Source organism: Rhizobacter sp. P5_A1, assembly GCF_056400745.1.
The window spans coordinates 1-45573 of record NZ_JBFUKR010000036.1 but is presented as its reverse complement, the minus strand read 5'-3'; the positions used below and the strand labels follow the sequence as shown (position 1 = coordinate 45573).

At 65.8% G+C, this 45573-nt stretch carries 42 protein-coding genes and 1 pseudogene; 21 read left to right on the top strand and 22 right to left on the bottom strand.

What is annotated here, in order from left to right; translation table 11 throughout:
• Positions 1–252: 252 nt before the first annotated feature.
• From AC1DTW_RS25405 to AC1DTW_RS25385, 5 genes are all read right to left on the bottom strand, one after another.
• Positions 253–2070 carry a family 2A encapsulin nanocompartment cargo protein cysteine desulfurase gene (locus AC1DTW_RS25405; protein WP_477984303.1) on the bottom strand — a complete coding sequence of 606 codons (1818 nt, stop codon included), beginning with the start codon at positions 2068–2070 and terminating at the stop codon, positions 253–255.
• A 5-nt stretch (positions 2071–2075) separates the two neighbouring features.
• Positions 2076–3008: a family 2A encapsulin nanocompartment shell protein gene (locus AC1DTW_RS25400; RefSeq protein WP_477984301.1), complete on the bottom strand. Its 933-nt coding sequence runs from the start codon at positions 3006–3008 to the stop codon at positions 2076–2078.
• Between the two features lie 125 nt (positions 3009–3133).
• The gene (locus AC1DTW_RS25395) at positions 3134–3364 is read right to left on the bottom strand and encodes a helix-turn-helix domain-containing protein (RefSeq protein ID WP_477984299.1); all 231 of its coding nucleotides are present in this window, start codon (positions 3362–3364) and stop codon (positions 3134–3136) included.
• Entirely contained in the window at positions 3348–4283 is a 936-nt protein-coding gene (epsC, locus tag AC1DTW_RS25390) for a serine O-acetyltransferase EpsC (RefSeq protein WP_477984297.1), read from the bottom strand. Before epsC ends, AC1DTW_RS25395 begins: the two co-directional genes overlap by 17 nt.
• Positions 4284–4294: 11 nt before the next feature.
• Complete coding sequence (locus AC1DTW_RS25385; RefSeq protein ID WP_477984295.1) at positions 4295–4762, bottom strand: rhodanese-like domain-containing protein; 468 nt, start codon at positions 4760–4762, stop codon at positions 4295–4297.
• Between the two features lie 259 nt (positions 4763–5021).
• On the opposite strand from AC1DTW_RS25385, the gene AC1DTW_RS25380 reads away from it, so the two are divergent.
• Genes AC1DTW_RS25380 through AC1DTW_RS25365 form a run of 4 tightly spaced genes read left to right on the top strand, consistent with a single transcriptional unit; the run spans position 5022 to position 8915 of the window.
• On the top strand, positions 5022–6056 hold the full coding sequence (locus AC1DTW_RS25380) for a sulfate ABC transporter substrate-binding protein (protein ID WP_477984293.1): 1035 nt from the start codon (positions 5022–5024) through the stop codon (positions 6054–6056).
• A gap of 7 nt (positions 6057–6063) precedes the next feature.
• Positions 6064–6906 (top strand): sulfate ABC transporter permease subunit CysT, encoded by an 843-nt coding sequence (gene cysT, locus AC1DTW_RS25375; RefSeq protein ID WP_477984291.1) that lies wholly within the window; start codon positions 6064–6066, stop codon positions 6904–6906.
• Between the two features lie 37 nt (positions 6907–6943).
• Positions 6944–7825, top strand: a complete 882-nt coding sequence (cysW, locus tag AC1DTW_RS25370; protein ID WP_477984305.1) for a sulfate ABC transporter permease subunit CysW — start codon at positions 6944–6946, stop codon at positions 7823–7825.
• Positions 7826–7835: 10 nt separating this feature from the next.
• Positions 7836–8915 (top strand): sulfate/molybdate ABC transporter ATP-binding protein, encoded by a 1080-nt coding sequence (locus tag AC1DTW_RS25365; RefSeq protein WP_477984289.1) that lies wholly within the window; start codon positions 7836–7838, stop codon positions 8913–8915.
• Positions 8916–8918: 3 nt separating this feature from the next.
• On the opposite strand, the gene AC1DTW_RS25360 is transcribed toward AC1DTW_RS25365, so the two are convergent.
• The 10 genes and pseudogenes from AC1DTW_RS25360 to AC1DTW_RS25315 form a co-directional block, all read right to left on the bottom strand.
• Positions 8919–9863: a CysB family HTH-type transcriptional regulator gene (locus AC1DTW_RS25360; protein ID WP_477984287.1), complete on the bottom strand. Its 945-nt coding sequence runs from the start codon at positions 9861–9863 to the stop codon at positions 8919–8921.
• 109 nt (positions 9864–9972) lie between these two features.
• A pseudogene (locus AC1DTW_RS25355) lies at positions 9973–10167 on the bottom strand (hypothetical protein); the annotation flags it as partial.
• Complete coding sequence (locus AC1DTW_RS25350; protein ID WP_477984285.1) at positions 10168–10557, bottom strand: GNAT family N-acetyltransferase; 390 nt, start codon at positions 10555–10557, stop codon at positions 10168–10170.
• Positions 10558–10940: 383 nt separating this feature from the next.
• Complete coding sequence (locus tag AC1DTW_RS25345) at positions 10941–12089, bottom strand: ABC transporter substrate-binding protein (protein ID WP_477984283.1); 1149 nt, start codon at positions 12087–12089, stop codon at positions 10941–10943.
• 51 nt (positions 12090–12140) lie between these two features.
• A complete protein-coding gene (locus tag AC1DTW_RS25340; protein ID WP_477984281.1) occupies positions 12141–12620 on the bottom strand; it encodes a PaaI family thioesterase in 480 nt (159 codons plus the stop codon).
• Positions 12617–13456 carry an ABC transporter substrate-binding protein gene (locus AC1DTW_RS25335; protein ID WP_477984279.1) on the bottom strand — a complete coding sequence of 280 codons (840 nt, stop codon included), beginning with the start codon at positions 13454–13456 and terminating at the stop codon, positions 12617–12619. Before AC1DTW_RS25335 ends, AC1DTW_RS25340 begins: the two co-directional genes overlap by 4 nt.
• 45 nt (positions 13457–13501) lie before the next feature.
• Positions 13502–14674, bottom strand: a complete 1173-nt coding sequence (locus AC1DTW_RS25330; protein ID WP_477984277.1) for an MFS transporter — start codon at positions 14672–14674, stop codon at positions 13502–13504.
• Positions 14675–14702: 28 nt separating this feature from the next.
• On the bottom strand, positions 14703–15590 hold the full coding sequence (locus AC1DTW_RS25325; RefSeq protein WP_477984275.1) for a beta-keto acid cleavage family enzyme: 888 nt from the start codon (positions 15588–15590) through the stop codon (positions 14703–14705).
• Between the two features lie 37 nt (positions 15591–15627).
• Positions 15628–18033: an efflux RND transporter permease subunit gene (locus AC1DTW_RS25320; protein WP_477984273.1), complete on the bottom strand. Its 2406-nt coding sequence runs from the start codon at positions 18031–18033 to the stop codon at positions 15628–15630.
• Positions 18034–18041: 8 nt separating this feature from the next.
• Positions 18042–19088 (bottom strand): WD40/YVTN/BNR-like repeat-containing protein, encoded by a 1047-nt coding sequence (locus AC1DTW_RS25315; protein ID WP_477984271.1) that lies wholly within the window; start codon positions 19086–19088, stop codon positions 18042–18044.
• 402 nt (positions 19089–19490) lie between these two features.
• Between AC1DTW_RS25315 and AC1DTW_RS25310 the strand changes: the two genes are divergently transcribed.
• The 14 genes from AC1DTW_RS25310 to AC1DTW_RS25245 all read left to right on the top strand — a co-directional run bounded on the left by AC1DTW_RS25310 (position 19491) and on the right by AC1DTW_RS25245 (position 34302).
• A complete protein-coding gene (locus AC1DTW_RS25310) occupies positions 19491–20408 on the top strand; it encodes a fumarylacetoacetate hydrolase family protein (RefSeq protein ID WP_477984269.1) in 918 nt (305 codons plus the stop codon).
• An 11-nt stretch (positions 20409–20419) separates the two neighbouring features.
• The gene (locus tag AC1DTW_RS25305; protein ID WP_477984267.1) at positions 20420–21427 is read left to right on the top strand and encodes a fumarylacetoacetate hydrolase family protein; all 1008 of its coding nucleotides are present in this window, start codon (positions 20420–20422) and stop codon (positions 21425–21427) included.
• A gap of 30 nt (positions 21428–21457) precedes the next feature.
• The gene (locus AC1DTW_RS25300; protein ID WP_477984265.1) at positions 21458–22570 is read left to right on the top strand and encodes an FAD-dependent monooxygenase; all 1113 of its coding nucleotides are present in this window, start codon (positions 21458–21460) and stop codon (positions 22568–22570) included.
• 127 nt (positions 22571–22697) lie between these two features.
• Entirely contained in the window at positions 22698–24380 is a 1683-nt protein-coding gene (locus AC1DTW_RS25295) for a DUF1302 domain-containing protein (protein ID WP_477984263.1), read from the top strand.
• Positions 24381–24402: 22 nt separating this feature from the next.
• Entirely contained in the window at positions 24403–25773 is a 1371-nt protein-coding gene (locus AC1DTW_RS25290) for a DUF1329 domain-containing protein (RefSeq protein ID WP_477984261.1), read from the top strand.
• Positions 25774–25877: 104 nt separating this feature from the next.
• Positions 25878–26450, top strand: a complete 573-nt coding sequence (locus AC1DTW_RS25285; protein WP_477984259.1) for a cupin domain-containing protein — start codon at positions 25878–25880, stop codon at positions 26448–26450.
• Between the two features lie 14 nt (positions 26451–26464).
• On the top strand, positions 26465–27172 hold the full coding sequence (locus AC1DTW_RS25280) for a TetR/AcrR family transcriptional regulator (protein WP_477984257.1): 708 nt from the start codon (positions 26465–26467) through the stop codon (positions 27170–27172).
• A 196-nt stretch (positions 27173–27368) separates the two neighbouring features.
• A complete protein-coding gene (locus AC1DTW_RS25275; RefSeq protein ID WP_477984255.1) occupies positions 27369–28316 on the top strand; it encodes a VOC family protein in 948 nt (315 codons plus the stop codon).
• An 8-nt stretch (positions 28317–28324) separates the two neighbouring features.
• Complete coding sequence (locus AC1DTW_RS25270; protein ID WP_477984253.1) at positions 28325–28678, top strand: Rieske (2Fe-2S) protein; 354 nt, start codon at positions 28325–28327, stop codon at positions 28676–28678.
• 39 nt (positions 28679–28717) lie between these two features.
• A complete protein-coding gene (locus tag AC1DTW_RS25265) occupies positions 28718–29632 on the top strand; it encodes a LysR family transcriptional regulator (protein ID WP_477984251.1) in 915 nt (304 codons plus the stop codon).
• 133 nt (positions 29633–29765) lie between these two features.
• Positions 29766–30785, top strand: coding sequence for a dihydrodipicolinate synthase family protein (locus tag AC1DTW_RS25260; RefSeq protein WP_477984249.1), 1020 nt, complete (start codon positions 29766–29768; stop codon positions 30783–30785).
• 6 nt (positions 30786–30791) lie between these two features.
• On the top strand, positions 30792–31745 hold the full coding sequence (locus AC1DTW_RS25255; RefSeq protein ID WP_477984247.1) for a Bug family tripartite tricarboxylate transporter substrate binding protein: 954 nt from the start codon (positions 30792–30794) through the stop codon (positions 31743–31745).
• Positions 31746–31750: 5 nt separating this feature from the next.
• Positions 31751–32815 (top strand): ornithine cyclodeaminase family protein, encoded by a 1065-nt coding sequence (locus AC1DTW_RS25250; RefSeq protein ID WP_477984245.1) that lies wholly within the window; start codon positions 31751–31753, stop codon positions 32813–32815.
• Positions 32816–32826: 11 nt separating this feature from the next.
• Positions 32827–34302, top strand: a complete 1476-nt coding sequence (locus AC1DTW_RS25245; RefSeq protein ID WP_477984243.1) for an NAD-dependent succinate-semialdehyde dehydrogenase — start codon at positions 32827–32829, stop codon at positions 34300–34302.
• Positions 34303–34373: 71 nt separating this feature from the next.
• Here the strand turns inward: AC1DTW_RS25245 and AC1DTW_RS25240 are convergent, their stop codons facing one another.
• From AC1DTW_RS25240 to AC1DTW_RS25210, 7 genes are all read right to left on the bottom strand, one after another.
• Entirely contained in the window at positions 34374–35819 is a 1446-nt protein-coding gene (locus tag AC1DTW_RS25240; protein ID WP_477984241.1) for a carboxylesterase/lipase family protein, read from the bottom strand.
• Positions 35820–35863: 44 nt separating this feature from the next.
• Entirely contained in the window at positions 35864–36850 is a 987-nt protein-coding gene (locus AC1DTW_RS25235) for an ABC transporter ATP-binding protein (protein ID WP_477984239.1), read from the bottom strand.
• Positions 36847–37836 (bottom strand): ABC transporter ATP-binding protein, encoded by a 990-nt coding sequence (locus tag AC1DTW_RS25230; RefSeq protein WP_477984237.1) that lies wholly within the window; start codon positions 37834–37836, stop codon positions 36847–36849. Before AC1DTW_RS25230 ends, AC1DTW_RS25235 begins: the two co-directional genes overlap by 4 nt.
• 1 nt (position 37837) lies before the next feature.
• Positions 37838–38743, bottom strand: a complete 906-nt coding sequence (locus AC1DTW_RS25225) for an ABC transporter permease (protein ID WP_477984235.1) — start codon at positions 38741–38743, stop codon at positions 37838–37840.
• Entirely contained in the window at positions 38743–39687 is a 945-nt protein-coding gene (locus AC1DTW_RS25220) for an ABC transporter permease (RefSeq protein ID WP_477984233.1), read from the bottom strand. The genes AC1DTW_RS25225 and AC1DTW_RS25220 overlap by 1 nt, the downstream gene beginning before the upstream one ends.
• Positions 39688–39742: 55 nt before the next feature.
• Positions 39743–41308 (bottom strand): ABC transporter substrate-binding protein, encoded by a 1566-nt coding sequence (locus AC1DTW_RS25215; RefSeq protein WP_477984231.1) that lies wholly within the window; start codon positions 41306–41308, stop codon positions 39743–39745.
• Between the two features lie 61 nt (positions 41309–41369).
• Positions 41370–42521, bottom strand: coding sequence for an ROK family protein (locus tag AC1DTW_RS25210; RefSeq protein ID WP_477984229.1), 1152 nt, complete (start codon positions 42519–42521; stop codon positions 41370–41372).
• A gap of 361 nt (positions 42522–42882) precedes the next feature.
• On the opposite strand from AC1DTW_RS25210, the gene AC1DTW_RS25205 reads away from it, so the two are divergent.
• The 3 genes from AC1DTW_RS25205 to AC1DTW_RS25195 all read left to right on the top strand — a co-directional run.
• Complete coding sequence (locus AC1DTW_RS25205; RefSeq protein ID WP_477984227.1) at positions 42883–43977, top strand: porin; 1095 nt, start codon at positions 42883–42885, stop codon at positions 43975–43977.
• Between the two features lie 486 nt (positions 43978–44463).
• Positions 44464–45276 carry a DODA-type extradiol aromatic ring-opening family dioxygenase gene (locus AC1DTW_RS25200; RefSeq protein ID WP_477984225.1) on the top strand — a complete coding sequence of 271 codons (813 nt, stop codon included), beginning with the start codon at positions 44464–44466 and terminating at the stop codon, positions 45274–45276.
• A gap of 54 nt (positions 45277–45330) precedes the next feature.
• Positions 45331–45573: alcohol dehydrogenase catalytic domain-containing protein (locus AC1DTW_RS25195; protein ID WP_477984223.1), on the top strand; the 243-nt coding region annotated here is incomplete at its 3' end.

Sequence of the window (45573 nt, the reverse complement as noted above, 5' to 3'; positions counted from 1 at the left end):
GACGATGTTCCGCGAGCTGCGCAAGCTGGGCGCGACGCCGGATCTGGCCGCGCGCATTGCCTGCAACGCAAGAAGCTGGTGGCGCAACAGCGCCATGGGCCTGAACCGCGTGCTGCCCATCATCTTCTTCGACTGTCTGGGAGTCCCGCGATTCTCCTGACCTCAACTTCTCGAACCGCCCGGTGCGGACCCGCATGCCGGGTGGTGTGGGAGGGGCCCGATCAGCGATGATCGGCTCCTATCCCGATTATGTCAGCGCCGCGAGCCGGCCAGGCGCTTCACGACCGCGACCATGCGGTCGACTTCCTCGCAGGTGTTGTAGAACGCGAGCGATGGCCGCACGGTGGTCTCGAGCCCGAAGCGGCGCAGGATCGGCTGTGCGCAGTGGTGGCCGGTGCGCACCGCGATCCCTTCCTGGTTCAGCGCCTTGCCGACCTCGTCGGTGCTGTAGCCGTCGAGCACGAAGGACAGCACGCTGGCCTTGTCCTTTGCGGTGCCGATCAGCCGCATGCCTTTGATGGGCTGCATGTGCTGCGTCGCGTAGTCGAGCAGTCCATGCTCGTAGCGGCCGATGTTCTCGATGCCGATGCGCTCGACGTATTCGAGCGCGGCACCCAGGCCCGCCGCATCGGCGATGTTGCCGGTGCCGGCCTCGAAGCGCGTCGGCGGCGCGTGATAGACGGTGCGCTCGAAGCTCACGTCGGCGATCATGTTGCCGCCGCCTTGCCAGGGCGGCATGTCTTCTAGTACCTCACGCTTACCGTAGACCACGCCGATCCCGGTCGGTCCGAAGATCTTGTGGCCCGAGAAGACGAAGAAGTCGGCGTCGAGCGCGCGCACGTCGACGCGCATGTGCGAGACCGACTGCGCCCCGTCGACCAGCGCGCGCGCGCCAGCGCGGTGCGCGAGGTCGACGATCTGCTTGACCGGCACCACGGTGCCGAGCGCATTCGAGACCTGCGTGACCGAGACGATCTTCGTGCGGTCGTTGAGCAGGCGCTGGTAGTCCTCCAGCAGCACCTGACCCGAATCGTCCACCGGGATGACGCGGATTTTCGCGCCCTTTTCGGACGCGAGCTGCTGCCACGGCACGATGTTGGCGTGGTGCTCGAGGTGCGAGACGACGATCTCGTCGCCCGGGCCGATGTTCTTCGCGCCCCAGCTCTTCGCGACCAGGTTGATCGCCTCGGTGGTGCCGCGCACGAAGATGATCTCTTCGGTCGAACTCGCGCCGATGAAACGCCGCACGATTTCGCGCGCCCCTTCGTAGGCGTCGGTGGCGCGTGCGGCGAGCTCGTGTGCGGCGCGGTGGATGTTCGAGTTTTCGTGGGCGTAGAAGTGCGACAGGCGATCGATGACCGCCTGCGGCTTCTGCGTCGTCGCGGCGTTGTCGAACCAGACCAGCGGGCGGCCGTTGACGCGCTCCTGCAGGATCGGGAAATCGCGCCGGATCGCGTTCACATCGAACGCCGGGCGCGCCGACGGCGCGGCCTGCGGTGGCGTGTTCGCCCCGACGAAGTAGTACGACGGCGCGGCGGCGGTCGGCGCCGTCGGTTGCGCCGGCACGGTCGAGAGGCCGCCGAGCAGCGCGCGCAGCGCGTCTTCGCCAGGCAGGCCGAAGGAGCGCGCGACGAGGCGATCGTCTGCCGGCGCGGTTGATGCAGCCGATGCGGCGTGAGCCTCGGGCACGCCCAGCACAGCGCTGCCGGCACGCCCGTCATACCCGGGCGCGGCGACGAGTGCGTGGTCGGGCACGCCGTTCGGCGCTTGCGCATGCGGCACGAGCGCCTGAATGGAGGCGCCGGCGTTGGCCGCGGTCTGCGGCGAGGTCGGTGCCAGATTCGCGCCGGGCGGCACGGCGCCGAACGGCAGCGCTGCAGGCGTGGCGGGGCCAGCCGTGCCCGGCGGCAAGGACACTCCCGCGGGCTGCGGGTTGGCCGGCACCGGCACACCGCCGGCGGCGGATCGGCCCGGCAGCGTCGCGAAGAACTCGTTCGCCAGTTGCGCCAGCACGGTCACGTCGGGCAGGCCCGACGGCAGCGTCGGGCTCAGGACATTGGTCGTGGACATGTGGCTTACTGTTGGTAGGTGTCCGGGTACTCGTGGTACTTGCCGATTTCCACGTCATCGAGCACTGCCAGCGCGTCCGGCGTCTGCACCGCGAGCGAGCAGTACAGCGAGATCAGGTACGACGCGATCGCGTTGCGGTTGATGCCCATGAAGCGCACCGACAATCCCGGGCTCTGCTCGCCGGCGAGGCCGGGCTGGAACAGACCGACGACGCCCTGGCGCTTGTCACCGACGCGCAGAAGAATGATCTTGGTCTTGCCGTCGGCCACCGGCACCTTGTCGGACGGGATCAGCGGGATGCCGCGCCAGGTGAGGAACTGCGAGCCGAACAGGCTCACGGTCGGCGGCGGCACGCCACGGCGCGTGCACTCGCGGCCGAACGCGGCGATGGCCAGCGGGTGCGTCAGGAAGAAGGCCGGCTCCTTCCACACTTTGGTGAGCAGCTCGTCGAGGTCGTCGGGCGTCGGTGCGCCCGTCAGCGGGTAGACGATCTGTTCGGGCGCGACGCTGGCCAGCAGACCATAGTCGGCGTTGTTGATCAGCTCGCTTTCCTGCTTCTCCTTGATCGTCTCGATCGTCAGGCGCAGCTGCTCCTTGATCTGGTCGTGCGGGCTGCTGTAGAGGTCGGACACGCGGGTATGCACATCCAGCACCGTGCTGACGGCGTTCAGGAAGTACTCGCGTGGCCTCTCGTCGTAGTCGGCGTAGGTCGTCGGCAGCTCGGATTCGTCGCGCTTGGCGCACAAGACCTTCAAGGCCTCGGGGTCCTTGACCTGGTTCAGGCGGTAGATGCCGGCCTCGACCGGCAGCCACTGCAGCAGATGCGTGAGCCAGCGCGGGCTGATGGTCGACAGGACCGGCGCGGTCTTGGTGGCATTGGCCAGCTGACGCGCAGCGTTGTCGCCGAGGGCCAGTTGCACGGGGGTGGTGTCTGCCATGAGGGAGTCCTGTATGCGAAGAGTGAGGATGTTTATGCGGAAATCAGATGAGCGAGTCTCGGGTTCCCGTACCCGGGAATCAACCGGCTATAGACGGCAATTTGGCGCGACCGGGTTCCTGCAGATCACGCAGACGCCGATACCTCGCAGCGCGAGATCAACTCGGAGAGCGGTACGTCCAGCGCGTGCGCGAGCTTGCCGGCCGTGGCGAGCGAGGGCATCGCGGTGGCACGCTCGATCTCGCCCATGTACGAGCGGTTCAGTTGAGCGCGGTGGGCCAGGCGCTCCTGCGACCAGCCGCGTGCCTCGCGAAGTTGCCGGACCACGATGGCGAAACGGCTACTGACGCTGCTCATCGTGCGCCTGAGCCGTGCTGCCTTCGACGACGCTGTCTTCGCGCGTGCTGGCTTGCGCGATGCGGCTGCCCGGCGGCACGCTGCGCGTGAGCCACACGTTGCCGCCGATGATCGAGCCGTATCCGATCGTCACGCGGCCGAGGATCGTGGCGCCGGCATAGATCACCACCTCGTCCTCGACGATCGGGTGTCTGGCGCCGCCCTTTTGAACATGGCCGTCGTCGTCGGTCGCAAAGCGCTTCGCGCCGAGTGTGACGGCCTGGTACAGGCGCACGTTACGGCCGATCAGCGCCGTCTCGCCGATCACGACGCCGGTGCCATGGTCGATGAAGAAGCCGGGGCCGATGGTGGCGCCCGGGTGGATGTCGATGCCGGTCTCGCCGTGGGCCAGCTCGGCGACCAGGCGCGCGAGCAAGGGCACGCCCAGCTTGTACAACGCATGCGCGATGCGGTGATAGATCATCGCGTGAACGCCGGGGTAGCACAGCAAGACTTCGTCGACGCTGCGGGCAGCAGGGTCGCCGTGAAAGGCGGCCAGCACATCGCTGTCGAGCAGTGCGCGAATCCCGGGCAGGGCGGCCCCGAAGTCACGCACGACTTCGAGCGAACGGGCGTCGGCGTGAGCGAGTGCGTCGCTGTCGTGGCGGGCCTGATGGCGCAGTTCCAGACAGACCTGGGGCAACAAGGCGCTGAGCACGGCGTCCAGCGTGTGGCCGACGTAATAGTCTTCGCTCTCCTGGCGCAGGTCTGGAGGACCGAGACGCATCGGAAACAAGGCACCGCGCAACGCGGTCGCGATGGCCGACGTGGCCTCGCGTGACGGCAGCTCACGACCGCCGATGTCGCGTGGACGCTTCTGCGCGTGACGCCACGTCTCGCGCACGTCGCGCAATTGGGCGACGATGGTGGCGAGGTCCATCACCGGGTTCATCAGTCCTGAATCCACGGCAGGCCGCGGAAACGCCAGCCGTCACCGGTGCCTCGTTGTTGCGCATCGCTGAGCTCGCCTTCAAAGCCTTCCAGCACATTGAACACGTGGGCGAAGCCGGCCTTCGTGGCCGCTTCAGCCGCAAGCGCCGAACGCTTGCCGCTGCGGCACAGCAGCAGCACCGGCTCGTCCTTGCGCACCTTGGCCTCGAGCTCGCGCACGAAGCGCGGGTTGCGGGTCAGGCTGGTACCGCTGGCCCAGGCCACATGCGCGACGCCCGGCACGTGACCGACAAACTTGCGCTCCTCGGCCGAGCGCACATCGACGAGCACCGCAGCCCTGGCCTGCACCAGCGCCCAGGCATCGACCGGGGGCACGCTGCCGGCAAAGGAAAGTGCCGCGGTGCGGGCCTCGTGGCGGGCACGCTCCAGAACGGGATGAAGTGAGGTATCGGCGAGCACGGCGGACATGGCGGTCTCCTGATTCGAGGTGCGGCTGGCAGCCGAATGGTGGCTATGGCCAGCAGAAGGTCAGCTTACGGATCTGCCCGTGATGGAGGAACGAAGCAATGCGAGCTTTCATATGCGCAAATCGTTCGAGCCATCGTGTGGTCCCAAGCCTTGCGCTTAATCGATTTGCGCATAAGCAAGTTGAATTTCGGTCGTTTCCTGAACGCGATCGCATCCTTACGATCGACGGTTTCGCCTCTTGGCGAGCTGCCGGTTCCCGATGCCCCTTCATCGCTCCCTTTGCATCCCGCGTCGATCCCTCCTCGGTTTGGCGGTCGGTACCCTGTTGACCGGCGTCGGCGAAAGCGCGCGCGCCGCCCGTCAATCGCTGCTCAACGTCAGCTACGACGTCTCGCGCGAGTTCTACAAGGAATACAACGCGCTCTTTGCTGCGTACTGGAAGAAGACCACGGGCGAGGACGTGACCTTGAACCAGTCGCACGGCGGCTCGAGCAAGCAGGCGCGCAGCGTCGTCGATGGCCTCGAGGCCGACGTGCTGACGATGAACCAGGCCAACGACATCGATGTGCTGCACGATCGCGGCAACCTGATCCCGGCCGACTGGGCCGGGCGCCTGCCGGACAACAGCGCGCCGACCACATCCACCTCGGTCATCCTCGTGCGCAAGGGCAACCCGAAGCAGATCCGCGACTGGGACGACCTCGGGCGTTCTGGCGTCTCGGTGATCATCCCGAACCCGAAGACCTCGGGCAACGGCCGCTATACCTACCTCGCGGCCTGGGGCGCGGCGCTCAAAAAGGGCGTGAACCCGAGCGCCGCGCAGGCGCTGGTGCGCCGCATCTTCGCGAACGTGCCGGTGCTCGACGGCGGTGGCCGCGCGGCGACCACGACGTTCGCGCAGCGCAAGCTCGGCGACGCGCTGGGCACCTTCGAAAGCGAGGTGCCGCTGATCCTGCGCGAATTCGGCAACGAGTTCGAGGTCGTCTACCCGGGCTGGAGCATCCTGGCCGAGAACCCGGTGACGGTGGTCGACAAGGTCGTCGACAAGCGCGGCACGCGCAAGCTCGCCGAGGCCTATCTCAAGTACCTGTGGTCCGACGAAGGCCAGGAGCTCGCCGCGAAGCACAACCTGCGGCCGCGCTCGGCCAAGGTCATCGCGAAGTACGCGAAACAATTCCCCAAGCTGCAGCTGTTCACCGTCGACGAGCTCTTCGGTGGCTGGAAGAAAGCCCAGAAGGACCACTTCGACGACGGCGCCCTGTACGACCAGATCGTCGCCGCCACCAAGCGCTGAAGCAGCCGTGTTCCTGTCTCGCACTCTCCTGAAGCGCCACAGCGTGCTGCCCGGTTTCGACCTGGCGCTCGGCTTCACGCTGCTGTATCTCGGGCTCATCGTCCTGGTGCCGCTGTCGGCGGCGTTCCTGACGACGTTCACGATGACGTGGCCGGCGTTCTGGGAAGCCGTGTCCTCGCCGCGTGTCGTCGCGTCGTACCGGCTGACCTTTGGCGCGTCGCTCGCGGCGGCGCTGCTGAATTCGTTCTTCGGCCTGGTCGTGGCCTGGGTGCTGGTGCGCTACGAGTTCCCGTTCAAGCGCCTCATCGATGCGCTGGTGGACCTGCCGTTCGCGCTGCCGACCGCGGTCGCGGGGATCGCATTGACCTCGCTGTACGCGGCCAACGGCTGGATCGGCCAGTACCTCGCGCTCGCCGGCATCAAGGTCTCGTACACACCGCTCGGCGTGTTCGTGGCGCTGACCTTCATCGGCCTGCCGTTCGTGGTGCGCACGGTGCAACCGGTCCTGGAGGATTTGCAGAAGGAGCTTGAAGAAGCCGCGGCGACGCTGGGCGCGACGCGGGCACAGACCTTCACGCGCGTGATCCTCCCGGTGCTGACGCCTGCGCTGCTGACCGGCTTCGCGCTGGCCTTTGCACGCGCGCTCGGCGAATACGGCTCGGTGATCTTCATCGCCGGCAACATGCCGATGGTGTCCGAGATCACGCCGCTGCTGATCATCACGAAGCTCGAGCAGTACGACTACGCCGGGGCCACGGCGATCGCCGTGGTGATGCTCGTCGCGGCATTCGCGCTGCTGCTCGCGATCAACCTGCTGCAGGCCTGGACGCGCAACCGGCAGGGGCGCTGAACCCATCATGTCGACGACCACGACCACCTTGCCGCGCATGCCCGCGGCGCGCCGATCCGTCTCGCCGCGAACCGCGCTGGCGGCTACTGCCGAGCCCGCATGGGTGCGGCGAACGCTGATCGGCCTGGCGCTCGCGTTCCTCGCGTTCTTTCTGTTCGTGCCGCTCGCGGCCGTGTTCTTCGAGGCCTTCAAGAAGGGCTGGAGCGTGTACCTCGCGGCGATCGTCGAGCCCGATGCGCTGTCGGCGATCTGGCTGACGCTGATCGCAGCGCTGATCTCGGTGCCGCTGAACCTGGTGTTCGGCGTCGCGGCCGCGTGGTGCATCGCCAAGTTCGACTTCCGCGGCAAGAACGTGCTGTTGACCTTGATCGACCTGCCGTTCTCGGTCTCGCCGGTGATCGCCGGGCTGATCTACGTGCTGATCTTCGGCCTGCAAGGCTGGTTCGGCGCCTCGCTGCGCGATCACGATCTGAAGGTGATCTTCGCGGTGCCGGGCATCGTGCTGGCGACGATCTTCGTGACCTTCCCCTTCATCGCGCGCGAGCTGATCCCGCTGATGCAGGCGCAGGGGCAGGAGCAGGAAGAGGCGGCGCGCGTGCTCGGCGCCTCGGGCTGGCAGATGTTCTGGCGCGTCACGCTTCCGAACGTGAAGTGGGCGCTGCTCTACGGGGTGATCCTGTGCAACGCGCGGGCGATGGGCGAGTTCGGTGCCGTCAGCGTGGTCTCGGGCCACATCCGTGGCCAGACCAACACGATGCCGCTGCACATCGAGATCCTCTACAACGAATACCAGTTCGCCGCGGCCTTTGCGGTGGCATCGCTGCTGGCGCTGCTCGCGCTGGTCACGCTGGTGTTGAAGTACGCGGTCGAGCAGCGCGTGAAGAAGCAGAAGCACAGCGCCGCCGAACGCAACGAATGAGGACACGGCCATGAGCATCGAGATACGTAACCTGAACAAGCGCTTCGGCAACACCGTTGTCTGCGACAACCTGAGCCTCGACATCCCGTCGGGCGAACTGGTCGCGCTGCTCGGCCCCTCGGGCTCGGGCAAGACCTCGCTGCTGCGCATCATCGCCGGCCTCGAGCGGCCCGACTCGGGCTCGGTGCTGTTCCACGGTGAGGACGCGACCTTCGACGATGTGCGCGATCGCCAAGTCGGTTTCGTGTTCCAGCACTACGCGCTGTTCGGCCACATGAGCATCTTCGAGAACGTCGCATTCGGCTTGCGCGTGCGGCCGAAGGCATCCCGGCCGACCGAAGCGCAGATCAGGGCCAAGGTGATGGAGCTGCTGAAGCTCGTGCAGCTCGACTGGCTCGCCGACCGCTACCCGCACCAGCTCTCGGGCGGTCAGCGCCAGCGCATTGCGCTGGCGCGTGCGCTCGCGGTCGAGCCCAAGGTGCTGCTGCTCGACGAGCCGTTCGGCGCGCTCGACGCGAAGGTGCGCAAGGAGCTGCGCCGCTGGCTGCGCCGGCTGCACGACGAGATGCACATCACCAGCGTGTTCGTCACGCACGACCAGGACGAGGCGATGGAGGTCGCCGATCGCGTGGTCGTGATGAACCAGGGGCGCATCGAGCAGGATGGCCCGCCCGACGAGGTCTACGACCACCCGGCCACGCCCTTCGTGCTGCAGTTCCTGGGCGACGTGAACCTGTTCCACGGCCGCTTTGGACATGCGCGCGGCGGTTCGACGCCGGCCGCAGACGTGAGCTACGTGCGTCCGCACGAGCTCGAGATCGTTGCCGAGGCGCAGGAAGGCACGCTCGCCGTGACGCTGTCGCAGGCGCTCACCGTCGGGCCGCAGACGCGCATCGAGTTCAAGCGGCTGGACGACGGCAGTTACGTCGATGTCGAGATGACGCGCACCGACTACACGGCCTTGCGCGATCGGCTCGGCTTGAGCAACGGCAGCCTCGTGCACCTGAAGCCGCGGCGCATCACGCGCTTCTCGGCGGGTGCCCACGCACAGGCAGAAACCGAACTCACCGATCCGGCCGCGATGATCTGAAGGTCAGAGTTCGATGCGGGTGCCCGGAGCCGTGGCCATCGCACGCTCGACGACCTCGCGCTTCAGCGAAGACGCAAAGGTCTCGATGAAGTCGTAGACATAGCTGCGCAGGAAGGTGCCGCGACGAACGGCCAGCTTGGTCAGGTTGATCTCGAACAGGTGGCGCGCATCGATCGCGCGCAGGTCGCGGTCGCGCTCGTCGTCGAACGCGATCGAGGCGACGATGCCCACGCCGAGGCCGAGGCCCACGTAGGTCTTGATGACATCCGCGTCCATCGCGGTGATTACCAGGTCGATCTCGATGCCGGCCTTCTCGAAGGCCTCGTCGATGTGCGTGCGCCCGGTGTAGCCCGGGTTGTAGGTAATGATCGGGTACTCGGACAGGCGCTCGAGCGTGAGCGGTGCGCCATCGAGCAGCGCGTGGCCCGGCGGCACGATCACGCTGTGGGTCCAGCGGAAGCAGGGCAGGGCCACCAACGGGTCGTACGTCGCGAGCGCTTCGGTGGCGATGCCGATGTCGGCCTCGCCCGAGATCAGCATTTCGGCCACTTGGTCGGGCGTGCCCTGGTGCAGATTGAGGCTCACCTGCGGATAGCGCTGGCGGAAGTCACGCACCGCGCCCGGTAGCGCGTAGCGGGCCTGCGAGTGGGTCGCCGCGATCGAGAGCCGACCCGATGTCTGCTGCGTGAACTCCTCGCCGGCGCGCTTCAGGCTCTCGGCATCCTTCAGCATGTTCTCGATGATGGGCACGATCAAGGTGCCCACCTCCGTCAGCGAGGTCAAGCGCTTGCCGGCGCGCACGAACAGATCGACGCCGAGCTCTTCCTCGAGTTCGCGGATCTGCCGGCTCACGCCGGGCTGTGAGGTGTGCAGAACCTTGGCCACCTCGGTGAGGTTGAAGCCGCAGCGCAGCGCTTCGCGCACGGAGCGCAGCTGTTGGAAGTTCATGGGTACAAGAATGAGAACCGGCGTTCGAGGCCCGGCGATGGTGAAGCTTGTCGAGCCACGCAGTATTCCGGTAGGTCGTCAATCGAGGAAGCAACAAAAAATGCTTTCCTTATCTGATAAGTGAATATCTCTTCAGCCGTGCACCTTCAGCCTTTCGATGCCTCGCCGGGCGTTTCCGGGCGTGCCGCGCCGGATAGACAGCGAAGTGCACTTTCGCCTTGATGGCTTTGTCGAGACTGAACAGGGTGTGCCTCGCCGCGATCGCCACGCTTTCGAGCGCGACCCCGAGCCCTTGCGTATGCGCTCAGTTCTTCTTCGCAAGGGTCGCGATCGGCAGGACATAGGTCAGCGGGTTGCTGCTGAAACTGACGAAGCCGTGATGCTCGTAGGACGCGGCGGCGGTCTTGTCCTTGGCATCGACAACCAGAGCGAAGACGCCCATGCCTGACTGCATGGCGCGCAGCCCTGCATCCCACAGAAGTGCCACGCCGAGCTGACGCTTCTGGTACGCCAAGCTCACCGCAAGGCGGCCCACGCGTGCGACGGGAACAAGGGGATATCGCGGCAGCTTCTTCACCATCGCTTCGGATAGGTCGGTGAGAGGCACGCTGCCTGCTGCGAGGGTGAAGTACCCAGCGATCGCATTCGTCGCTTCGTCGATGGCGACGTAGCAGGCGCTGGTGCGTCGGCGCATGTCCTGCGACGCTTGCTCTCGCAGGTACTTGTCGAGCGGATCGCTGCCGCAGGCGAAAGCCGCGCGGTCGCATGATCGACGATCTAGAAGCGAAGCTCGGCGCGGTCGACGGCCTCGCAATCCTTGTCTGATGTCATCATCGCTCCGGCCCGCGCGAACGCGACTCGATCTTGTCGCGTCACAAAGTGACAGCTGTCGCGATTTCGCTCGCCAGTGGCATATGTTTGGATTGGAGAGACGGGACGTTGCCATCGCCGTCAGCCTTAGGTGGCCCAGATCCGAATGACACTGCAAGCTTGGATGACGCGCCTGGGCGATCGGCCCAAGCGACATAGGAGTCTGCGTCGACGAACCATTCCCAGATTGGCCACATGCGGCTGCTCCTATGGCACGAGAACCCAACGGCCGTTGTCGATCTTCACAAAGACCTGGGATCGATCGTCGGTGCCGTTGTGGTCGGTCTCGGTAAGGGAAAAGATGGCCTGCGTGCCAACCACGGCGCCGCCCTTCTCGAGTGAATCGCGAAGTGCGGTCCGGAACGAGGCCGTTCCAGGTTGGCCCGCCTTCAGCGCTGCAGGTACCGCCTTGTCAAGCAGGAGGAACGCGTCCCAAAGTGTTGCACCGAACAGTGAACGTGTTCCCGCGCCAAACTTGGCTTCGTACTTTGAGGTGAACTCCACGGCGGGCTTCTTGACGGGATTGGAGTCCGGCAGCTGCTCGGCGACCAGCACGGGGGCAACCGGCAACAGGGCGCCATCGCCGTTGCGGCCGACGAGGCGCAGGAAGTCCGCGCTTGCGACTCCCTGCTGCAAGTAGATTTGTCCCGCATATCCACGGCTCTTCAACTCAAGCAGCGGCAACGCCGCCGGCGAACTCGCCGCAGCAATGAAAACGGCATCCGGACGAGCGGCGATGATCTTCAGGACTTGCGAGGTCACGGAGGTGTCGTTGCCCCCGTATCGTTCGTCAGCGACGATCTTCACGTCGTACTTGCTCGCCAACAGGTTCATCTCGCGGACGAACGACTCTCCATAAGCGTTCGAGAAGGCGACGTACGCGAGTGTCTTGAACTTGCGCGCGCGAATGTCGGCGAAGATTCGCTCGCCCATGGTGGACTCATTGGGGGCCAGCTTGAATGCCCAACGCTTGTCCCCGGCCTGCGGAACGATGATCGTCCCCGATCCCGAGAGGCTGATCAGCGGTGTCTGCGACGCGCCGACAACTGGCAGCACCGCCAGGGACGTCGGCGTGATGGACGTGCCGATGATCGCATCGACATGCAGCTCTTCGACGAAGCGTCGTGCCAGGCGCACCGCCACCGTCGTGTCGCTCGTGTCGTCGGCAACGATGTACTCGACCTTCTGGCCGCCGAGCGTTTTTGGTAGCAGTTCCACGGCATTTCGAGCCGGCGCACCTAACGCGGCGCCGTAGCCCGTCAACGAGATCAGCACGCCGACCTTCAGGTCGGCTTGCGCGGACGCCGCCGACAGCAAGGAGGCGACGACGACGCAAAGGCGGAGCAACATTTTCATGGTCTTGTTTCCAATGCAAAAGGCGCTTCTCGAAGACGTCAGGGCGGCTTTTCAGCTGCGAACGGGAAGGATCGTCAGGGACGATGTGCCATTGGCGATCAGGCGTTCCCGCTCGCCATCGTAGAGTTCCGCGCGGGCGAAGGCCACTTGTCGGCCGATTCGATCCACCCGCGCCACAGCAAAGAGATGCCCTTGCAGCGCTGCCGACTGCATGTTCACGGTCAGGCTGATGGTGGCGCAGGTGGTCCCCGGCTTGAGCTGCGAGAGGAGCGCCATGGCCATGGCCAGGTCGAGCATGGTGGCCAGGGTGCCGCCGCCGACAACGCTATTTCCCTGCGTTGTCGAAAGTGGGGCAGTGAATCGGATGACCAGCTCGCCGTCCTTGCTGTCCACAAGCATGGCGGACAGGCTTGCCAGTGCGGGGTTGATGCCCAGCGGCAGATCGCGGCGCCCGCAAGCGACCGCATCGGCCACAAAGGCGCGGGTCGGGTTGTCCGCTGGTTCGGCCATTGATGCGCTCGACAGGTTCATGGGGCCGCCTGCGGCAGCAGGGAGGCATCCACCAGGGACTCGTAGCTGCTGTCCCCGCCCCGCAGCCCGAGTTCACGGCGCTGCCGGATCAAGAGCTCGACACCATCCCGCGCAGGCATCAGCGAGTCGGGAACCGTGGCGAGCAAGGCCTGAACCGCGATCGCGGGGAAACCTGCCGCGGTCAGAACGCCCAGGGCGCCGTCTTCGTTGGCGCGCTTGCTCGCGCAGGCTGAGGTCAGTCCCGCGAGCCATGAGGTAAGTGCCGGGCGCAACCGCTCGATCGCCGAAGCGCGAACCACCAGCCCCTGGCCCGGAAAGTCGGGGTGATGGTCCTGCACGCGAGCGAGGCGCACGAGCCCCGCCTGCATGCCCATCGAGTCGAAAGGTGGTCCGAGCAGGGTGGCGTCACCCTGCCCGCCGACCAGCGCGTCGAAACGTTCCTTCACGCCGCCGCTAGGGATCAGCCGATAACTGCCACTTTCGAGGCCCGCTGCTGCCAGCAGGTGCCGAAGCGCAACCACGAAGCCGTTGTCAGGCGCGTCCACAAGGATGCTGGCATTGCGCAGGTCGAGCAGTTCGCCGTGACCGGCGCGCGCGATCAGCGTGAGCGGCGTGGTGCGCTCGATCTGCGCGACGATGCGAAAGTCCCGCGGCCCTGCCCGTTGGTTCCAGTCCATGATGTTGTCCATGGCGGTCACGGCGGCATCGATGGTGCCTGCCTGGAAGCGCTCGAACTGCTCGTCGGAAGACTGGTTGCGGCTTGCCTGCAGCAGACCGTCGGGTGTCAGGCCCCAGTGCTCTGCCAGTACCGCGATCGTGGGCGGTACGAACCACATGACTCGCAAGGGTGTTGTCTGCATGGTGTACGGCGCAAAGCGACTTCAATGAACCGGGCTGGCGACAGGCACGGCGGCATGGGGTGCGCCGCGCCGCGCCTGCCAGAAGCAGGCGACACCGATCGACGCGAACACCGCAACGGTCCATCCGATGGTTGCGTAGCCGAAGTTTTGGGCCACTACACCGCCCAGGATCGGTCCGATTGCCGACCCGCTCATGGCCATTACCGGCGTCGCCGCGGGCGCTCGCATGGAAGGATCGTTGCGCGCGAGAAAGCCGAAGATGAACGTGTGGGTAAAGATGAGCACCGCTGGGAAAGCGGCGGCGGCCACGGCGTACAAGGCAAAGATCGGCGACTGGGTGAGCGTCAGACCCAGGACGCCCTGCAGGACGGGCCCCGCCACCATCACGGCTCCTGCTGCGACCTTGCGCTCGAAGATGGCGGCGAGCACGCCGGGGAACAGATTCACCAGACCCACTGCAAGCAGCACGCCCAGAACCTGGTGCTGGCTGAAGCCATGGGCCACGCCGATCCGCTCGAGAAAGCTGAGCATCATCGCGTGGCTCACCGTCATGAGCGTGGTGCCAACCATCGCAAACCAGACGCTGCGAGTCAGCGGGGAATGAACGACGGGCTTGCCAGGCACCAGGGGCTTGCCCTGCCGAGCTGGAAATCCGGCAAGCGCGAACAGCGCCGCGACCAGCATGATCGCGCCCAGGATCAGGAAGAGCAGGGAGCCGCCTTGCGCTTGCACCAGCCTTGGCACTGCGCCCAGGAAGCCGAATGACAGGACGCTCAGCGCGATGAATGCAACGGCCATCAACCGGTGTGGGTTCGCGCTGGATCCCATCGTCGAATGGGCGAACGACAGGCCGCATCCGACCGCCAGGCCACCGAGCACGTGCAGCGCGGCCATCGTGCCGTAGTCCTTCGTGGTCGACAGTGCAAAGAATGCCGCTGCTGCGATCCCGAAGCCGGCCGGCACTGCCAGCGTGCCGCGGATCCGATCGATGCGCGGTGAAAAGAATAGGCTGCTGGCAACCACCGACCCCAAGAACAACGTGGCCAGCGCGCCTGCCCGTTGCGGATCGAGGCCGTACTGACCGATCAGCACGATGCCGACCCAAACGGGCAGGGCAACGATGTCGATCATGCCGGCGCAGTGGCACAGCACAAGTGAAATGCGGCCCTTCAAGCCATCGACGGGTCGGTTCATGGTGTCTCCAAAACGTGCTCGTTCGCAGTCACCGCGTCAGCAGCGTGGCGCGCGCCTGCGCAGCGGTGGCGACCTCGTACCCGAGGTCTTTGATGATCCGGGCCGCCTTCGCGACGAGTTCGGCGTTGTCGCGCGCGAGTTGGCCCGGCGCGACATAAAGGTTGTCCTCGAGCCCGACCCGCACGTGACCTCCGAGGATGGCGGCGATGGCGACCATCGGGAACTGGTCGGGTCCGACACCGAAGGCGCTCCAATGCGCGTCTGGCGGGAGCAGGCGCTGCATTTCAGAAACGACGCCGGGCGTCGCCGGAGCGCCCCAGGGGACGGACATGCAGAGCTGGAAGTAGGCGCTCTTGGGGATAGCACCAGTCGCGATCAAATGGTTCGCCAGGCGCGCGTGGCCGAGATCGAACACCTCGAGTTCCATGGTCACGCCGGAGGCGTCGATCGAGGCGGCCATCTCTCGCAGGTGGTTTGGTGGATTCACGAAGGCCGCTTCGCCGAAATTCATCGTGGCCACGTCCAGACTGCAGATGTCGGGCTTGAGGCTCACGACATGCGCCACGCGCTCTTGCGGCGTCATCAGTTCGGCGTTCGCGATCGGCGCAACCCGGAATGGCGCATCCGTGGGCACCGTCAGCATCGTGCCCGGTCCGGTCGTCAAATTGATCAGGACGTCGCAGCGCGAATCCCGGATCCGCTGCACGACTTCGTCGTAGTACGCGAACTTGGTCGAGGGTTTGCCGGACTCCGGATCGCGCACGTGGATGTGGACGATGGACGCCCCGACGCGCGCGGCATCGATGGCCTGATCCGCGATCTCGCGCGGTGTGACGGGGACCCCGGGGTTCTTCGGCCGGGTGTCGCCCGCCCCGGTGAGGGCGCAGGAAATGATGATGGGAGTTCGCTTGTTCATGGGGTGCTGGCTTGAGGTTGGCGACGGGTTGCTCGAGTCACCGGGACGCGCTCGGCAGAACGACGCCCTGTGCGCCGGGTACTCGAGCCGGCGCCATGGTGGGCAGGAGGAAGCACGCCAGGGCGGGCAGGAGCACCAGCGCGCCGAGCATGTTCCAGAGGAACATGAATGCGAGCAGGATGCCCATGTCGGCCTGGAACTTGATCGGGCTGGCGACCCAGGTGACCACGCCGATGGCCAGCGTCAGGCCGGTCAGCATTACCACCTTGCCGGTGAAGCGCAGGGCATGGAAGTAGGCCTCCGACAGCGACTTGCCCAGCCGCAGCTGCGCGAGCGTGACGGAGAGGATGTACAGCGCGTAGTCGACGCCGATGCCGACGCCGAGGGCGATCACCGGCAACGTGGCCACCTTGACGCCCATCCCGAGCGCCACCATCAGCGCCTCCGCGAGCACCGATGTCAGCATCAGCGGCAGAACCGCCACCAGCACCGCGCGCCATGACCGGAAGGTGACGAAGCACAGCACGACCACGGCCCCGTAGACGAGGAAGAGCATCTGACGCCACGCGTCCTTGACCACGATGTTCGTGGCGGCCTCGATACCCGCGTTGCCGGCCGCCAGCAGAAAGTGCACGTCGTGCGTGTCGTTCTGGCGGGCAAATCCTTCCAGATGCTCGCGCACGCGAGTCAGCGTGTCGGCGCGATGGTCCTTGACGAAGACGTACAGCGTCAGCAGGTTGCACGCCTCGTTGTAGAGGCCGCGGGGTGCCCCGGCCGTCACCGTGTTCAGCATGTCCTGGTTCGGAAGGAACTCGAACCACTTGGGATTGCCCTCGTTCAGCCCGATGAGCACGCGCCGGTTCAGCAGCGCGAGCGTGTTCGTGCTTTCGACACCTTCCAGCTGACGCAGCTCCCATTCCAGCGCGTCGACCCGGTTCAGCGTCTCGTAGGCGGAGCACTGGCCGTCGGGTGTGCGCACCATCACGGCGAGTACATCGCTGGAGGCGCCATAGGCAGTGTTCATGAAGGCGACGTCGCGGTTATAGCGGCTGTCGGGTCGCAGCTCCGGGGCGCCTGGGTCGAGGTCACCGATCCTGAGCTGGGTGCTGGCCGCAAGCCCGGCCGCACCCATCACGGCGGCTACGGCCACGGCGATGGTCGCGTAGCGCTTCTGGGTGAACTTGTCCAACACCGCCCAGAGGGGGTGCTTGGCGGCACCGGGCTGCTCCGCCCCGAGGCTGCGCTGCGCCGCCTTCGCGTCGACGCCTGTGAAACTCAGCAGCACCGGCAACAGGATCAGGTTGGTGAGGATCAGCACGCCGACACCCAAGCTGGCAGCAATCGCCAGTTCACGGATGGCCTGGATGTCGATCACGAGCAGCACGGCGAAGCCGACGACGTCGGCCAGCAGCGCCGTCAATCCGGCGAGAAACAGGCGCCGGAACGTGAGCCGCGCGGCGACCAGCTTGTCCGTGCCCCGGCCGATGTCCTGCATGATGCCGTTCATCTTTTGCGCGCCGTGGCTCATGCCGATGGCAAAGATGAGGAACGGCACCAAGATCGAATAGGGGTCGAGCGCGAACCCGAGCGCCGGCAGCAGCCCCAGCCCCCACAACACCGCCGTCAGCGAGGCGACGAGCACGAGTGCGGTCGACCGGGCGCAGCGCGTGTACCCATAGACCATGCACGCCGCGATCACGACGGCGAAGCCGAAGAAGACCAATACGGAGCGCACGCCTTCGATCAGGTCGCCGACGATCTTGGCGAAGCCGGTGACGTGGATGACCACGCCTTGCGCTTCGTACTGGGTTCGCAGCTGCTCGATCCGCGTGGCGAGCGCGCCGTAGTCGAGTGCGCGGCCCTCGGGATCCTTCGCCAGCAGCGGCACATAGATGACGCTGGAGCGGGCGTCCAGGGCCACCCCTTGGCCGAACTCGCCAGAGCGCGCCAGGTTCGCCTGCAACTGGCCGAGACTCCGCGGTGAGCCGTCGTAGCCGTCCGGAATCACTGGGCCGCCTTCAAGCCCGTCCTCGGTGACGCCGACCCATCGCGTCGTGGGCGTCCAAAGCGACTTCATCTGGTTGCGCGCCACGCCGGGGATGAGGAAGACCTCGTCGCTCAGCCGACGCAGAACGTCCAGGTACTTGGCGTCGTAGATCGTTCCGTTGGGATTGGCGACCGCGATGCGCACCGCATTCCCGAGCCCGCTGAGGTCTCCCTGGTATTTCAGGTAGTTCTGGATGTACGGGTGATGGGCCGGGACGGTCTTCTCGAAGCTCGCATTGAGCTGCAGGCGAGTCGCTTGCCAGCCGAGCACGACGGTGACGAGGGCGCACAGCAGCACGATGAGGCCGCGGTGATGAAAGATTGCGCGCTCGAGGACCGAGCCGGAAGCCGGGTCGAACGGCGTGCTCGAGGCGGCGGCGTCCACTGAAGAATGCATGAGTGAACTCACTTGGCGTTCCCGGCTGCGCCGACGGAAGAGAGGACGTGCACGCCCTGCAGGCTCAGCGCGAGCAGTCTGTCGCCCGGAACGGACAGCACGGCGGTCAGCGGCGGCAACGCGGGAAACGGCAGCACCTGGAGCGAGTCGGCGGTGCCGGTGATCAATTGGCCCGCCTGGCTGACGAGGATGAAGCTGCCGTCCGATCGCAGGCTCGAGCCGGTGATGGCTGCGGGCGAGGGCAATGGCAACTGATGCCACTTGCCGCCCGCATCGGCCGAGCGCCAGACGTTGCCACGCATGCCCGCCGTGACGATGTCCGTTGCCGAGGGCAGTTCGAGCGTGAAGAAGCTGCCCTGGTAGGGCGAGGCCAACCGGCGGAAGCTGCGACCGCCATTCTCGGAGCGCAACAGCAGCCCCTGCTCACCCGCGATCACGACAACCCGGTCGCGGCGCCGAACGGCGTAGAGATGAAGGCTCTTCGGGTTCTCCAGCAGGTCAGACGCGAGCGACCACGTCTTGCCGCTATCGCCTGTGGTCAGTGCCAGGCCGTAAGCGCCGACGACCAGCGCCTCGGTCGGGCTGGAGACGACGAGATCCAACAACGGCTTGTCGGGTCCGTCGGCCGTCATGCGCTCGGCGGCCTTGCGCCGCGATTCATCCCCGCTGCGCTCTGCGGCCTCCCGCATCATGGCGGCGATGGCGCGCCCGTCCAGCAGGCGCGTCCAGGTGAGGCCGCCGTCGTTGCTGCCCAGCACGGTGCCGCCATGTCCGGTGGCGTAGCCACGTTGGGCGTCGGCGAAAGCGATCGCTGTGAGCGTGACGCTGACGGGCACCTGCGCCTGGCGCCAGCTCTGGCCGCGGTCGTCCGAGACCAGCGCCAGCCCCCGCTCGCCCACCGCCACCCAGCGCGCGCCTGCAAGCGCCGCACCCAACAGTACCGCGTGCGACGGAGCGTGCGCCGCCACTGCGGTCCGGTCCAGCGCCGGCCCCACGGGGATGGACCAGGCGTGTCCACACGCGGCGAGCGACGCCAGAAGCGCGCGCCGCTTCATGCCGGTGGCGCTCCAAGCGAACGAGGCCGTGCGGATGCGGGGTTGGCCGGCGCTTGTGGGTGCGACGGGGAGATGCCTATGTCGAGGCTCAACTGAAAGTCTCCATGATTCTTTGAGGCCTGCATTCGCGCCCCGAGCGGGCTGCTGAGCGAGGCTATTTATGATACGGACCGTATCGTCACGATAGTAGGTGCCGGCCGCAGTGGCGTCAATGGGTAGAATCGGCAATTCGCAGACGATTTCACTAGGGAAAACACCATCCGCATTATTAAATGCGAGACGTATAGTTTCGTAAATCAATCACGCGAAGCTGGAGTCACTGTGAAACTCGGAAGATTTGTCGTTCAAGGCCTTGATGGCCCCGTCCAGCGCATCTGCATGGTCCTGCCGGAGCAGTGCCGCGTGATCGACTTGCGTGCCGCGGAAACGCTGCGTCAAGAGGTGCGAGGCGCCAGTCGCGATGCGGCCTTGCGCTACGCCTCGGTCGTGTTCCCGCCGAGCATGTCGGCGGCGATCGCCTTGGGAGAGCAGTTTCTCGAGACTGCGGCCGAAGCGGCTCGGTGCCACGGCGACGATGCGTCGCTGCCGTTCGAGGGCCTGCACTGGGCGCCCGCCTGCGACCCGTCCGTCGTGCGGGACGGCCTGACGTTCGTGAAGCACATCCGACAGTTCCACGAGCGCATGAAGCTCACGCCGGCACCTGCGCTGCTGCAGGTCCCGGGCTACTTCAAGGGCTCGCCGTGGACCGTGATCGGGCACGACGCCGAGGTGCCCTGGCCGGCGCGCGCCGAGAAGATGGACTACGAGCTGGAGATCGGCTGGGTCATCGGGCGCGGGGCCCACAACATCACGCCCGACACGGCGCGTTCGCATCTCTTCGGCGTGACGATCTTCAACGACTTCTCGGCGCGCGACCTGCAGGCCAACGAGTTCGCGATCGGCATGGGTCCGACCAAGAGCAAGGACTTCGCCTACGGCATCGGACCCTGGATCACGACGATCGACGAATTCGCCCGGCTGGACCAGATTCGCATGTCGGTCCGGGTGAACGGCGAGACCTGGGGCGAGGGCGACACCTCCGAGATGCTCTGGAGCGTCGAGGAATTGGTTGCCTACGTCTCCCTCGGCGATCACGTGCAACCCGGCGACGTGATCGGCTCGGGCACGATGGGCAATGGGTCGGCGCTGGAGCTCGGCCGCAGTCTCAACCCCGGCGATGTGGTCGAGCTGGAGGTGGCGGGCGTGGGCGTTCTGCGCAATCGCATGGGCCCGCGCGAGCAGGGCACCTGGTGGCCGACGCCCCGCAAGCCCTTCATGTGAGAGGAGTTGCAGTGAGTTTTTCCCTGGGAACCTTTTCGCAGGCCGACGGCGTGCGATTCGCCGGCTTGTGCTTCGGCGACCGCGTGCTCTCCCTGCGGGTGTTGCATGGGCAGGCGGTCGACTGCGGCGCCCGCTGGTCCGAGGGGGCGACCGTCCTCGACATCTTGCAGGATTGGGAGCGAAACCTGGCGGTCCTGCGCGCACTGGCCGAACGGCTTTCGCCACAGCACGCATCGGCCGTCATCATGTCCAACCTGACGGTCCATCCTCCCGTCGACTTGCCGCGCCAGGTGCTTTGCACCGGGGCCAACTACCGCAAGCACGTGGTCGACCTCACGCTGGACATGGGCGTCGGTCCCGAAGGCCTGCAGGGTGCGGCCTTGCGCAAGTGGGCCGAAGACATGATGGACGAGCGCGCGAAACATGGGGAGCCCTATGTGTTCCCGAAGTTGCCTTCGGCGATCACCGGTGCGTTTGATTCCATCGTGCTGCCTGCCACGACCGAGAAGCCGGACTGGGAGCTGGAGCTCGCCGTCATCATCGGCCGGCCTGCGCGCAACGTGCGGCGCGAAGAGGCGCTCGACTACGTCGCCGGGTACTCGATCGTGAACGATGTGTCGGCCCGGGACCTGATTGCACGCACCGACTACAAGATGCTCGGCACCGACTGGCTGAGGTCCAAGTCGCCGCCGACCTTCATGCCGTTCGGCCCTACGCTGGTTCCAGCTTGCTTCGTGGCAGATCCACAGGATCTCAAGCTCACGCTGAAACTGAACGGCCAGACCATGCAGGACGAGTCCACGGCCGACATGCTGTTCGACGTGGCGCGGCAGATCGAGTACATCACCGCGCATGTGCAGCTCTGGCCCGGCGATCTGATCGCCACAGGGTCGCCTGCCGGGAACGGCACTCACTACAACCGCTTCCTGCGGGACGGTGACGTCGTCGAGTCGGAGATCCAGGGCCTGGGCCAACAGCGCAACGTCTGCACGCGGCAGCAAAGCGCCAAACAAATGTGATGGCGGCACTGCCGCCAAGGAGACAAAAACATGACACACATGAAGCGGGTTCTTGTAGTCGGTAGCGGCATCGGCGGCGCGACCCTGGCGTACACATTGCGCAGGGTCGGGCTTGAAGCGCACTGCATCGACATCAAACCATCGACCCCCAGCACCGGGTCGGGCATCAATCTGATGCACAACACGCTGCGGGCGTTGGGCGGTATCGGCCTGGCCGAACAGTGCACGGACAGCGGCTTTCCCTTCCAGGCCTTCAAGCAGCACGCCGCCAGCGGGCAACTGCTGATGACCAACCCGGCACCCCCCTGCTGCGGCATCCGCCGGCCGGAGCTCGCCCGGATTCTCGAGGCGGCAGCTGAGTCGGCCGGCGCGGTGCTCGAGAAGGGCTTGACCGTCGCCGATCTGGCCGACCGGGGTGACCGGGTGGAAGTCACCCTGTCGGATGGCCGCCAGCAAACCTACGACCTGGTGGTCGCCGCAGACGGCGCCTATTCGAAACTGCGCGACAAGGTTTTCGGCCCGGAACACCGGGTCTGGTTTGCTGGCCAGAGTTGCTGGCGCTTCATCGCTCCGCGTCCGAGCGACGTGGATGCCTTCTGCCTATGGCGGTCCGCTGATGGCAAGCGCACAGTGGGTGCCTTCCCTACGTCCAAGGAGACCTGCTACTTCTTCTTCCTCGAAAGCAGCAAGGAATACATGCACCTGCCGAACGACCAGCTGCACACGCTGCTGTTCGAGCGGCTCGAGGCCTTCAGCGCGCCCGCGGTGCGCGAATCGCTGGCGCACGTGACAGCGCCGAGCCAGGTGATCTTCCGCCCCTTCGACGTCAACCTGGTGCCGGCACCGTGGCACCGGGGGCGGGTGGTTCTGATGGGGGATGCGGCGCATTCGCCTACCCCGCAGATGACGTCCGGCGGTGGCATGGCCATCGAGGACGCGGTGGTCCTCGCCGAATGCCTGGCCCAGACGACGAGCGTGCCAGAGGCGTTGGGGGCCTATGCGAAGCGGCGCTTCGACCGGGTGAAGACCGTGTGGGACGCGTCGCTGCAGCTCTGCAAGTACGAGCAGGAGCCCGTTCCCAACCCGCAGCGGTCCGCGGCCCTGCTGCTGCAGACCTACCAGTACCTCGGTCAGCCGATGTGACCTTCACCCGGTAGTCGTCCATGTTCCCGTACCAGCGTGGCGGGGTGCGCTCGTGCCACCCCGATGGCGAAGCTTTGCCTACGCGACGGAGACCGAGATCAATGAGCACTTCAACGAGGAGACGAAAGTGAAAAGAATCTGCAGACCGAATAACGGGGCACTGCGACCGGTTGCCGTCGCCGCTGCCATGTGCGTCATCGGGGCCAACGCGCTCGCCGTCGAGATCGACGCGGGCAATCCCGATCTGAGCATCCGCTGGGACAACACCATCAAGTACAGCGCCGCCTCGCGCCTGCACGCACAGGACCCCGCCCTGCTGGGCAATCCCAATCTCGACGATGGGGACCGCAACTTCAACAAGGGCCTGATTTCCAATCGCCTCGATCTGCTGACCGAACTGGATGCCGTCTATGCCAAGCGCTATGGCCTGCGTTTGAGTGCCGCGGGCTGGTACGACACGGTTTACAACCGCGCCAACGACAACCCCGGGTTTGCCGGCGGGGCGTTCCCGAATCAGACTTCCGTTTCCTACAACGAGTTCACGGAGCCGACGCGACGCCTGCATGGTCGCAAGCTCGAGGCGCTCGACGCGTTCGCCTTCGCAGGCTTCGATCTCGGCAGCGTGCGCAGCACGGTGCGGCTGGGCCAGCACAGCCTGGTCTGGGGCGAGAGCCTCTTCTTCGGCGGCAACGCCATCGCCGGCGGCATGAACTCGGTCGATGTCATCAAGCTCGTCTCCGTGCCGAACACGCAGTTCAAGGAGGCGATCCGTCCGGTTCCGCAGGTCTCTGCGCAATTCCAGCTCACGCAGAGCATTTCGCTCGGCGCCTACTACCAGTTCAAGTGGCAGCCCAATCGCCTGCCGGCCGTGGGCAGCTACTTCTCCGGCATCGACGTCAACCCGGAAGGCAGCGAGCAACTCCTGCTGGCCGGGCCCGGCAGCCCATTTGCGGCCAACGCGCCGCGGCTGTCCGACCAGCGCGCCCGCAACAGCGGGCAGGGCGGGGTGCAGCTGCGCTTGCGCTCCGACGAAACCGACTACGGCGTGTACCTGGTCCGCTTCCATGAGAAGACGCACCAGCAGATCGTGTCAGTGGGCCTGGCGCCGGCGGCGGGCGGCGGTGTCGTTCCCGGCCCCATCGGATACCGGCTCGTGTACCCGGAGGCGATCACGGCCTTCGGCGTCAGTGCCTCGCGCACCTTCGGCGACGTCAACGTGGCGGCCGAAGCCTCGGTGCGCCACAACCAGGATCTCGCCAGCACCAGTGGCGCGGTGGACGCGTCCTTCTTCGGCGGGCCGGCGAACAACAACAGCGACAACCCTGCATACGCCGTTGGCAAGACGGCCCACATCAATCTCAACGCCTTGTGGACGGTTCCGCGCACGCCGCTCTTCAACGAGGCGACTTTCCTCGGCGAAATCGCCTGGAACCGCGTGTTGTCGATCAGCAAGAATGCCGGCGCCGTCGACGCCAACTCCACGCGGGATGCCGTCGCGCTGCGCATGCAGTTCGAGCCGCTGTACCGGCAAGTCGTAGCGGGCCTGGATCTCGGCGTTCCGATCGGTGTCGGCTACAGCCTCAAGGGTTCACGCTCGCAGGCGCTCGGGATCGCCATGCCGCCGGAGGGCGGGGGCGACTTCACTTTGGGCTTGAACGGCACCTACCTGGGCGTATGGAAGTTCAGCCTGGCCTACACCGGCTTCTTTGGCCCCAAGGCAACGCTGCTGGACGCGAACAACAACTTCTCCTACCAACAGTTCCTGCGCGACCGCGCGTTCGTCGCGCTGTCGGCGAGCCGTACGTTCTGACACCTGCCATCGAGGATCTTCCATGAAACCCAACACGATCAAGTGCTCCGCCGTCATCGTCGCCGTGCTCGTCGCGGCCGGCAGCGCGCAGGCCGGCGTCAGCGCCGAAGAGGCGGCCAAGCTCAAAGGCGAGCTCACGCCGCTCGGGGCCGAGCGAGCCGGCAATCGAGAAGGCACGATTCCGGCGTGGAGCGGCGGGCTGACCACGGTCACGCCCGGATTCCAGAACGGCGGGCGGCGTCCCGACCCGTTTGCGTCGGAGAAGCCGACGCTACAGATCACCGCGAAGAACATGGACCAGTTCGCGGACATGCTCACCGACGGCGCGAAGGCCATGCTCCGGAAGTACCCGGACAGCTTCCGCGTCGACGTCTATCCCACGCACCGTACCGCTGCGGCGCCTCAATGGGTCTACGACAACACCCTTCAGAACGCAACCCGAGCGACCGTGCAGGAGAGCTCCGCGGGCCCGATCAGCAAGGGCGCATTCGGTGGGTTCCCGTTCCCTCTGCCGAAGACCGGCGCCGAGGTCATGCTCAATACGCAGGTGCGCTGGCGTGGCACGGCCTGGAACCAGCAAAGCACCGGGTATCAGGTGACCGCCGATGGACGCCCCGTGCTCGTTCACGCCGTTAGCGTCGACAACATTGCGCCTTACTACTACCGCGAAGAGAAGCCGGAAAACTTCGACGGTGCCTACTGGATGGTCCGCGTGTCGACCTCGGGGCCTGCAATCCGCGCTGGCGAGGCGATCCTCGGGCACCTGTTCCTTGATGAAAGCAAGACGGCCACCTGGGTCTACCTGACGGGGCAGCGCCGCGTCCGCAAGTTGCCCAACTCCTGTTGCGACACGCCTCACCCTACGTCGGCGGGTATCGTGACCTTCGACGAGATCGAGACCTTTGCCACGCGCCTGGATCGCTTCGACTGGAAACTGGTCGGCAAGAAGGAGATGTTCATCCCCTACAACTCGAACCGGATGCTCGTGCCCACCAAGGACACCGATGTTCTCGGACCGCACCACCTCAATCCTGACAACGTTCGCTGGGAATTGCATCGGGTCTGGATCGTGGAAGCCGCGCTGAAGCCCGGACAGCGGCACACCTCGGTGAAGAGCCGCTACTACATCGACGAGGACAGCTGGTGGCCGGTGTTGGCCGACCGTTGGGATGCCAATGGGCAGCTGTGGCGCATGCCCTTCTCCATCCCGGTCGCGATGCCTGACATTCCTGCCGTCGTCGGTACCGCATGGGGTACCTATGACCTGCTGTCCGGAACCTATTTCGTCGCGGAACTGATGAACTCCGCCAAGGAGCAGTACAGGCTGCTTCCGCAGCGCTTGCCGGAGAAGCACTTCTCGCCCGACGCACTCGCCGGCGACAGCGTGCGCTGAGCAGCGTGCGCTCTCAACGCCGACAGCTGGACATGATGGCGGCGTGTTCGCGATATGATTCGATACGAAGCGACTCGTAATAATGCAATTAGGAAGGATTCGACGTGAACACAGAGGTCATCATCGACAAGCAGCGTGAACAGGCGACTGCAGGGCCACGGCCGGTGCGCCGGATCGTCACGGGGGAGAACGCCCTGGGCAAATCCGTTTTCGTGTCGGACGGGCCGACTCCGAACCACACCACGGATCCGGGCACACCGACTGCCCAGGTGGTCTGGGTCACGGGCGAGGCCGCCGCATCGGGTGACGATCCGGCGCCTGCCGGACAGGCGTTCGCGTTTCACTCGAAGGGGGGCTCGCTGCTTCGCGTGGTCGACTTCCCGCCCGACGAGACGTACGACACCGCGCATCTGGCGCGCTTCCTGGACGAACACGGCGTGCGCGACAAGAGCGATGCCCGCCACTTCTGGTTCCACAAGACCCAGTCGCTGGACTATGCATTCGTGCTGGAGGGCGAGATCTACGCGCTGATGGACGAGGGCGAGACGCTGATGCGAGCCGGCGACATCCTCATTCAGCGAGCGACCAACCACAGTTGGTCGAACCGGTCGGGCAAACCTTGCCGCATGGCGTTCGTGCTGCTGGACGCCATCCCGGATAATGGGGCGCCCCAGTAGCTATCGGGAATCTCTTGCCCACCAAAACCGCTTCCCCATCGGCAAAAGCCAAGCCCAAGGCCGGCGAGCGTACCGCGACCTCCGCGCCAGTTCCGGCGCGTCCCCGCTCGCCCGGGCGGGCGCGCAGCGACTCTTCGCGCGTGGCCATCCTCGATGCGACGCTGAAGCTCCTGGAGACCACACCGTTGCAGCAGATCTCGATCGAGTCGATCGCGCGCGAGGCGGGCGTGGGCAAGGCGACCATCTACCGGTGGTGGAATTCGAAGGCCGCGGTTGTCATCGACGCATTTCTACATACCCACGTTCGACACACGCCGATGCCGAAGGGAGTGAGCCCGCGCGATGCGTTGATCCGTCACGTCCATTTGCTGGTGGAGGAGTACAGCGGATGGTCCGGCCGGATCGTCTCGCAGATCCTGGCGGAGGGGCAGGGCGACCCGGACGTGCTGCGCGAATTTCGCGAGCGGTTCTGGTACGGACGGCGCGCCGTCGTTAGCGAGGTTTTTGAAGAAGCGCGCCGACAGGGTGAGTTACGCACCGACATCGACACCGAAATCCAGATGGACATGCTGTACGCGCCCATCTACTTCCGCCTGCTCATGCGGCACCTGCCGCTGGACAAGAAGTTCGCGGATGCGCATTGCGTCGCCATGATGCAGATTCTCGCCCCCCCGGAACAGGAAGCGCGCGCATTGCCTGCGAGGCGGCGCAAGTCCGCCTGAGTCTCTACGACGCCGAGGCCGCGTGCGAGCGGCGAATCCTCGTTCATTCAGACATCCGAAAGCGGACTGCACGCGAGGGGCGAAGTCCGCAAGGGTTTCCACCAACCAAATTACGATACGAGTCGTCTAGTATTTAAGACAATCGTCGCATCGATGATCGCGTCGCGAGCCCCTACCATTTCCGAGAAGGAAGAGCATGAAAATCCTTGGACCAGACTCCCTGACCTTCGGCGTCGATGATGTCGCCGCTTGCGCCCAATACTTCACCGACTACGGATTGACGCCGGTGGGGGTCACGGCGGCGGCCGGTCGCTTCGAGGCAGTTGATGGCACGTCGATCGTCATTGCCCGCCGTGACGATCCCTCGTTGCCGGCCCCGATGGAGACCGGGACGATGCTGCGCAAGACGACCTACGGCGTCGCCGATCGCGCGACGCTCGACGCCATCGCCCTCGAACTCGGGCGCGACCGCGAGGTCAGCCGCCTGCCCGATGGCTCGATCGAGGCTCGCGATGACATGGGGTTCGCGCTCGGATTCCAACTGACCATTCGGCGCAAGATCGACGTACCAGTCGAGGTCATCAATTCGCCCGGCAGCGCGCCGGGGCGCGCCACGAATGTCGTCGGCGCGAATGTGAACGCCGAAGCCCGACCGCTGACCTTGTCGCACGTGGTGTATTTCGTGCCTGATCTGGAGAAGGCTTCCAAGTTCTACGCGGAACGTCTCGGCTTCCGCTTGACTGATCGCTTCACGAACGCCGGGACCTTCTTGCGTCCAGCCGGAACGCTGGATCACCACACGCTTTTCCTGATCCAGACGCCGGCGTTCATGAAGGGCGTGGAGCACTTCACCTTCCACATGTCAGGGCCCACGGCTGTGCTCCAGGCCGGCTCCCGGTTTGTGGCCAAGGGCTACGAGTCCTTCTGGGGGCCGGGCCGGCACAAGTTCGGCTCCAACTGGTTCTGGTACTTCAACAGCCCGGTCGCATGCCATGTGGAGTACGACGCCGACATGGATCTCCACGACGACAGCTGGGTCGCGCGCGAAGCACCGATGCAGGTCGATGAATCGCAGATCTTCCTGTTCCAGCATCGCGAGAAGTGGGCCCCCGGCGGCGCTCCGCCGCCAGCGCAGGGGCACTGAGCGGTTGCATGCCGACCTCCCTTTGCAGGGTGGACGAGATCGTCGACGGTACCGCGCGCGGCTTTGCCTTCGCAGGCGCGCCGCGCGACACGATGTTCGTGGTGCGAAGTGGCGACTCGGTGAGAGCGTGGCTCAATGCGTGCCCTCATGTGGACGGTGCGCCGCTGGCCTGGCGCAAGGATGCCTATCTCAGCGCTGACGGCCAGGCGATCGTTTGCTATGGGCACGGGGCCGTGTTCGACCTGGAGACGGGCGTTTGCACCCAGGGCGCCTGCCTCGGCCAGAGGCTCACCCCCGTTCCCATCGAGCGTGATGCCACGGGCATGCTTTGGCTTCTTCGGGAGCCGGTGCCGCAGCGATAGGAACGCGCGGCGCGTCGCACCGCGGCGAGAATCGCAGGCATGAAACCCATCATCGACGCCGGTTGGCACCACTTCGTCAAGGTGGCCGAGCTGGGGTCGGTTTCGCGCGCGGCGGTCGCGTCGGACGTTCCGCAATCCGTGGTCAGCCGACATATCGCTCAACTCGAGAGCGATGCAGGCTCGCGCCTGTTCCGCCGGACTGGGCGCGGCGTCGTCCTGACGGAACTCGGGCAGCAACTCTATCCACGCATAAAGCGGCTGATCGCCGAGTCGGAGAGCTTCGCCGATGAGGTCCGCGCCAGCCGGGGCGTGCCGGTCGGCGATGTGCGTCTCGGACTGCTGCCCTCGACGGTGCCCTCGCTTGCGGGCCCGCTGTACCAGCGCGTCCTGAAGCAATTCCCGCAGGTGCGTCTGCACCTGACGGAAGGTTCGAGCTCGCAGCTGCAGGAAATGCTGGACGAAGGTCGACTGGATCTTTCCCTGCTGCTGCGCGACGGTGGCGAGGCCAGCGCCGACGAACCGGTCCTGATGGAAGGTTCGCTCTGCCTTGTCCTTGCCAGCAGCGATCCGCTGGCCAATCGGCAGGAGCTTCGCTTCGACGAGGTCGCCAACTTGCCGCTGGTGCTCCCCGGCGAAACCCACCCGTTGCGAGAGAAGCTCTCCTTGCTCGCGCGCAAGCTGGGAGTGACGCTGCGGATCGCTGCGGAGGCGAACTCGATCCGTTTGCAGCACGAGATCGCGGCGTCCGGCGCCGGCTATGCCATCACCTCCCTGTCCATTGCTCCGCACGACCGCCAGCGCCTTGTCGCCTTGAAGATCGTCGAGCCGGTGCTCGCGCGTGCCGTGGTGCTGGCGGTGGCGCGCCACCGGCCGCACACGCTGGCAACCCGGGAGATCCGTGGGCTGCTGCTTTCGATGGCGCCGGACATCCTGTCCCAAGGCGACATCGCCTGAGATTTCGCGTGGGCGGATAGCTGCTATCGCGCGCGCAGCCTCGCCCCGGGCGCGCGGCGAACCTACAGTCTTGCTGTGTTCCATGCCGCTGCTCCCGCGGCTTGGCTGCCTATCCCTCACAAGCGAGTTCATCATGCTTCCTTACAAGCGCGCAGATGCCCGGGCCTGGGCCCGGGAGAACCTGATCGGCTGCTCGGCCGTCACGATCCCGAGCTACTCGGCAGACCTCAAGCAACTCAACGATCGCGGCATCAGCCATGACGTCGCGCTCGCCAAGGAGCTCGGATTCAAGCACACGCTGCTGTGCGCGGAAGTGGCCATCACGCCGCAGGAGAACGCGCGGTTCACGGCCCTCGCAGCGGAGACGGCGGGTCCCGGCTTCGGCCTGTTCTTCCACGCAGCCTTCAACACGCTCGCGGAGAACATCGAGGCCGTCAAGCTGGCCGAAGACGCGGGGGCCACGATGGTGCTGCTCTCCTATCCCGCGCAGTTCTGGCCCACCACCGAGCAGGAGGTCTACGACTACACCAAGCAGCTCTGCGATGCCACGAAGCTGGCCGTCATGCTGTTCCCGCTGCCGGCCTGGGGTTTCGAGCGCATCCACCCCGCGGGCATGTCGGTGCCATTCGTGCGGCGGCTGCTGAAGGACTGCCCGAACATCGTCGCAATCAAGTCGGAGCAGGGTTTCCCGCTGCCGGCAGGGATCTGCGAGATGTACTACCACTTCCGCGACGAGGTGGTCATCAGTTGCCCGATCGAGGGCGATGCGATCCCGCTGATGGCCGTGATGAAGATGCAGTTCTCCGGCACCAGCAACACGCAGTGGATGGGCGACTACTACCCGCGTGCGTTCGAGCTGGCCCGCACCGGGCAGTTCGAGCAGGCGATGGAGATGTACTGGAAGGTCAACCCCGCTCGCGGCGCGAATGGAGCGGCCACCCAGGCCTATATCGGCGGCACCTCCACACTGAACCGGACGATGTGGAAGTACCAGGACTGGCTGGCGGGCTTCAATGGGGGCCCGCTGCGCGCGCCGGCGATGCGCGTGCCGGACCGCCTGATGAAAATGCTTCGCCAGGGCTTGGTGGCGTCCGGGCTTCCCGTGACGTCCGATCCCGACAGCCAACACATGATCGGGCGGCACCCCTGTTGAGGCCGGATGATGACGATGCTTGCACGCCGCGACTTTCTGGGGGGGATCGGCTGCCTCCTGCTTTCATCTGCCCGCGCGGCCGATGTGCTGCACGTGATCGTTCCGTATGCAGCGGGCGGCATCACCGACATCGGGGCCCGCGTCATCTGCGAGCACTTGGGACCGGTGTTGGGACAGCCCGTGATCGTCGAGAACCGGCCGGGTGGCGGCACGCGGATCGGGACCGCCGCCGCGTTCGCGGCGAAGCCGGATGGCAACACGCTGCTGCTCACCAACATTGCCTACAGCATTCTGCCGCTGGTCGACCCGTCGGTGAAATACGACGCCCTGACCGCAGCCGCGCCCGTGGGAATCGCTTCGGTCTACCCGATCGCGTTGGTGGTCAACGCGGCGCTGCCCGTGAAGACATTGCGCGAGTTCATCGACTACGCGCGCAAGAACCCCGGCAAGCTCAGCTACGGCAGCGCCGGCCCCGGCAGCGGGGCGCATCTGGGCGGCGAACTGTTCAAGTCCTTGACGGGCACCCACCTCGTCCACATTCCGTATCGGTCCACCTCGAATGCGCTTGCCGATGTCGCGGCAGGTCGAATCGACCTGACCTTCGACGCCACCGCCATCGAACTTGCCAAGACGGGGCAGGTCCGGATCCTGGCGGTGTCGGGCACCGAGCGCGACCCGCGGCTGCCGAACGTGCCCACAGTAGCGGAAGCCGGGTTGAAGGGCATGGAGACGGCCTCGTGGTTGGGCATCTTCGCGCCGCCGGGCACACCGGCGACCGTCATCGAGCGCCTGAACAAGGCACTGAGTGTCGCGGTGCAGAACGAAGGGTTGAGGGCGCGCTTTCGTGACCTGGGAATGCTCCCCCGCTCCGGACCTCCGAGCCTGCTGATCGACCAGGTGCGCCACGACACCGAGCTGTACCGGCGCGTCATCAACGAAGCCAAACTGAAATTCGAATGAACCCCATGAACCTGAATCCTTCTGTGATCGCCGACGCCGACGCCGACGCCGACGCCGACGCCGACGCCGACGCGCCGCTGTTCGTCTCCTCCGAAACCGCTGCCGCCGTCTTTCAGTGGCTGCCCGCGGTGCGCGCCCTGCAGGAAACCTATGCGCGGCCATTGGGACCCCATTCCGTTCCCCGACGCACGATCGCTGCCGGGGCGGCTGAGCGCGCGTCATTGCGAACCATGACCGCAGTGCCGCCGGGATCCCGCTACTACGGGGCCAAGCTGATGGGCATGGCGTTCGGGCCGGCAGGGCGGCAGCTCGAGTACGTCGTGGTCCTGTTCGACGCGACAACCGGTTCTCTGGCCGCCATCGTCGACGGCAACCTGGTGACCGCGTATCGCACGGCCGCCACATCCGCCGCCGCGCTGGACCGCTTGGCGCCGCGGGCCGCAGCCCGCCTGGCCGTCTTGGGAAGCGGCCTGGAAGCACGCATGCATACGCTCGCGATTGCCGCGGTGCGCGAGCTGCGCGAGATCACGGTCTTCAGTCCGACACCGGCCAAGCGAGCGGCGTTTGCCGACACCATCGGCGCCGAGTTGGGCATCCCTGCGCGCACGGTCGATTCGCCCGCCGAGGCGGTTGGCGGCGCGGACATCGTGCTGGCGGCAGCCCGCTCGCACGGCGAGAAACCCATCCTCCACGGCTCCTGGCTGGAGTCGCACGCGACGGTCGTGTCCATCGGGTCGACGCTCCCCGATCAGCGGGAGGTCGACAGCAGCGTGGTCGCCCGCGCTGGCCTCATCGTCTGCGACAACGTGGAGGAAGTGCTCGAGGAATCCGGTGACATGCTGGCTGCCAGGCAAGACGGCGTCGTGCTCGATGCGAAGTGCGTCAGCCTGAACGACCTGATGGCCGGCAGGGTGAGCAGTGATCGCCGCGAAGGCGCGGTGGCCATGTACAAGTCGGTCGGTTCCGGCCTGCAGGACGTGGTCGTGGCCGGCATGATCCTCGACCTTGCTCGCACGGCCGGACTGGCCGTGCCTCTGCCCATCCGATTCGAAACCAAGCGCATCGGCTGATGCGGCGAACTATGAGAAATCTTCTGAAAGATCCCGAACTGTTCCGCACCGCCGCCTTCGTCGGCGGCGAGTGGATCGATGCCACGCCGCATGGCAAGTACACCTTGCGCAATCCCGCGACCGGTGAGCCGCTCGTCGAGCTGCCTCGCTTCAAGCAGGACGAGACAGCGCAGGCGATAGAGGTCGCGCATCGCGCGTTCCTTGCCTGGCGCCGCACCACCGCCAAGCAGCGATCGGAGGTGATGCGTCGCTGGTACGACCTGATGATCGTGCACGCCGACGACCTCGCGACGCTGATCACGTTGGAGGAAGGCAAGCCGCTGGCTGAAGCGAAGACCGAGGTCCAGTACGCGGCGTCGTTCCTCCAGTGGTTCTCCGAAGAGGCCAAGCGGGTGCGCGGGGACGTGATCCCGGCGCCCAAGGACACCCAACGGATCGTGGTGCTGAAGGAGCCGATCGGCGTCTGCGCGGCCATCACGCCCTGGAACTTTCCTGCGGCGATGATCACGCGCAAGGCGGGTCCAGCGCTGGCTGTAGGCTGCAGCATGGTCGTCAAGCCGGCGAGCCAGACGCCGCTCACGGCACTTGCGTTGGCGGAGCTGGCCCGGCGCGCCGGCGTGCCGGCTGGCGTCTTCAACGTCCTGACGGGAAATGACAGCCGCGACATCGGCAACCAGCTCACGTCGCACCCACTGGTGCGCAAGATCACCTTCACCGGATCGACCGAGGTGGGGCGCGTATTGCTGGCGCAAGCCGCGGGCACCATCAAGAAGTGCTCGATGGAACTGGGTGGCAATGCACCCTTTATCGTCTTTGATGACGCGGACCTCGACGCTGCGGCGGATGGCGTGGTCGCAGCCAAATTCCGCAACACCGGCCAGGCGTGCATCAGCGCCAACCGGGTGCTCGTACAGGCCGGCGTGTACGACGCGTTTGCGGCCAAGCTGGTCGAGCGTGTCCGCAAGTTGCGCGTCGGTAATGGCCTGGAGCCTGACGTGCAACTTGGACCGCTCATCGATGACGCGGCCGTCGAGAAGGTGGAGGAGCACATCGCGGATGCCGTCGCAAAGGGTGCGACGGTGCTGTACGGAGGGCATCTCCATTCGCTTGGCGGCCGCTTCTTCGAGCCGACTGTGGTGGCCGGCGCCACGGTGCAGATGGCGCTGTCGCGAGAAGAAACCTTCGGACCGCTCGCGCCGCTCTTTCGTTTCGAGACGGACGAGGAGGCGTTTTCGATCGCGAACGCGACCGAGTATGGCCTGGCCGCCTATCTGTACAGCCGCGACGCCGCCCGTATCTGGCGCGCATCGGCGGCCATCGAGTCCGGGATGATCGGCATCAACTGCGGATTGATCTCGAACGAGGTGGCGCCGTTCGGCGGCGTGAAGCAAAGCGGGCTGGGGCGCGAGGGTTCGCACCACGGCATCGAAGAGTTCCTGGAAGTGAAGTACTTATGCTGGGACGGGCTCGCGCCGATATTCAGCTGAAATCGAGGCGCCACACACCGGCGATACAGGCAAGTGCGCGGCGATGACTGACTTGCGATGCATGCGGCAGTTCATGCCAACGTAGTTGCCCATAGGTCTCGCGCCAACCCGTCTGGGTCGCGCAGAACCCGTGTCGCAGAGTCCCAGCACAACGTGCTGCGAACCGGGGGCTCATACAGCGGCCATTGTCCGACCGGGACGGGGCTTTCACCACGAATGAAGTGGACCAAGGCGATGTGCATTGCACGCGCCAACTCGAGCGCACCCGCCTGCCGCGAGGCGATACCAGGGGGCAATTGGTCCCACCAGAACGGAAGATCGGACACATGCGCGGGGCGCCCGTCGGTCTGGCCGTCGAGTCCAAGATCGAAGCGATACATCCAGACCGGCTCGCCGTGCTGCCCGATACGCTCGGCCAGTCGCAGCGCGGGTATCCAGTACTCCTCGGCCGTCAGCACTCGGATCCGACATTCGAGCGACGACAAATTCGGGAACATTGCCAAGTACGTTCGCTCCAGTGCAATCACCCGGTCTGGGGTCGTGTGGGCCAGTTCATCGGATGTCGGCGAGTCGGGCGAGCGAGTCAGGTCGATGAATGCTGCAGCTTCCTGTTGTGATGTGCCGACCAGCGCAGGCACGGGCACGATATTGCCCCGATCGAATTGCTCCAGCACGGGCGCGGGCAGGAACGTCCCATCCACCACGGGCCTGAACGGAAACTTCGCGCCCCAGCGTCGGCCTGCGGACTCTTGAGCCGCCAAGAGGGCTGCGGTGGGCAATGCGATCAGTCGAGCCGCCTCCTGCGCGGGTACCTCAGCTTCCTGCCGCACCAGTTCAGCAACATCTGCGGCTGCGCGCACGCCATGGAAGGTATGCACGCCCCCGCTGGCGACCATGAGGCGGTGGAATAGCCCTCGCGCGCTGGGCACGCCAAGCAAGGTCGCGGCATTCTTCGCGCCGGCGGATTCGCCGCCGAGCGTGACCCGCGAAGGATCACCACCGAATGCGCGGATGTGACCCCGCACCCATTCGAGTGCGAGAACCAGATCACGCAGCGCATTGTTAGCGCTGCCACTGTAGGACTCGTCGACCACGTGGCCCAGTTCAAGGAAGCCGAACACGCCGAGCCGGTAACCCACGGTCACGCACACCACGCCATTTCGTGCGAAGGACGCACCGTTGTACTCCAGCCGGCGCGTGCTGCCGATGGTCTGCCCGCCACCGTGTACCCACACCAAGACTGGATAGGAGCCCGCAGCGGGTGGCGCCCACACGTTCAGAGCCAGACAGTCCTCGCTCATCTCGTCCGGGGCGTGCCCGACCGAGGCGTCGTAGGGCTGCATCGGCGCGGGCGCGAACTGGGTGGCGTCGAGCACGCCGGCCCATGGTTGAACGGGTTGCGGGGCCCGGAACCGCAGCGCGCCAGTCGGTGCCTGCGCGTACCGGATGCCCCGGAACACGTGCACGCCCTCCATGGCCCGCCCGCGGAGGAGGCCCAGCGCGGTCGTGGCGACCACGTGGTCGTCGCACCTGGCTGCCGGTGGCGCGAGAGACGGTCCCGTCACGGCTCAGGCAGATCGAGGTGGCAGGCCACCTCGTGTCCCTTCGACACGGACCGCAGCAGCGGCTCGTCCTGCTCGCAGCGCGCGAAGGCATGGGGGCAACGCGTGCGAAAGCGGCAGCCGCTGGGCGGATTGACCGGGCTGGGAACGTCGCCGGAGAGCACGACACGGTCGAGCGCCACGCGTGGATCGGGCCGCGGCACGGCCGATAAGAGCGCCTTCGAATACGGGTGGCGTGGAGAGGCGAAGAACGCGCGACGCTCGGCGATCTCGACGATCTTGCCGAGGTACATCACGGCCACCCGGTGGGTCAAGTGCTCGACGATGGCGACGTCGTGGCTGATGAACACCAGTGCCAGACCCAGCTCGTCCTGCAGTCGCGCCAGCAGGTTGACGATCTGCGCCTTCATCGAGACGTCCAGCGCAGACACCGCCTCGTCGCAGACGATGAGTTCGGGATCACAAGACAGTGCGCGCGCAATGCAGATGCGCTGGCGCTGGCCGCCGGAGAACTCGTGCGGGTAGCGTTGAGCAGCATCGGCGGGCAGCCGCACCAGGTTCAGTAGCTTGCGCACGCGCGCGTCGATCTCCGCATCACCGGTGGCCAGGCCGAAATTGACGGCCGGCTCGGCGATGATGTCGCGCACCTTTTGGCGCGGATTGAGGCTGCCGAACGGATCTTGAAAGACCACCTGCATGCGCTGGCGCAACGGCCGCAACTCCGCTGGTGACAGAGATTCGATCGCTGTGTCGCCCAGGCGGATCGTGCCGGCCGTCGGCTTGTCAAGGCGGAGGATGGAGCGACCCACGGTCGACTTTCCGCAACCGGACTCGCCGACGATGGACAGCGTCTCGCCACGCGCAAGCGAAAAGCTCACACCGTCGACGGCGCGCAACTGCGCACGGGCGCGGCCGAACATGTTGCGATCGACCGGGTAATGCTTTTTCAGGCCCTCGACCTGCAGGATCGTCGGATTCGGGTTCATGCGTTGACCTCGATGGCGACGTGGTGGCAGGCGGCCCAGTGGCCGGGCGCCCATTCATCGGTGCTCGGCGTTCGGCTGCGGCAAAGCGCGTCGGCCCGGCCACAGCGGCTCGCGAACGCACAGCCGACCAGTGGTTTACGCAGATCGGGCACGCTGCCTTCGATCTCGGCCAACTGGCTGCGTCCTTCATGCGTGAGCGAACTGCCCAGCTTGGGCACCGCGCCGAGCAGGCCCTGGGTATAGGGATGGAGCGGCCGATCGAACAACTCGCCCACGGCCGCCTCCTCGACCTTGCGGCCGGCGTACATCACGATGACTCGATGTGCGGTCTGCGCGACCACGCCGAGGTCGTGGGTGATGAGCATGATCGCCGTACCCAGGCGGCGCTGCAGGTCGCGCATCAAATCGAGGATTTGCGCCTGTACGGTTACGTCGAGCGCCGTCGTCGGCTCGTCGGCGACCAACAGCTTTGGATTGCAGGCCAAAGCGATGGCGATCATCACGCGCTGGCACATGCCACCAGACAACTGGTGCGGATACTCCCGCAGGCGCCGCTCGGGCGCGGTGATGCCCACCAAGCGCAGCATCTCGAGCGTGCGTGCCTCAGCCTGTCGATTGTCAAGCCCTTGATGAAGTTGCAGCGTCTCCGCGATCTGGCTGCCTATGGTCAGCACAGGGTTCAACGAAGTCATCGGTTCCTGGAATATCACGCTGATCTCGTTGCCGCGGATACGGCGCATTTCGTCTTCCGGGGCCTGCAGCAGATCGCGCCCATCGAACATGATGCGGCCAACCAACTTGCCCGGCGGGGTCGGCACCAAGCGCAGCATGGCCATGGCCGTCACTGATTTGCCACAGCCTGACTCGCCCACGATGGCCACCGTCTCGCCTGCGTTGATCTCGAACGACAAGCCGTTGACCGAGCGCACCACGCCACTTACTGTGCGGAAGTGGACTTGCAATTTTTCGACCTCGAGCAATGCCATGTCAGATCCTCTTGGCCATGCGCGGGTCCAGCGCGTCGCGCATGCCGTCGCCCAGCAAGTTGACGGCCAGCACCGTCAGCGAAAGAAAGACGGCCGGGAAGAACACCAGCCAGGGTCGGATCTGCCAAACGGCGCGACCTTCGGAGATGATGTTGCCCCAGCTCGGCACGTTGGCCGGCGAGCCGGCACCGATGAACGACAGGATCGCTTCGGTGATCATCGCCGCCGCGCAGATATAGGTGGCTTGCACCGTGATCGGCGCCAGGGTGTTGGGCAAGACATGGCGCAGAACGATCGTCGGCGTTCGGGTACCGGAGGTCACGGCGGCAGCCACGTAGGGTTGCTCACGCAGCGACAGCACCACGCCGCGAACCAGTCGGCTCATGCGCGGCATCTCGGCGATCGATATGGCGACGATGACGTTGGTGACCGAGGGCCGCGAGATCGCCGTCAGTGCGATGGCCAGCAGGATGGGCGGGATCGACATCAGTCCGTCGGTGACGCGCATGATGATCGTGTCAGCCCAGCGCACGAAGCCCGAAACCACGCCCACCGCGACGCCCAGCACCGTTGCGAGCACCGCGACGGCAAAGCCCACGATCAACGACACACGGGCGCCGTACATCACCCGAGCGAACAGGTCGCGCCCCAGCATGTCGGTTCCGAACCAGTGCTCCGCGGACGGTGTCCGTCCACGCAGAGACGGTGTCATTTGGCCGGGGTCGTGCTGTGCGAGCCAGGGGGCCAGCAGCGCCGCGAGCGCCATCAGGGCCAGCAGGCCGCCGCCGACGGCGATCGCCGGGTGGCGTCGCACCCATGTCCACAGCGGACCATGGATCTTCGGCGCCTCGAACAGCTCCGGCAACTCGGCTGCCGAGCCGACCCGGGGGAAAGCAATCGTATTCATCAGTAGCGGATCCGTGGGTCGAGGGCCAGGTACGACAGGTCCACGAGCAGGTTGACGACGAGGTAGACGGCGCTGAAGAACAGGATCACGCCCTGGATCACCGGATAGTCGCGGCGCAGGATCGAATCCACCGTGAGCCGGCCGAGGCCGGGGATGGAGAAAACCGTCTCGGTGGCGACGGCGCCGCCGATCAGAAGCGCCACGCCGATGCCGATGACGGTGACGACGGGCACGGCGGCGTTCTTCAGCGCATGCCGGAACAGCACTGCGCGCTGCGACAGGCCCTTGGCCTTGGCGGTGCGCACGTAGTCCTGTGACAGCACTTCGAGCATGGCCGTGCGCGTGATGCGCGCGATCAGCGCGATGTAGATGCCCCCAAGCGCGAGTGCGGGCAGAATGAGGTGACGCAACCACGGCCACGCTCCTTCAGCGAGCGGCCGGTAGCCCTGCACCGGAAGCCAGCCGAGATTCACCGCGAAGACGAAGGCCAGCAGGTAACCGATCACGAACACCGGCACCGAAAAACCGAACACCGCGCCGACCATCGTCAGGCGGTCAACCCACGAGCCCTGCTTCCACGCCGCGAGCACGCCCAGCGGCACGGCCGTGAATACCGCCACCATCAGTGTCAAGGTCATCAGCGACATGGTCGGACCGAGGCGCTGCGCGATCAGGTCGGCCACGGGCACGCCGGTGAAGATGGAATGTCCGAGATCCCCGTGCGCGATCTGACCCAACCACTCGGCAAAGCGCGCGAGGAACGACCGGTCCAGCCCGAGGGCGGTGCGGATGCGCGCGATGTCTTCGGGCGTGGCCGTGTCGCCGGCCATCAGCGCAGCCGGGTCACCGGGGATGATGTAAAGCAGCCCGAAGACGAACAGCCCCACCCCCAGCAGCACGGGAATCGTGGCGAGAAGCCGGCGCAGGATCGCGTTGATCAGCATGGAAGAAGCCCCTGTTGGTCAGGGCTTGCGCCTCAACGCAAGCCCGTCGTTCGCCTCACTGCCGGCGGATGCCCCAGTAGACCGGCGCCGGCGGATTCACCAGCCCGACCAGGTTGCTCCGGTAGGCGCGCACCTGGAACTGCACCGCGATGGGAACGTAGGGAACCACCTCGACAGCGCGCGCCTGGATCGCGGCCGCGATCTCCTTGCGTTTGGCCGCATCGGCTGCCTCGGAGAACTCGGCGCGCAACTTCTCGATCTGCTCGTCGCAAGGCCAGCCGAACCAGGCCTTGTCGCAATTGGAGCGCAGGCCGAGGTGGCTGTTCGGCTCCAGGTAATCCAGCCCGCCAGGGCCGGAGATAAAGATCGACCAGCCGCCCTTGCTCACAGGCTCCTTGTTGGCGCGGCGCGAGGACACGGTAGCCCAGTCCATCGCCTGCACCTGGGTCTTCAGGCCAATGCTTCGCAGCACCTGGTCGGCGTAGGTTACGAAGGCGTGAATGTTCGCGTTCTCGGCTGCGTCGAGCAGCACGACCGGGGTGCCGTCATAGCCACTTTCCTTCAACATCTTCTTCGCGGCTTCGAGGTCCGGCTTTGGAAAGCCGGCGGTGGCGTAGTAGGGCGAGGAGCAGATGTAGAACGATGAGCACACCTTGTACTGCGAGCTGTCGTCGGTCACGGCCTGCATGAAGTCGGCGCCGTTGACCGCACGCAGCACCGCCTGGCGGACCTTCGCGTTGTTGAACGGCGACTGTAGCCAGTTCATGCGAATCTGCTGCGCGACGCCTGTCTCGTCTTGGTTGACGACCTTGATGCCGGAGGACTTTCTGGCGAGCGAGACAAGGTCGGCGGCAATCTCCTCATGAATATCCAGTTCACCGGCCTTGAGTGCGTCCAGTGCCGTCTGGTGGTCGTTGATGATCTGCCATTCGACGCGGTCGAAGTACGCCTTCTTGCCGCCGGCGAAGCCTGCAGCGGGTTCGCTCCGCGGCACGTAGCCCGGGTTGCGCACGAACACGACCTTCGCGCCAGGAGACCACTCGTCGCGCTTGAACATGAACGGGCCGGAGCCGATGATCGAATCGATGGGCTTGTCGGTGGGTGCCGCCGCGGCCTTGGCCGGCATGATGAAGGGCACCGGCGCACCAGGCTTGGCCAGCGCATCGAGCACCAAGCCCCATGGCCGGGTCAAGGTCAGCTTCATCGTACGTGCGTCCACGGCATCGAATGACTGGGTGTGCGAGAGCAACTGCTGGCCGAAGCTGTCCTTCTGGCCCCAGCGCCTGATCGACGCTACTGCGTCGGCAGCAGTCACCGCTTGGCCGTCGTGGAACTTCAGGCCCTCGCGCAGGGTGAAGGTGTAGACCTTGCCGTCGGCACTGCGATCCCACTTGTCGACCATCTGCGGCTTGACCTGCAGCTTGTCGTCCAGTGCGAACAGCGTGTCGTACACCATGTACCCATAGTTGCGCACCATGGAATCCGAGGTGATCTGCGGGTCGAGCGTCTTCAGGTCGCCGGAGGGGCGAACCTTGAGCACGCCTTGCGCGGATGCCATGGAAGCCACGGCCGCCAGGGCCACGCCGATCAGCGCCTGGGAAAAATTCGAGTGTCGTAGCATGTCGTCTCCTTATGTTCTTGCGCACTGGCCGCGTGCCGGAGTGCGTGAAGTCGCGCCCCGCCTATGCGGAGCTGCCTGACGCGCGCCGCCGGCGCGGCAGCTCCGCAGCAGGTGCGTTGTCGATGTCCATGGCCCCACGTTGCACGAATGCGTAGGCCGCATAGCAGATGGCAGGCATCGGATCGTTGCCGATCAATGGCGGAATGAACGTCACCTCAATCCCGCAACGTTCGATGCCACCCAGCAAGCTGGCATCGAGTTCGTCCAGGACCAGCGCGCGCAGTTCGGCAGGCACCAGCGTGGGCCAACCGGCGATGACGACGTCGCCGACCGCGTCGACGTTGAGGGTGTTGCCCAACGCCTGGCCGATGCGGCGCAGCATGTCTTCGATTCGGCCGCGTGTCGGGCCGGTCAGGGGCAGGTCGTCGAAGCTGTGGTCGCCCGCAGCCAGCAGTCGTTCCTCGGACACGTCGAAGGCGGCGGCGACGGCAGGCAGGCCCGCGTAGGCCTCGAGGCAGCCACGGTGCCCGCAGCGGCACAGGGGCCCGGCGCGGTCCATGATCATGTGGCCGATTTCGACCGTTCGGTGTTCCGCGCCGTGCATCGTGTCGCCGATGCGGGTTGCGCCGATGCCGTGGCCCACGAACAGGAACAGGTGATCCCGGTCCTGCGACTTGGCTTGTATGCCGAAGCCATGCTGAGCCGCCTGAGCCTGAACGGAGTTGGTGAACGCGATCGGCACGCCGTCGAACTGCTCCGCGACCACTGACCTCAGCGTGTCGATGCTGGTCGGGATGATCGGGTTGATGTCGCCGAAGGAGCCGAACCCCGGCAGCGCCACACTGACCTGGCGCACCGAGACGCCTGCCCGCCGGGCCCATTTCGACAACGCTCGGGTCACGGACGCGACCGCACGCTCGACTTCTGCCGAGTCGGGGTTGGGCGAAAGCGCACAGCGATGGGTGTGCTGGATTTCGCCACCCAGCGTGCCGATCCCGGCGCTCACCCGACCGTTCGCCAGTTCCACTCCCGCCACCCTGATCGACCAGTTGATGGCCACGACATTGGTCGGCCCTCCGGGATAGGGCGCCGGCCGGCGCGAATACTCGGACACGAGGTCTTCCGACTTGAGCTCCGCGACGATGCGCGAGATGCTGGCCTCGGTCAGATCGAGTCGCTCCACGAGCTCCCCACGAAAACTGTCGCCTGCCATGAGGAGATGACCGAGCAGGGCTGCCCGCGTTTGACGTCGACTGCGAGGAAAGGGTAGCACCCTGCGCTCCTGATCATTACTTAGAGTAAGTCTAGAGGCCGCACCTCATCCGATCGAGTGGGACAAACCCGACTCGCCGCGTGACGGGCGAGCGTCGCGCCGCAGGCGGCCCTGCGCAAATCGGGTGTTTCTCCCGATTCGTGACTCGTGTCGCCATCCTAGTCTTACGTAGTGTAAGGATCGATCTTGCAGTACGTAAGCATCATGCCTGCACACACAGGAAGAAGCGCAGGCGAGTTGTCGGTCCGAGTTCGGGCGCGTCAACCTGCATCACGTTCACCACAACCCAGGAGACAACCCCATGAAGAAGTTCTTATCAGTCGTCGCAGTGTTCGGCACATTCGCGATTTCCGCGTCAGCCCAATCGTCGGTCACGATCTTCGGCGTGCTGGACGTCAGCCTGAAGCAGGTCCGCAACGGCTCTGCCGGTTCGATCAAGTCGGAGGGCAACGGGGACAATTCGTCCAGCCGCCTCGGATTCAGGGGATCCGAAGATCTCGGCGATGGTCTCAGGGCCGAGTTCTGGCTCGAGAGTGATGTCGGCGTCGACACCGGTAGCGGCGGCCAGTCCGCATCGGCGTCGAACAGTTTCGCGAGCTTCTGGAACCGACGCTCGACGATCAGCCTCACCAGCGCGAATTGGGGCGAGCTGCGCCTCGGCCGGGACTACGTCCCCACGCACGGCGTGGTGTGCGTCTACGATCCTTTCGGTTGCGTCGGCCCCGCACAGGTGACGACCTTCCGGAGTGCCTATGCGGTCAATGCCACGGCCTTTCCAGCGGGTGAGAGCACGCTCGTTCGCGCCAACAATGTGATTCGCTACTACCTGCCATCGAACCTGGGCGGAGTCTTCGGCGACGTGTTCGTCTCCGCGTCCGAGGGCGCAGCCACGTCGGCCGGCGGATCGAGCAAGACCGAAGCCTTGCGGCTCGGCTACGCGGCCGGACCCATCCATGTCAGCGCGGCCACGGTCAGGACGAAGAACACCGCGGTTGCCGGAAGCACACTCAATGACACCGCCTTCGGGGGTTCGTATGACTTCGGCATCGTCAAGATTGGCATGAGCCACCGCTCCTACACGCTCGGGTCTCGCAAGGCAGGCGAGACCATGGCGGCGGCTACCGCCCCCGTGGGCCTGGGCTTTCTCAAGCTCAGCTACGTCGCCGCAAACCAGAGTGGCACCAATGCCGCCGGTGCAGACGTCAGCGCCAACGACGCTTCACTGATCGGCGTCGGCTACGACTACTACCTCTCGAAGCGAACTGCTCTCTACACGGCGCTGGCGCGCGTGTCGAACAAGGGTGCCGCCAAGTTCACCATCTCGGGTGGTCCGGCTGGCATTCTTCCTGGCGAGACGTCGACTGCCTATGAGGTGGGGCTCCGTCACAGCTTCTGAAGTACGCGGCCCGGGCGGCCGTTGTGCGGTGGTCTTGCCGCGTCTGCATCAGGCCTCGATAGGGCTCTGGTGACGCGCCTGGGCACCGAGAGCCAGATCGAGCATTGGCGGGCGATGGCTCGGAGTTCGAGCCATCGCCCGCCTGCCTGAGTCAGCCGAGGCAACTTGCGAGGTATGAGGTCGCCCGTCGGGGCAGAGCCGCCGCTCCCAGCCGGCCCGCACAACTTCCACACCTGGCTGCCTCGCCTTGCTCCCGCAAGGCCTGCGGCATTCTCGGCGCCAATTCAGTTCTGAGCCAAGGCACCGACCGACTATCGAGCCGTGGGTGGAAGCCGACTTCACTTCACACTCCACGTACCACGCCATTGTTTGCGACCACCGGGATCCGCCAGACGTTTTCAACGACATCGACAAAGTTGCTGAACGGTCCCCTTGGGGGAGACGCGAAAAATGCCCGCACCAGTTCATTGCGGATCTGCTGTCTTCATGCTCCGACTCCCCACGTACTTCATCTCCCACGGCGGTGGCCCCTGGCCCTGGATGGAGGACAGTCGCACCCTGTTTGCCCCGCTGGCCGACTCACTGGTGCGGATCACCCGCGAGATCGGCATGCGGCCGAAGGCCGTGCTGTCGGTCTCCGGGCATTGGGAAGAGGCGTCCTTCACTGCGATGGCCAACCCGAAGCCGCCCATGGTGTACGACTACTACGGATTCCCGGCGCAAACCTACACAGTGCAATACCCGGCACCGGGCGCCCCCGAGTTGGCCCACCGCATCGACGCGCTGCTGAGTCGCGCGGGTCTGCCGACGGCGATCGACCCCACCCGTGGCTTCGACCACGGGACCTTCTCGCCACTGGCGGTGATGTATCCGGAAGCCGACGTACCGGTCCTACAACTGAGCCTGCACCGCTCGTACGATCCGGCGCTGCACCTCGCCGCCGGTCGCGCGCTCGCGCCGCTACGCGACGAGGGTGTGCTGATCCTCGGCAGCGGTCTGAGCTTCCACAATCTGCGGTTGCGCGGGCCGGACGCGCTCGTGCCGTCCCGCGCGTTCGATGGCTGGCTGCACGACACGCTCGAACGGCTGTCGCCGTCCGAGCGCAGCGAACGGCTGCTGGAGTGGTCCAAGGCGCCCGCTGCGCGCATCGCACATCCGGCGGAAGACCACTTGCTCCCGCTGATGGTGGCCGTGGGCGCAGCCGAACAGGAAGGCGCCCATACGCTGTACCACGAAGAAGGTGTACTCGGCGGCTGGACGGTCTCAAGCTTCCGGTGCGGCGAACTGCCCACCGGCTGACAGCCCGACGGGTACAGGAATGCACCTGAAATCGTCACTTCTGAGGTACCGACCATGAAAGCTGCTCGTCTCCACTCGTACGGCGATGTCGATCAATTCGCGATGGATGAAGTGCCCATTCCCAAGCCGGGTGCCGGCGAGGTGCTGATCAAGATCGAAGCCTCTGCGGTCAACCCCTTCGATCTGATGGTCCGCCAGGGCTACATGGCCCAGTTGATTCCCTTGGATCTCCCTGCCGTGCTGGGTGGCGACGCTGCCGGCGTCGTGGTGGACATGGGAAGTGACGTGAGCGGCTTC

What these genes read in the sequence shown, in the direction of transcription:
- AC1DTW_RS25315 (WP_477984271.1), bottom strand. Translation starts at nt 19,088, where the DNA reads ATGAAGCGGCGCGCGCTTCTGGCGTCGCTCGCCGCGTGTGGACACGCC.
- AC1DTW_RS25405 (WP_477984303.1), bottom strand. Translation starts at nt 2,070, where the DNA reads ATGTCCACGACCAATGTCCTGAGCCCGACGCTGCCGTCGGGCCTGCCC.
- AC1DTW_RS25260 (WP_477984249.1), top strand. Translation starts at nt 29,766, where the DNA reads ATGCTTCCTTACAAGCGCGCAGATGCCCGGGCCTGGGCCCGGGAGAAC.
- AC1DTW_RS25230 (WP_477984237.1), bottom strand. Translation starts at nt 37,836, where the DNA reads ATGGCATTGCTCGAGGTCGAAAAATTGCAAGTCCACTTCCGCACAGTA.
- AC1DTW_RS25220 (WP_477984233.1), bottom strand. Translation starts at nt 39,687, where the DNA reads ATGCTGATCAACGCGATCCTGCGCCGGCTTCTCGCCACGATTCCCGTG.
- cysW (WP_477984305.1), top strand. Translation starts at nt 6,944, where the DNA reads ATGCCCGCGGCGCGCCGATCCGTCTCGCCGCGAACCGCGCTGGCGGCT.
- AC1DTW_RS25265 (WP_477984251.1), top strand. Translation starts at nt 28,718, where the DNA reads ATGAAACCCATCATCGACGCCGGTTGGCACCACTTCGTCAAGGTGGCC.
- AC1DTW_RS25215 (WP_477984231.1), bottom strand. Translation starts at nt 41,308, where the DNA reads ATGCTACGACACTCGAATTTTTCCCAGGCGCTGATCGGCGTGGCCCTG.
- AC1DTW_RS25245 (WP_477984243.1), top strand. Translation starts at nt 32,827, where the DNA reads ATGAGAAATCTTCTGAAAGATCCCGAACTGTTCCGCACCGCCGCCTTC.
- epsC (WP_477984297.1), bottom strand. Translation starts at nt 4,283, where the DNA reads ATGGACCTCGCCACCATCGTCGCCCAATTGCGCGACGTGCGCGAGACG.
- AC1DTW_RS25255 (WP_477984247.1), top strand. Translation starts at nt 30,792, where the DNA reads ATGATGACGATGCTTGCACGCCGCGACTTTCTGGGGGGGATCGGCTGC.
- AC1DTW_RS25330 (WP_477984277.1), bottom strand. Translation starts at nt 14,674, where the DNA reads ATGAACCGACCCGTCGATGGCTTGAAGGGCCGCATTTCACTTGTGCTG.
- AC1DTW_RS25320 (WP_477984273.1), bottom strand. Translation starts at nt 18,033, where the DNA reads ATGCATTCTTCAGTGGACGCCGCCGCCTCGAGCACGCCGTTCGACCCG.
- AC1DTW_RS25270 (WP_477984253.1), top strand. Translation starts at nt 28,325, where the DNA reads ATGCCGACCTCCCTTTGCAGGGTGGACGAGATCGTCGACGGTACCGCG.
- AC1DTW_RS25200 (WP_477984225.1), top strand. Translation starts at nt 44,464, where the DNA reads ATGCTCCGACTCCCCACGTACTTCATCTCCCACGGCGGTGGCCCCTGG.
- AC1DTW_RS25400 (WP_477984301.1), bottom strand. Translation starts at nt 3,008, where the DNA reads ATGGCAGACACCACCCCCGTGCAACTGGCCCTCGGCGACAACGCTGCG.
- AC1DTW_RS25210 (WP_477984229.1), bottom strand. Translation starts at nt 42,521, where the DNA reads ATGGCAGGCGACAGTTTTCGTGGGGAGCTCGTGGAGCGACTCGATCTG.
- AC1DTW_RS25335 (WP_477984279.1), bottom strand. Translation starts at nt 13,456, where the DNA reads ATGTGGTTCGTACCGCCCACGATCGCGGTACTGGCAGAGCACTGGGGC.
- AC1DTW_RS25340 (WP_477984281.1), bottom strand. Translation starts at nt 12,620, where the DNA reads ATGAACCTGTCGAGCGCATCAATGGCCGAACCAGCGGACAACCCGACC.
- AC1DTW_RS25380 (WP_477984293.1), top strand. Translation starts at nt 5,022, where the DNA reads ATGCCCCTTCATCGCTCCCTTTGCATCCCGCGTCGATCCCTCCTCGGT.
- AC1DTW_RS25395 (WP_477984299.1), bottom strand. Translation starts at nt 3,364, where the DNA reads ATGAGCAGCGTCAGTAGCCGTTTCGCCATCGTGGTCCGGCAACTTCGC.
- AC1DTW_RS25275 (WP_477984255.1), top strand. Translation starts at nt 27,369, where the DNA reads ATGAAAATCCTTGGACCAGACTCCCTGACCTTCGGCGTCGATGATGTC.
- AC1DTW_RS25290 (WP_477984261.1), top strand. Translation starts at nt 24,403, where the DNA reads ATGAAACCCAACACGATCAAGTGCTCCGCCGTCATCGTCGCCGTGCTC.
- AC1DTW_RS25225 (WP_477984235.1), bottom strand. Translation starts at nt 38,743, where the DNA reads ATGAATACGATTGCTTTCCCCCGGGTCGGCTCGGCAGCCGAGTTGCCG.
- AC1DTW_RS25345 (WP_477984283.1), bottom strand. Translation starts at nt 12,089, where the DNA reads ATGAAAATGTTGCTCCGCCTTTGCGTCGTCGTCGCCTCCTTGCTGTCG.
- AC1DTW_RS25205 (WP_477984227.1), top strand. Translation starts at nt 42,883, where the DNA reads ATGAAGAAGTTCTTATCAGTCGTCGCAGTGTTCGGCACATTCGCGATT.
- AC1DTW_RS25360 (WP_477984287.1), bottom strand. Translation starts at nt 9,863, where the DNA reads ATGAACTTCCAACAGCTGCGCTCCGTGCGCGAAGCGCTGCGCTGCGGC.
- AC1DTW_RS25250 (WP_477984245.1), top strand. Translation starts at nt 31,751, where the DNA reads ATGAACCTGAATCCTTCTGTGATCGCCGACGCCGACGCCGACGCCGAC.
- AC1DTW_RS25365 (WP_477984289.1), top strand. Translation starts at nt 7,836, where the DNA reads ATGAGCATCGAGATACGTAACCTGAACAAGCGCTTCGGCAACACCGTT.
- AC1DTW_RS25300 (WP_477984265.1), top strand. Translation starts at nt 21,458, where the DNA reads ATGACACACATGAAGCGGGTTCTTGTAGTCGGTAGCGGCATCGGCGGC.
- AC1DTW_RS25235 (WP_477984239.1), bottom strand. Translation starts at nt 36,850, where the DNA reads ATGAACCCGAATCCGACGATCCTGCAGGTCGAGGGCCTGAAAAAGCAT.
- AC1DTW_RS25350 (WP_477984285.1), bottom strand. Translation starts at nt 10,557, where the DNA reads ATGCGCCGACGCACCAGCGCCTGCTACGTCGCCATCGACGAAGCGACG.
- AC1DTW_RS25325 (WP_477984275.1), bottom strand. Translation starts at nt 15,590, where the DNA reads ATGAACAAGCGAACTCCCATCATCATTTCCTGCGCCCTCACCGGGGCG.
- AC1DTW_RS25385 (WP_477984295.1), bottom strand. Translation starts at nt 4,762, where the DNA reads ATGTCCGCCGTGCTCGCCGATACCTCACTTCATCCCGTTCTGGAGCGT.